53 protein-coding genes (2 of these 53 only partly in view) are annotated in these 57,671 nt (G+C 67.3%); 34 read left to right on the top strand and 19 right to left on the bottom strand.

Translation table 11 applies throughout. The annotated features are described in order from the left end of the window. The 5 genes in view from DFJ67_RS34980 to DFJ67_RS34960 are tightly spaced (at most 28 nt apart) and all read left to right on the top strand, a layout consistent with a single transcriptional unit that may run on beyond the window. Window positions 1-728 carry the 3' portion of an amidohydrolase family protein gene (locus tag DFJ67_RS34980; RefSeq protein ID WP_203783447.1) on the top strand. 4 nt of this gene lie to the left of the window's left edge, so only the last 728 of its 732 coding nucleotides appear in the window; the start codon falls outside the window, past its left edge; the stop codon is at window positions 726-728. Then, window positions 725-2,032 (top strand): phenylacetate--CoA ligase family protein, encoded by a 1,308-nt coding sequence (locus DFJ67_RS34975; RefSeq protein WP_116072914.1) that lies wholly within the window; start codon window positions 725-727, stop codon window positions 2,030-2,032. The genes DFJ67_RS34980 and DFJ67_RS34975 overlap by 4 nt, the downstream gene beginning before the upstream one ends. 10 nt (window positions 2,033-2,042) lie before the next feature. Beyond that, window positions 2,043-3,233 (top strand): FAD-dependent monooxygenase, encoded by a 1,191-nt coding sequence (locus tag DFJ67_RS34970; protein ID WP_116072912.1) that lies wholly within the window; start codon window positions 2,043-2,045, stop codon window positions 3,231-3,233. Then, on the top strand, window positions 3,233-4,018 hold the full coding sequence (locus DFJ67_RS34965) for a 2,3-dihydro-2,3-dihydroxybenzoate dehydrogenase (protein WP_116072910.1): 786 nt from the start codon (window positions 3,233-3,235) through the stop codon (window positions 4,016-4,018). The genes DFJ67_RS34970 and DFJ67_RS34965 overlap by 1 nt, the downstream gene beginning before the upstream one ends. A gap of 28 nt (window positions 4,019-4,046) precedes the next feature. Continuing rightward, window positions 4,047-4,685, top strand: coding sequence for an isochorismatase family protein (locus tag DFJ67_RS34960; RefSeq protein ID WP_116072908.1), 639 nt, complete (start codon window positions 4,047-4,049; stop codon window positions 4,683-4,685). 32 nt (window positions 4,686-4,717) lie between these two features. Here the strand turns inward: DFJ67_RS34960 and DFJ67_RS34955 are convergent, their stop codons facing one another. Continuing rightward, window positions 4,718-6,274 (bottom strand): vanadium-dependent haloperoxidase, encoded by a 1,557-nt coding sequence (locus DFJ67_RS34955; RefSeq protein WP_203783445.1) that lies wholly within the window; start codon window positions 6,272-6,274, stop codon window positions 4,718-4,720. A gap of 218 nt (window positions 6,275-6,492) precedes the next feature. Here DFJ67_RS34955 and DFJ67_RS34950 point away from each other — a divergent pair, with 218 nt between their 5' ends. After that, the gene (locus DFJ67_RS34950) at window positions 6,493-7,194 is read left to right on the top strand and encodes an SDR family NAD(P)-dependent oxidoreductase (protein WP_116072906.1); all 702 of its coding nucleotides are present in this window, start codon (window positions 6,493-6,495) and stop codon (window positions 7,192-7,194) included. Here the strand turns inward: DFJ67_RS34950 and DFJ67_RS34945 are convergent. Then, window positions 7,187-7,927 (bottom strand): DUF6081 family protein, encoded by a 741-nt coding sequence (locus tag DFJ67_RS34945; RefSeq protein ID WP_116072904.1) that lies wholly within the window; start codon window positions 7,925-7,927, stop codon window positions 7,187-7,189. The genes DFJ67_RS34950 and DFJ67_RS34945 overlap by 8 nt on opposite strands. A gap of 231 nt (window positions 7,928-8,158) precedes the next feature. On the opposite strand from DFJ67_RS34945, the gene DFJ67_RS34940 reads away from it, so the two are divergent. From DFJ67_RS34940 to DFJ67_RS34890, 11 genes are all read left to right on the top strand, one after another. Beyond that, window positions 8,159-8,494: a DUF485 domain-containing protein gene (locus DFJ67_RS34940; protein WP_116072902.1), complete on the top strand. Its 336-nt coding sequence runs from the start codon at window positions 8,159-8,161 to the stop codon at window positions 8,492-8,494. Next, window positions 8,491-10,206, top strand: a complete 1,716-nt coding sequence (locus DFJ67_RS34935; RefSeq protein WP_116072900.1) for a solute symporter family protein — start codon at window positions 8,491-8,493, stop codon at window positions 10,204-10,206. The genes DFJ67_RS34940 and DFJ67_RS34935 overlap by 4 nt, the downstream gene beginning before the upstream one ends. A gap of 60 nt (window positions 10,207-10,266) precedes the next feature. Then, window positions 10,267-11,865, top strand: a complete 1,599-nt coding sequence (locus DFJ67_RS34930; protein WP_203783444.1) for an FAD-dependent monooxygenase — start codon at window positions 10,267-10,269, stop codon at window positions 11,863-11,865. 32 nt (window positions 11,866-11,897) lie between these two features. Next, complete coding sequence (locus tag DFJ67_RS34925) at window positions 11,898-12,914, top strand: beta-ketoacyl-ACP synthase III (protein WP_116072898.1); 1,017 nt, start codon at window positions 11,898-11,900, stop codon at window positions 12,912-12,914. Window positions 12,915-12,963: 49 nt separating this feature from the next. After that, window positions 12,964-13,215 (top strand): acyl carrier protein, encoded by a 252-nt coding sequence (locus tag DFJ67_RS34920; protein ID WP_116072896.1) that lies wholly within the window; start codon window positions 12,964-12,966, stop codon window positions 13,213-13,215. Between the two features lie 45 nt (window positions 13,216-13,260). After that, the gene (locus tag DFJ67_RS34915; RefSeq protein ID WP_116072894.1) at window positions 13,261-14,475 is read left to right on the top strand and encodes a 3-deoxy-7-phosphoheptulonate synthase; all 1,215 of its coding nucleotides are present in this window, start codon (window positions 13,261-13,263) and stop codon (window positions 14,473-14,475) included. 293 nt (window positions 14,476-14,768) lie between these two features. Further along, the gene (locus DFJ67_RS34910) at window positions 14,769-15,629 is read left to right on the top strand and encodes a ParB/RepB/Spo0J family partition protein (RefSeq protein WP_203783442.1); all 861 of its coding nucleotides are present in this window, start codon (window positions 14,769-14,771) and stop codon (window positions 15,627-15,629) included. Between the two features lie 204 nt (window positions 15,630-15,833). Then, window positions 15,834-16,907 (top strand): polyprenyl synthetase family protein, encoded by a 1,074-nt coding sequence (locus DFJ67_RS34905; protein ID WP_203783440.1) that lies wholly within the window; start codon window positions 15,834-15,836, stop codon window positions 16,905-16,907. A 24-nt stretch (window positions 16,908-16,931) separates the two neighbouring features. Beyond that, window positions 16,932-17,888 carry a UbiA family prenyltransferase gene (locus DFJ67_RS34900; protein ID WP_170216117.1) on the top strand — a complete coding sequence of 319 codons (957 nt, stop codon included), beginning with the start codon at window positions 16,932-16,934 and terminating at the stop codon, window positions 17,886-17,888. A 12-nt stretch (window positions 17,889-17,900) separates the two neighbouring features. Further along, complete coding sequence (locus DFJ67_RS34895; RefSeq protein ID WP_116072890.1) at window positions 17,901-19,496, top strand: class I adenylate-forming enzyme family protein; 1,596 nt, start codon at window positions 17,901-17,903, stop codon at window positions 19,494-19,496. Between the two features lie 81 nt (window positions 19,497-19,577). Continuing rightward, window positions 19,578-20,309: a transmembrane-type terpene cyclase gene (locus tag DFJ67_RS34890; protein WP_147315730.1), complete on the top strand. Its 732-nt coding sequence runs from the start codon at window positions 19,578-19,580 to the stop codon at window positions 20,307-20,309. On the opposite strand, the gene sigJ is transcribed toward DFJ67_RS34890, so the two are convergent. Next, window positions 20,222-21,208, bottom strand: coding sequence for an RNA polymerase sigma factor SigJ (gene sigJ / locus DFJ67_RS34885; RefSeq protein ID WP_116072886.1), 987 nt, complete (start codon window positions 21,206-21,208; stop codon window positions 20,222-20,224). The two genes, DFJ67_RS34890 and sigJ, sit on opposite strands and share 88 nt — an antisense overlap. A 120-nt stretch (window positions 21,209-21,328) precedes the next feature. On the opposite strand from sigJ, the gene DFJ67_RS34880 reads away from it, so the two are divergent. Then, entirely contained in the window at window positions 21,329-23,548 is a 2,220-nt protein-coding gene (locus DFJ67_RS34880) for an MMPL family transporter (protein WP_116077008.1), read from the top strand. 53 nt (window positions 23,549-23,601) lie between these two features. Here the strand turns inward: DFJ67_RS34880 and DFJ67_RS34875 are convergent, their stop codons facing one another. Further along, window positions 23,602-24,501 (bottom strand): hypothetical protein, encoded by a 900-nt coding sequence (locus tag DFJ67_RS34875; RefSeq protein WP_116072884.1) that lies wholly within the window; start codon window positions 24,499-24,501, stop codon window positions 23,602-23,604. Window positions 24,502-24,723: 222 nt separating this feature from the next. Here DFJ67_RS34875 and DFJ67_RS34870 point away from each other — a divergent pair, with 222 nt between their 5' ends. The 4 genes from DFJ67_RS34870 (at window position 24,724) to DFJ67_RS34855 (ending at window position 28,802) form a co-directional block, all read left to right on the top strand. Further along, window positions 24,724-26,211, top strand: coding sequence for a vanadium-dependent haloperoxidase (locus tag DFJ67_RS34870; protein ID WP_203783438.1), 1,488 nt, complete (start codon window positions 24,724-24,726; stop codon window positions 26,209-26,211). Window positions 26,212-26,363: 152 nt separating this feature from the next. Further along, a complete protein-coding gene (locus tag DFJ67_RS34865; protein WP_239097103.1) occupies window positions 26,364-27,131 on the top strand; it encodes an arsenate reductase/protein-tyrosine-phosphatase family protein in 768 nt (255 codons plus the stop codon). 14 nt (window positions 27,132-27,145) lie between these two features. Continuing rightward, window positions 27,146-27,550 carry a VOC family protein gene (locus DFJ67_RS34860; RefSeq protein WP_116077006.1) on the top strand — a complete coding sequence of 135 codons (405 nt, stop codon included), beginning with the start codon at window positions 27,146-27,148 and terminating at the stop codon, window positions 27,548-27,550. A 25-nt stretch (window positions 27,551-27,575) separates the two neighbouring features. Continuing rightward, window positions 27,576-28,802 carry an APC family permease gene (locus DFJ67_RS34855; protein ID WP_275407643.1) on the top strand — a complete coding sequence of 409 codons (1,227 nt, stop codon included), beginning with the start codon at window positions 27,576-27,578 and terminating at the stop codon, window positions 28,800-28,802. A gap of 23 nt (window positions 28,803-28,825) precedes the next feature. Here the strand turns inward: DFJ67_RS34855 and DFJ67_RS34850 are convergent, their stop codons facing one another. The 4 genes from DFJ67_RS34850 to DFJ67_RS34835 all read right to left on the bottom strand — a co-directional run bounded on the left by DFJ67_RS34850 (window position 28,826) and on the right by DFJ67_RS34835 (window position 30,683). Beyond that, on the bottom strand, window positions 28,826-29,308 hold the full coding sequence (locus DFJ67_RS34850; protein WP_116072878.1) for an SRPBCC family protein: 483 nt from the start codon (window positions 29,306-29,308) through the stop codon (window positions 28,826-28,828). Beyond that, complete coding sequence (locus tag DFJ67_RS34845; protein WP_203783436.1) at window positions 29,305-29,628, bottom strand: ArsR/SmtB family transcription factor; 324 nt, start codon at window positions 29,626-29,628, stop codon at window positions 29,305-29,307. Before DFJ67_RS34845 ends, DFJ67_RS34850 begins: the two co-directional genes overlap by 4 nt. 54 nt (window positions 29,629-29,682) lie before the next feature. Next, complete coding sequence (locus DFJ67_RS34840) at window positions 29,683-30,204, bottom strand: class I SAM-dependent methyltransferase (protein WP_239097102.1); 522 nt, start codon at window positions 30,202-30,204, stop codon at window positions 29,683-29,685. 167 nt (window positions 30,205-30,371) lie between these two features. Beyond that, a complete protein-coding gene (locus DFJ67_RS34835; RefSeq protein ID WP_147315729.1) occupies window positions 30,372-30,683 on the bottom strand; it encodes a hypothetical protein in 312 nt (103 codons plus the stop codon). Between the two features lie 74 nt (window positions 30,684-30,757). Here DFJ67_RS34835 and DFJ67_RS34830 point away from each other — a divergent pair, with 74 nt between their 5' ends. The 4 genes from DFJ67_RS34830 to DFJ67_RS34815 all read left to right on the top strand — a co-directional run bounded on the left by DFJ67_RS34830 (window position 30,758) and on the right by DFJ67_RS34815 (window position 36,291). After that, complete coding sequence (locus DFJ67_RS34830) at window positions 30,758-31,411, top strand: DUF305 domain-containing protein (RefSeq protein ID WP_239097101.1); 654 nt, start codon at window positions 30,758-30,760, stop codon at window positions 31,409-31,411. Between the two features lie 57 nt (window positions 31,412-31,468). Next, on the top strand, window positions 31,469-32,269 hold the full coding sequence (locus tag DFJ67_RS34825) for a TSUP family transporter (protein WP_203783432.1): 801 nt from the start codon (window positions 31,469-31,471) through the stop codon (window positions 32,267-32,269). Window positions 32,270-32,514: 245 nt separating this feature from the next. After that, a complete protein-coding gene (locus DFJ67_RS34820; protein ID WP_170216116.1) occupies window positions 32,515-34,407 on the top strand; it encodes an Hsp70 family protein in 1,893 nt (630 codons plus the stop codon). A gap of 336 nt (window positions 34,408-34,743) precedes the next feature. Continuing rightward, window positions 34,744-36,291 (top strand): AfsR/SARP family transcriptional regulator, encoded by a 1,548-nt coding sequence (locus DFJ67_RS34815; protein ID WP_116072870.1) that lies wholly within the window; start codon window positions 34,744-34,746, stop codon window positions 36,289-36,291. Between the two features lie 160 nt (window positions 36,292-36,451). On the opposite strand, the gene DFJ67_RS34810 is transcribed toward DFJ67_RS34815, so the two are convergent. Both DFJ67_RS34810 and DFJ67_RS34805 read right to left on the bottom strand, forming a co-directional pair. Continuing rightward, window positions 36,452-37,462: an ATP-dependent DNA ligase gene (locus DFJ67_RS34810; protein ID WP_239097099.1), complete on the bottom strand. Its 1,011-nt coding sequence runs from the start codon at window positions 37,460-37,462 to the stop codon at window positions 36,452-36,454. 65 nt (window positions 37,463-37,527) lie between these two features. Continuing rightward, on the bottom strand, window positions 37,528-37,782 hold the full coding sequence (locus tag DFJ67_RS34805; protein ID WP_116072868.1) for a hypothetical protein: 255 nt from the start codon (window positions 37,780-37,782) through the stop codon (window positions 37,528-37,530). A gap of 346 nt (window positions 37,783-38,128) precedes the next feature. Here DFJ67_RS34805 and DFJ67_RS34800 point away from each other — a divergent pair, with 346 nt between their 5' ends. Further along, entirely contained in the window at window positions 38,129-38,365 is a 237-nt protein-coding gene (locus DFJ67_RS34800; RefSeq protein ID WP_116072865.1) for a hypothetical protein, read from the top strand. A 193-nt stretch (window positions 38,366-38,558) separates the two neighbouring features. Here the strand turns inward: DFJ67_RS34800 and DFJ67_RS34795 are convergent, their stop codons facing one another. The 7 genes from DFJ67_RS34795 to DFJ67_RS34765 form a co-directional block, all read right to left on the bottom strand. Next, window positions 38,559-39,380, bottom strand: coding sequence for an FkbM family methyltransferase (locus DFJ67_RS34795; protein ID WP_116072863.1), 822 nt, complete (start codon window positions 39,378-39,380; stop codon window positions 38,559-38,561). A gap of 197 nt (window positions 39,381-39,577) precedes the next feature. Continuing rightward, the gene (locus tag DFJ67_RS34790; RefSeq protein WP_116076998.1) at window positions 39,578-40,207 is read right to left on the bottom strand and encodes a 3'-5' exonuclease; all 630 of its coding nucleotides are present in this window, start codon (window positions 40,205-40,207) and stop codon (window positions 39,578-39,580) included. A gap of 26 nt (window positions 40,208-40,233) precedes the next feature. After that, the gene (locus DFJ67_RS34785) at window positions 40,234-41,478 is read right to left on the bottom strand and encodes a radical SAM family protein (protein ID WP_239097098.1); all 1,245 of its coding nucleotides are present in this window, start codon (window positions 41,476-41,478) and stop codon (window positions 40,234-40,236) included. Continuing rightward, entirely contained in the window at window positions 41,475-41,972 is a 498-nt protein-coding gene (locus DFJ67_RS34780) for a nucleoside-diphosphate kinase (RefSeq protein ID WP_239097107.1), read from the bottom strand. The genes DFJ67_RS34785 and DFJ67_RS34780 overlap by 4 nt, the downstream gene beginning before the upstream one ends. A 29-nt stretch (window positions 41,973-42,001) precedes the next feature. Continuing rightward, complete coding sequence (locus DFJ67_RS34775) at window positions 42,002-43,006, bottom strand: thymidylate synthase (RefSeq protein WP_116072862.1); 1,005 nt, start codon at window positions 43,004-43,006, stop codon at window positions 42,002-42,004. Continuing rightward, window positions 43,003-44,076: a hypothetical protein gene (locus DFJ67_RS34770; RefSeq protein ID WP_239097097.1), complete on the bottom strand. Its 1,074-nt coding sequence runs from the start codon at window positions 44,074-44,076 to the stop codon at window positions 43,003-43,005. The genes DFJ67_RS34775 and DFJ67_RS34770 overlap by 4 nt, the downstream gene beginning before the upstream one ends. Continuing rightward, window positions 44,073-44,333 carry a winged helix-turn-helix domain-containing protein gene (locus tag DFJ67_RS34765; RefSeq protein WP_116072861.1) on the bottom strand — a complete coding sequence of 87 codons (261 nt, stop codon included), beginning with the start codon at window positions 44,331-44,333 and terminating at the stop codon, window positions 44,073-44,075. The genes DFJ67_RS34770 and DFJ67_RS34765 overlap by 4 nt, the downstream gene beginning before the upstream one ends. 1,883 nt (window positions 44,334-46,216) lie before the next feature. On the opposite strand from DFJ67_RS34765, the gene DFJ67_RS34760 reads away from it, so the two are divergent. After that, window positions 46,217-47,482, top strand: a complete 1,266-nt coding sequence (locus DFJ67_RS34760) for a helix-turn-helix domain-containing protein (protein ID WP_116072860.1) — start codon at window positions 46,217-46,219, stop codon at window positions 47,480-47,482. On the opposite strand, the gene DFJ67_RS34755 is transcribed toward DFJ67_RS34760, so the two are convergent. Both DFJ67_RS34755 and DFJ67_RS42435 read right to left on the bottom strand, forming a co-directional pair. After that, complete coding sequence (locus DFJ67_RS34755) at window positions 47,457-48,854, bottom strand: S9 family peptidase (RefSeq protein ID WP_244940448.1); 1,398 nt, start codon at window positions 48,852-48,854, stop codon at window positions 47,457-47,459. The genes DFJ67_RS34760 and DFJ67_RS34755 overlap by 26 nt on opposite strands. Beyond that, window positions 48,835-49,260: a hypothetical protein gene (locus tag DFJ67_RS42435; RefSeq protein ID WP_147315728.1), complete on the bottom strand. Its 426-nt coding sequence runs from the start codon at window positions 49,258-49,260 to the stop codon at window positions 48,835-48,837. The genes DFJ67_RS34755 and DFJ67_RS42435 overlap by 20 nt, the downstream gene beginning before the upstream one ends. 1,303 nt (window positions 49,261-50,563) lie before the next feature. Here DFJ67_RS42435 and DFJ67_RS34750 point away from each other — a divergent pair. The 6 genes from DFJ67_RS34750 to DFJ67_RS44810 all read left to right on the top strand — a co-directional run. Continuing rightward, complete coding sequence (locus DFJ67_RS34750) at window positions 50,564-52,447, top strand: AfsR/SARP family transcriptional regulator (protein WP_239097094.1); 1,884 nt, start codon at window positions 50,564-50,566, stop codon at window positions 52,445-52,447. A gap of 67 nt (window positions 52,448-52,514) precedes the next feature. Beyond that, window positions 52,515-54,302, top strand: a complete 1,788-nt coding sequence (locus DFJ67_RS34745; protein WP_116072855.1) for a hypothetical protein — start codon at window positions 52,515-52,517, stop codon at window positions 54,300-54,302. 33 nt (window positions 54,303-54,335) lie between these two features. Then, window positions 54,336-54,704 (top strand): hypothetical protein, encoded by a 369-nt coding sequence (locus DFJ67_RS34740; RefSeq protein WP_116072853.1) that lies wholly within the window; start codon window positions 54,336-54,338, stop codon window positions 54,702-54,704. Further along, window positions 54,701-54,940: a hypothetical protein gene (locus tag DFJ67_RS34735; protein ID WP_116072851.1), complete on the top strand. Its 240-nt coding sequence runs from the start codon at window positions 54,701-54,703 to the stop codon at window positions 54,938-54,940. Before DFJ67_RS34740 ends, DFJ67_RS34735 begins: the two co-directional genes overlap by 4 nt. A gap of 31 nt (window positions 54,941-54,971) precedes the next feature. Beyond that, window positions 54,972-55,430 (top strand): hypothetical protein, encoded by a 459-nt coding sequence (locus tag DFJ67_RS43455; RefSeq protein WP_203783431.1) that lies wholly within the window; start codon window positions 54,972-54,974, stop codon window positions 55,428-55,430. Between the two features lie 1,846 nt (window positions 55,431-57,276). Further along, window positions 57,277-57,671, top strand: the 5' end (the start) of a protein-coding gene (locus DFJ67_RS44810) for an NACHT domain-containing protein (RefSeq protein ID WP_147315727.1). 1,393 nt of this gene lie beyond the right edge of the window; 395 of the gene's 1,788 nt are visible here — the first part of the coding sequence; it begins with the start codon at window positions 57,277-57,279; its stop codon lies off the right edge, out of view.

Raw genomic sequence — 57,671 nt, 5'->3', positions numbered from 1 at the left:
GCCTGGCGCGCAAGCCCGGCGCCGACGCCCGTCTCGTATCCATATTGGACGAATGTGGGTTCGACCGGGCGGTGGTGTGCGCGGGCGGCACCATCGACCTGGACCGCCTTTCCCGTCAGCTCATCCTCGGCGGCCACGTCGAGACTGACGCTGACAACGATTCGGTGTTGGCCACTTGCGCGGCGTCGGCCGGGCGCCTGGTGCCGTTCTACTTCGCGAATCCGCATCGCCCGGTCCAGGCCTACAAGGACCGGGCCGCCGAGTTCCGTGGGCTGGAGATCTCGCCCGCGGTCCACGGTGTCGGTCTGACCGATCCTCGCGTCGCCGAGCTGGTCGGCGTGGCGGCGGAGTTCGGCCATCCGGTCTACGCCGTCTGCTTGGACCGGCCCGGTGCGGGGGTTGCCGACCTGGTCAGCCTGGCGCGCCAGCATCCGGCGGTAAGCTTCGTGCTGGGCCACAGCGGGATAGGCAACATCGACTTCTACGCACTGACTCTGATCACGGACGAGGCCAACATCGTGCTGGAGACCTCGGGTGGCTACGCGTGCGTGGCCGACGCAGCGGTGAGCCGGCTCGGCGCCGAGCGGGTCGTGTTCGGGTCGGAATTCCCCCTTCAGCATCCGACTGTGGAGCTGGCCAAGTTCGCCGCGCTGCGGCTACCGGACGAGCAGTGGCGACAGATCGCCTGGGACAACGCACATCGACTGCTAGGAGAGGAGCCGCGGTGACCTCGATCCTGCCCCAGCTCGGCCAGTGGCACGGGCCGGAGGACCTGCATCGCCTTCAGGAGAAGCAACTGGCGCAAACGATCACTTGGGCGTCCCGCTCACCCTTCTACCGCCGGTCGCTCGCCGCGGCTGCGCTGCCCACCACCGCCGCCGACCTCGCCGCGCTGCCGCTGACCAGCAAGCAGGATCTGCGCGACAACTACCCCTTCGGCATGCTCGCCGTGCCGAAGGAGCAGCTCGCTACCTATCACGAGTCGAGCGGCACCGCTGGTCAACCGACGCCGTCCTTCTACACGGCCGAGGACTGGGTCGATCTCGCTGAACGCTTCGCCCGCAAATGGATCGGGATATCGGCCGCAGACACGTTTCTGGTCCGCACGCCGTACGCGCTGCTGCTGACTGGGCACCTCGCGCACGCGGCGGGCCGGCTGCACGGCGCCACCGTGGTGCCAGGCGACAACCGGTCCTTGGCGATGCCGTACGCCCGGGTGGTTCGGGTCATGCACGACATCGGCGTCACATTGACCTGGTCGGTGCCGACCGAGTGCCTCATCTGGGCCGCTACCGCGGCGGCCGCGGGACACCGGCCCGACACCGATTTCCCGGCGCTGCGCGCGCTGTTCGTCGGTGGAGAGCCGCTGACCGCTGCCCGTCGTGCGCGGATCAGCCGGATCTGGGGTGTGCCCGTCATCGAGGAGTACGGCTCGACGGAGACCGGAAGCCTCGCCGGGGAGTGCCCGAACGGCCGGATGCACCTGTGGGCCGACCGTGCGCTGTTCGAGGTCTACGACCCGCGAACCGGCACCGTCAGCGCGGAGGGCGACGGCCAGCTCGTGGTCACTCCGCTGTTCCGCGAAGCGATGCCGCTGCTGCGCTACAACCTCGAAGACAATGTGTCGGTCTCCTACGACGACTGCCTGTGCGGATGGAACCTGCCCACAGTCCAGGTCCTCGGCCGATCCGCCTTTGGATACAAGGTTGGCTCGGCCACCGTCACCCAGCACCGGCTGGAGGAGGTCGTCTTCTCGCTACCGGAGTCCCATGGCGTGGTGTTCTGGCGAGCGAGGGCGGAGCCGACGGTGCTGCGCATCGAGATCGAGGTGCCGCCGGAGCACCGGGCACCGGCATGCGCCGAGCTGACCGCCAAGGTGCGGGACACCTTTGGCGCGGACTGCGAGGTGGTCGGGTTGCCTCCGGGTTCACTGATCCCCTATGAGGCGCTCACCAGCATGCCGGACGTGGTCAAGCCACGGAGCCTCTTCGGTCCCGACGAGGACTGGGGCAAAGCGCTTCTCTACTACTGACGGAGACGACATGGCGCACCTGCGGGTGGCGGTCGTCGGGGCCGGAATCGCCGGGCTCGTTTTCGCCGCCGCCCTTCGACGGACCGGAATCCAATGCCAGATCTTTGAGCAGGCTCCCCGCCTCACCGAAGTGGGGGCGGGGGTGCAGGTGGCACCCAACGCCACCCGGCTCCTGCACCGGATGGGTCTGCGTGACCGGCTCTCCGAAGTCGCCGTGGCGCCGGAGTCGATCGAGATGCGTCGTTGGGACGACGGGGCGCTGTTACAGCGCACTCCGCTGGGTGACTTATGTCTTCGCCGGTTCGGTGCCCCCTATTACACCGTCCATCGGGCCGACCTTCAGGCAAGCCTGCTCTCCCTAGTTCCTCCGGACCACGTGCATCTCGGTGTCCGGCTCGCCGCGGTGACACAGGATGCCAACGAGGCTCGCCTGCATCTGGCGGACGGCACGACGGTGGCCGCGGACCTCGTCGTCGGCGCCGACGGCATCCACTCGGTGGTACGCGAGCAGATCGTGACCGACACCCCCCGATACTCCGGCCAGACGATCTACCGGGGGCTCGTGCCTGCGTGGCGGGTGCCGTTCCTCGTCGCTGAGCCTCGGGTGCGGCTCTGGTTCGGGCCGGGCAAGCACGTGGTGTCGTATCCCGTCTCGGCCGGCCGGCAGGTCAGCTTTGGCGCGACCGTGGCCGTCTCGGACTGGTCGGAGGAGTCCTGGACGGCCAACGGCGACGCTGCCGACCTGGCCGCGGCTTACGCCGGTTGGCACACCGACGTCACGCGGTTGATCGACGCGGCCGACCGGGTCAGCCGGTGGGCGCTGCACGATCGGGACAGCATCGACCGGCTCGGTGCCGGACGAGTGGTCGTCATCGGCGACGCCGCGCACCCGATGCTGCCGTTCCAGGCTCAAGGTGCGAACCAGGCGATCGAGGACGCGGTCGTGCTCGCGCGTTGCCTGGCCGCGGCGGGTCCAGCCAGGTGGGGTGCCGCGGTGCGCCGTTACGCCGAGGTCCGGCTGCCCAGGGTGGTCGACATCCAGCGGCGGTCCCGCGCCAACGCCCGGACGTTCCACCTCGGCGACGGGGACGGGCAGCGTCTCCGCGACACCGCCGCTCAGGTCACGTCCGGACTGGACCAGCACGAGTGGCTCTTCGCGTACGACGCCGAACATGTCACCACGACCAGCGGGAGCATCTGATGGAACTGACCGGAATCGAGTCGACGGTCGCACTGGTCACCGGTGCGGCACAGGGCATCGGGGCCGCTGTGGCCAGTGTGCTGGCCGGTGCCGGAGCGCACGTCGCCGCAGTGGACCACAACGCGGAGGCGCTGGCAACGATGGTGACCAAACTCGAGGCGGAAGGAGAGTCCGCCCGCGGATATGTGGTCGACGTGCGGGAAAGCGCAGCCGTGGACGCGCTCGTCGGACGCATCGAGGAAGAGCTCGGGCCGATCGCGATCCTCGTCAACGCCGCCGGCGTGCTCCACACCGGCCGGGTGATCGAGCTGTCCGACCGGCAGTGGATCGAAACCTTCGCGGTCAACGTCGGCGGCGTGTTCCACCTGTCGCGTGCGGTCGCGCGGCGGATGACCGGCCGCCGGCGGGGCTCGATCGTGACGGTGGCGTCCAACGCCGCCGGAGTGCCGCGTACGGAGATGGCCGCGTACGCCGCCTCGAAAGCCGCGTCGGCCCAGTTCACCCGGTGCCTCGGTTTGGAGCTGGCGGACCACGGCATCCGATGCAACGTCGTGTCGCCCGGCTCGACGGACACGCCGATGCTGCGGGCGATGGTCGGTGAGGGCGCGGACTTCACCCGGGTGATCGAGGGCACGCCGGCCGCGTATCGGATCGGGATTCCGCTGCGCAAGGTCGCCCAGCCGCGGGACGTGGCCGAGGCGGTCGCGTTCCTCGTATCCGACCAGGCAGGTCACGTCACGATGCACGACCTCTACGTCGACGGCGGCGCCGCACTGCACGTCTGACGTTGCCGGACCGACCAGGAGGACAACAATGCCGATGACTCCGATCGCGCCATACCGGATGCCGGGCCAGGGCGACGTGCCCAGTTCGGCCGTCGCTTGGCGTCCGCACCCGGACCGGGCCGCCGTGCTGGTCCACGACATGCAGCGATACTTCCTGCGCCCGTTTTCGGCGGGGGAGCCGCCGATGACCGAGCTGATCGCCAACGTCACGAAGCTGCTGGCGGCCGCGCGTGCGGCCAGGGTGCCGGTGCTGTACACCGCGCAGCCGGGGGGCATGAGCAGGGCGGACCGGGGGCTGTTGCAGGACTTCTGGGGTCCAGGCATGGGTGCCGTGGAGGACGACCGCGGCATCGTCGACGACGTGGCTCCCGCGCCGGGCGACACGGTGCTGGCCAAATGGCGATACAGCGCGTTCTTCCGCAGCGATCTCGAGGAACGGCTGCGGCGCGCGGGGCGCGACCAGCTCGTCGTTTGCGGTGTGTACGCGCACATGGGCTGCCTCATGACCGCGTGCGATGCCTTCAGCCGCGACATCCAGCCGTTCCTCGTCGCGGATGCCCTCGCCGACCTGTCGCTGACCGACCACCTCATGGCGCTGCGGTATGCCGCGGATCGGTGTGCCGTGCCGCTGCCGCTGTCAGAGGTACTGGCTCACCTGGAGAGGTGAACGAGCTCTCCAGGTGAGCCCATCCCGACGTCTCAGTTGTCGACGTCGCCGCGGATGTAGCGCTGGGCCCAGCGGTAGGCGAGGTCGCCGAACTGCTCGCCGAAGACGATCGACCGCTCGACGGTCTTCTTGAAGTGCACCCCACCCCACACCCGGCTGATGGCGCACTCCTTCACGAACGCGTCCCAGGTGGGGTAGAACAGCTCGACGTCGCTGGCGGGGGAACGCCCCGGCTCCCGCAGGGTCGAGCCGGCCCGGGAGACGTGCCGCAGGTTCAGCACGTCGTCACCGAGGAACCGCCGTGCCGCCTGTGCCTCCGCGGAGCAGAGCACGGTGGACCCGGACGGGTAGTCGGGGTGGTCCCCGGTGTTCAGGTAGCTGGACCACTCGTCGCCGCGGATGTCGTCGACCGTGCCCTTGCCGGGGCCACCCCAGGCGGTCAGCTTCTGACGTCCGTAGAGGTGCCGGATCGCGCTGAACGGGCGCACGGCGTCATACCTGTGCTTCTGGTGCCAGCAAGCGATCATGGCGTCGAAGATCGCCACGGAGGTGGTGAAGCCGAGATCGATCATGTCGTCCAGCGTCAGGCGATCGAGGTGCGCGATCGCCGCGAAGCCCACGGACTGGCCCAGCCCCATCGTCTTGTCGTCGAAGTACTCGGCCGCCACCTTCTGCCGGTCGGTGAGCGCGGCCGAGGCCTCGATGATCTCGTCCACCGAGCGCCTGTAGTCCCGTGGCCGCGTGTGGTCGATGTGGTCGGGCGCGGCGAGCGCGAACTGCCGCGGGTCGCCGAAGCTGTGCGCTTTGACCAGCCGCAGCTGCGGTGTGGCGAACTGCTGGGCGACGAAGATGCCCAGGTCGCCCCCGCCGCCACCGAGGCGACGGCCGTGCGGACCGAGGTTGGGCTGCCAGCGTGAAGGGTGTTCCAGTTCGAATGGCGTGTTGACGGGTCGATAACCGGTGTAGTCGGCGTAAGGCTTGCCGTTGTAGCGCCGGCCGACGTCGCCGAGCTGGTTCATCCCGTCGCGCAGCGCCGCCGCGACGACCGCCTTGCCGGCGAGGTTGCCAAGGCCCACCGGACTGGTCCGATCCTCGGACTCGTCGTCCGGGTTCAGTCCGATCGAGGTCATGACGGCCCGGAAGTCCGGCTCCCGCCGCGGTTCCACGCCTTTTATGACCTGGTAGTTGGCGTGCAGCGCCGCGATGGTCTTGTTCCGGTTGGTGGCCGCCTCGCTGGAGGGCCGCCGACCGAGACGGGAGTGCAGTCCGACCCTCGTCGGATGGTACGGCGCGGTCGCGTCGAACCACGAGACGACCGACAGGTGAACGAAGCGGTGGAGCACGGTCACGTCCATCGGGGCGATCACGTTGAAGGCGGGCTGGAACGGGCTGATCAGCTCGATGATGAAGTTGCCGGTGTCGAGGTCGAAGCCGGTGGCGGCGGCCGCTTTCGAGGGCGTGGCCGACGCTGCGCCACCGTGCGCCAGAGAGGCCAACACCGCGGTCGACGCCGTGCCGAGCCCGCCGATGAGCAGCGACCGGCGGCGAGTTGAGAATCCTGGGTCGGGAGAACCTTCAGATGCGGTCATGATGTGCCCTCTTCCCTGTCGACGCGAGACTCGCGGATTCCGTTCCGGGAGCCAGGATTCGCGAGCGATCTCGGGTCCGTCCACTACCTACCCGAGTAGTCAGCGGCGAGCGCCCGTCGCCGGAATACCGCGAACGCGGGGTGCGCGCCCCGCGCGTCGCCGGGCTACGGTCGGCGGACGGCCGAACGGTCGTGACCGCGATGCCGAAGGGAATTCCCATGCTCGAGCGCATGCACGTCGTCGTCATCGGCGGGACGTCGGGTATCGGCCGTCATTTCGCCCAGTCGTGTGCCGACCGGGGAAGCGATGTGATCATCACCGGTCGCACCGCGGAGCGCAGCAAGCGCGTCGCCGACGAGATCGGTGGGCGAACGCGCGGGCTCGCATTGGACCTGTCCGGCCCAGGCGAGGCCGCGACGGGTCTATCCAGCGTGGAGCGTGTCGACTGGTTGGTTTTGTCCGCTCTCGATCGCGACTACAATGCGGTTCGCGACTACCGCTCCGACGACGCGGTCAGGCTGCTGACCGTCAAGCTAGTCGGCTACACGACCGTCATGTCCGTCCTCGCCCCACGAATGATGGAGAAGAGCGCGGCCGTGCTGATCGGGGGCCTGGCGAGCCACCGACCGTATCCGGGATCCACGACCGTGACGACCGCGAACGGTGGCATCGGCGCACTGGTCCGGACGCTGGCGGTCGAGCTCTCGCCGATCCGGGTCAACGCCCTGCACCCGAGCATCGTGTCGGACACTCCATTCTGGAGCGACAAGCCGGCTGCCCGGGACGCCGCCTTGTCGCGGGCCCTGACGAAGCGGCCGGTCACGATGGGGGACTGCACCGGTGCGATCACCTTCCTGCTGGAGAACCCGGCCATCAACGGCGTCAACCTGAACATCGACGGCGGAGAGACGCTCATCTGAAGCGGGTCGTGATCCGCCAGGGTCCCCACCAGCCGGACGCACCCTGGCCCCGTTCGCGTTGCGAGCGCGGGTAGCGGGTGAGATCGCGGGCCGAGAACAACGCCATGCCGGCGTGGAACCCGCTGACCGGCACGGGCAGCCGGGTCCAGTACGCCAACAGACCGTCGACGCGGAACTCCACCTCCGGGGCGCCGGCCAGGTATGAGATGGCGTACCGGTGCGGCAGTCCCGGCTCGGTGGGCACGTTCAAAACCACACGGTGGATGTAGTGCTCGTCTGGGCTGGTGACGCCGGGGAGCGCCAGCCGCTCGACGACCGCGTACAAAGTGTCGTTGGTCGCGGCGGCATTGAGGACCACGCCGGTCGCGAGGTCGAACAGGTTCACCGTGCCGAAGGCGTCGAGCGGGTCGTACGGAACCTGGCCGTACGTCCGTATCCCCATCTCGACCTCGAACGTCAGGCGCCCGGCCACCGGGGTGGCGAACCGCCGCACCGAACGGTACATCTGCTTGGCGTTGTTCTGTCGTGGGTCGGTGTCGTGGAACCGGCTGAACGGGTTGACGCTCAGCTCCAGCCGACCGTCCCCGGTGCGTACCTGCGCGTTGCGGTCCTGGTACTGGTGCGTCGTGCCGTCGGCCCCCGCGATCGACATGATGGCCCAGCGCGCGGGATCGAGCTCGAGACCGGTGAAGTCGTCGTACGTCCACGCGTCGGTGCTCAGAGCAGCCGTCATGAATCAACGGTCTGTCCCTGCGGTCGGCCGTGGACATCACTCGTACACGCGATTCGTACGCCATTTTCCAGAGTGGCCCGTACATACCGTGAATGGGCGATGCCGGCCCTGGGGTGCACTGATTGAGACTGTCGCAGTACCGAGCGCCACGTCAGGGGTCGTTTTCAGGACGCTGCCGGCCATCGGCCCGCCGTCCTGGGCAGAGGAGGTGTCATGGGTAGCGGAGGGGTCATGGACACGGGGGACTCGGCGAGCGCCGATGACCAGTATTCCGCAGTGTACGACAGCGCCGAGTTCCAGGCGCTGCAACGCCGCTCGAACGGCTTCATCGTGTGGGTGAGCGTGCTGTTCTACGGGTGGTGGTTCGTCGGCATCTCGCTGGCGGCCTTCGTGCCCGGCGTGTTCCGGCAGGGGATCGGTGGGCCGCTGAACGTGGGCATGCTGTTCCTGGTCCTGTCGTTCGTGCTCGTGGCCGCGGTCTCACTGGCCTATATGAGGTTCGCCAGCAAGCGCCTGGATCCCGCCGGCGAGGCGATCCGGATGGACCTGGAAGGAGGTCTGCGATGAGTGACATCCTCGCGGCGCCGCCGCCACCACCTGTCGACAACACCTGGGCCGCGCCCGGTATCGCCACCGTGATTGTCGTCGTCCTCGGGATTGTGGCCTTTGCCCTGGCCTACTCGGCCCGCGGTGGCATACGCACCCAGGCCGACTTCCTGCTCGCCGGTCGACGCATCGGCGTCGGGCAGAACGCCCTCGCTCACGTCGCCGGCGGCATCATGTACTCGACGGTGATCATCATCGTCGGGCACGTCGCGTTGAACGGCTTCGACGCCATTCTCCTGCTGACCGCGTTCGTGATCTCCACGGTCCTCGCCGTGCTGATCTACGCCGGGCCGATGCGCAACCTGAACGCCTACACGATCGGCGACCTGTTCGCGATTCGGGCCCGGAAACGTCCGGCGCGGCTGGCCTCCGCGGTATTGACGCTCGGCATCTTCGGCATGTTCAACGTCATCGCGGTCGGCTCGATGGGCTTCGTGGCAAGCCGGATGTTCACGACGAGTCCCACGGTGGACGTGCCCATTGTCGCGTTGACGGTTGGCATCGTGGGCCTGCTCGCTATCGCGGCGGTCTACGTGGGTGGCATGCCCGGAATCACCCGCGTGCTGGTGCTAAAGGTGTCGCTGATGATGGCGTTCGTCGCGGTGTTGACCGTCGCGATTCTCGCGAAATACAAGCTCAATATCTTCGACCTGCTCAACGACGCTGAGGCAAACGCTGCACCGAACCCCCGCGGCGAACTGTTGACCACCGGTCGTCTGTTCGGCGAGGGCGCCACCTTCAACTCCGGCCAGGACCCGTGGGTCCACCTGTCGAAGGCGTTCGCCATCGCTGTCGGCGCCATCGGGATGCCGTTCCTGTTCATGCGGTTCTTCGTGGCGCGCAGCGGCCGAGCCGCGCGCCAGACCGCCGGTTGGGCGGCGATCATCACCATCGGGTTCTGGGCATGCATGATCGTGATCGGATTGGGCGCGGTCGCGATTCTCGGTGGAGAGGCCATCGGCAAGGTCGCCGCTCACCGTGACATCACCCTGCCCAAGATTGCCGACGAGCTGGGCGGGTCGTGGGCGACAGGTGCGCTCGGGGCGATCGCCCTGCTATCGGTCGGTGCCATCTTCGCGGTCCTGCTGCTCAATGCCGTCACTTCGGTCACGCGCGACCTTCGCGCGGCGCGTGGCCTGCCAGACGACCGGCCGGCAGAGTTGAAGGACGTACGGCGTAACGTGCTAATCCTCGGCATCGTCTCTCTGGTCGGTGGCATGGTGATGATGACGCAGCTCACCCACATCTTCATTCCTACGTCGATAGACATCGGTGCCGCCAGCGTCCTGCCGGCGGTGGTCCTCTCGCTGTTCTGGCGGAGGTATAACACCGCGGGTCTGATGTGGACCGTCTACGGCGGAATAGCCGTCACCCTGTTCATGGTGGTGTTCTCGAACGGTGTCTCAGGCGACCCCACCGCGTTGTTTCCCGACGCCGACTTCAAGTTCATCGACTTCGAACCAGGTCTGGTCGGCGCGCCGCTCGGCTTCCTGTTCGGATTCATCGGCACCTTGACCAGCCGTGAGCGCAACGACGCCGCCTTCGCGGAGATGCGGGTCCGGGCGCTGACCGGCGCCACCATCCCCGCGCGGCGGGAGCCGGAGCAGACCGCCACTGCCACGAGCCTCAACGGGCTCGATCGGTCCGGCCGGACCCTCAGCGAAACGCACTGAACAAACCACGAACGGTGTGGGGTGGTGATTGCCGCCCCACACCTTTTCGGGAGGTCGAGAGTGGATCCGGTACCGGTTCTGGTCGTGGGCGCCGGCCCTGTCGGCATGGCCGCCGCCTTGGCGCTAGCCCGTCAGGGTGTGCGCAGCGTGCTCGTCGACGAGGCGTTCGAGACCTCGGACCACCCGAAACTCGACTATGTCAACGCCCGCAGCATGGAGTTCCTCCGGCAGCTCGGCGTCGCGGACGACGTCCGCGACGCCGGTGTCGGGCCCGAGCATCCAGCCGACGTCATCTGGTCAACCGGCCTCGCGGGCGAGCCGATCTCCACCTGGAAGCTCCCTTCGGTGCAGGAGGAACGCAGGCGCATCGCCGACCGTAACGACGGCACTCAACCGGTCGAGCCCGGTCAGCGGATCTCCCAGGTCGACCTGGAGCCGGTCCTTCGTGCGCGTTGCCGGCGCGACCCGCTTGTCGAAATGCGAGCGGGTCTGCGGTTCGAGTCCCTGTCCCAGGACGACGACTCGGTGTCCAGCGAGCTGATCGACATGCTGACCGACGAACGGGTCCGGATGCGATCGCGCTACGTACTCGGCTGCGACGGCGCCCGAAGCCGGGTCCGCACGGTGCTCGGCGTCGGCGAGGAGAGCTTTGACGTTCCGGGACTGCCCGGCGCGTTCATGGTGCACTTCAAAAGCCGCGACCTGAGCACGCTGCACCGGCACGGGCGGTTCTGGCATTACTTCGCCTTCCGGTACGTCATCATCGCCCAGGACGAGGTCGACACGTGGACGGCACACGTCAACGGAATGGACGCGACGGAGTTCGACGCCCCACCGGCCGACCCGGCCGCCTTCCTGCGCGACACGATGCGGGTCGACCTCAAGATCGACAAGGTGCTGCAAACCTCGCGTTGGCGACCCGGCTTCATGCTCGCCGACCGGTACCAGGTCGGGCGGGTGCTCCTCGCAGGCGATTCGGCCCATCGCATGTTCCCGACCGGCGCCTACGGGATGAACACCGGCATCGGCGACGCCATCGACGCCGCCTGGAAGATCGCAGGACTAATCAACGGGTACGGCGGTTCGGGACTGCTGGACAGCTATGAGGCCGAGCGCCGCCCGGTGGGCCTGCGCAACCTGCATACCTCGCGTCGACATCTCGGCGTGCACCTCGAGGCGGGTCGGATGCTGCGCCACGGTGCCGCGCTCGATGCCTTGGGGTCGTTTCTCACCGCATCGCGCGGTGAGAACGAATACAGGGGGGTCGAGTTGGGCTATCGCCACAATGACTCGCCTGTCGTCTGCCACGAGGGCTCGCCCGAACCCCCGTGGACCCCGACCGCCTACACACCGACGACGTGGCCCGGCGCCCGCTCGCCCAGCGTGATCCTGGAGGACGGCGGCCCCATCTACGACCGCTTCGGCGCGTCCTTCACGCTCGTCGACTTCGTTGACGACGGGCGCGCCGGACCGCTGCTGGAAGCCGCGACCGCGCAGGGCACGCCGGTCGCGCACCGGGTGGTGTCCGATCCCTGGGCTCGCGAGGTCTGGGAGCGCGACCTCGTCCTGGTCCGGCCCGACCACCACGTCGCCTGGCGCGGGAACACGGTGGGCGGTGACCCGGCCGCCGTGGTGCGGCGCGTACGCGGCGCCGGTTGATATCCGAACCGAACAACACGAGGGGCACCCGCATGACGCACTACGCCGCGCTCGCCGGACTGGGCGGCTTCCTACCGCCGCGGCAAGTCACCAACGGCGAGCTCGCAGCCACCTTGGACACCTCCGAGGAGTGGATCACCAGCAGGACCGGGATTCGCACCCGACACTGGGCGGGACCCGGGGTCGCCACCAGTGACCTCGCGGTCGAGGCGGGACACCGCGCGCTCAAGTCGGCGAACCTTCCGTTGGCGCCGGGCGCGGTGGACGCCGTCATTCTGGCGACCACGACACCCGACCATCCCTGCCCGGCCACGGCCCCACAGGTCGCGGCGCGTCTGGGGTTGGGCACCGTCGCCGCGTACGACATCGCCGCAGTGTGTTCCGGGTTCGTCTACGCCCTGGCAACCGCATCGGCCCAGATCGTCGCCGGACAGGCCCGGCGGGTGCTGGTCATCGGCGCTGAGACCTACTCGACCATCCTCGACCCGGCCGACCGGACGACATCGGTCATCTTCGGCGACGGGGCCGGAGCCGTCGTGCTGCACGCCGTCCCCGAGGCCGACCGACCCGGCGTGCTGCTCGGTGTCGACCTCGGTTCGGACGGCTCGCGCGCGGATCTCATCCTGGTCCCGGCCGGCGGGTCTCGGCAGCGGTCCACGCTGGGTGAGCCCGACCCGCGGGACCGCTACTTCACCATGCAGGGCACCAAGGTGTTCGCCGAAGCAGTCACCCGGATGGGCGAGTCGGCTTCGCTGGTGCTGGCCCGGATCGGCTGGCCAAGGGACTCCATCGACCATCTGGTCGGCCACCAGGCGAACATCCGCATCCTTCGCGCGCTGGCGGGGTGGCTCGGGCTCCCCGAGGAGCGGGCCGTCGTCAACGTCGACCGGGTCGGCAACACCTCGGCGGCGTCGATCCCGCTCGCCCTGTGCGACGCGGCTGCCAACGGAACGCTGACACCGGGTTCCCGCGTCCTGCTCACCGCCTTCGGAGGAGGCCTGACCTGGGGGGCCGCGGCGCTCATCTGGCCCGACCTCAACGCCGCCTGATCAGTTCCGGCATTGCCTTTCGACACGAGTAGAAAGCGAGACCACCGCGATGACTATCCGGACCCGACAGACCATCACCGAAGAGCTTTTGAAGCTCATGACCGAGACGTACGGCGCGCCGGACGACATCACCGCCGAGACCTCCTACGACAGCCTCGATCTGGACTCGCTGGTCCTGGTCGAGGTCGCCGTCGCACTGAGTAGTCGGTATGACGTCTTCGTCAGCGAGGCGGAGATGACCGAAGCCGCCACCATCGCCGGCACCGTGGCCATGCTCGAGGCCAAAGGCGTCAAAGCCTGAATCACCCGTACGGATGCGTTCGCCGCGCCGTCGACTGGAGGACACATGCAGCAACATGGCTCGTTCGCGGACCTCGTTCACGTCGGTCCGTGGGAGAACATGCCCGCGGTCCAGCAACCAGAATGGCGTGATCACCCCGCGTACGACGAAGCATGCCGCTTCCTGTCCTCGGCGCCGCCGCTGGTGACGGCGACAGAGACTCGACAGCTGCGGGAGGCGTTGGCGAACCTGGTATCGACCGGCGCCCTCGTGCTGCAACTCGGCGACTGTGCCGAGAGCTTTTATGAATGCACGCCTCGGCACACCTCAGAGAAGCTGAAGGTCATCGACTCGCTCGGTGATCGGCTCGCCGAGCTCACCGGCAGGCACGTCGTCAGGGTTGGACGCATGGGCGGCCAGTTCGCCAAACCACGGTCCGCGGCGAACGAATGGTACGAAGCCGTCAGGATCCCGTCCTTCCGCGGACACATGATCAATTCCGACATCGGCACCTCGGAGACGCGCAAGGCCCATCCGCGCCGGATGGTCTGGGCGTACGAGGCCAGCGACCTGGTGCAGCGGGTGATGCGGACCTACCGCCAGGGCGATCTTGACGCGGGCCCGCCGGACGGGCCGTGGTCGAGCCACGAAGCACTCGTGGTCGACTACGAGTCCCGGCTGATCCGCCGGGATCCGGACTCCAGCGATCTCTACCTGAGCTCGACCCATTTGCCGTGGCTGGGTGAACGCACCCGCCAGCCGGACGGGGCGCACGTGGCCATGCTGTCCTCGGTGGCCAACGCCGTCGGATGCAAGATCGGACCCCGAGCCAACACCGACGACGTGCTTGCGGTCTGCGCGGCTCTGGATCCGCGCCGCGAACCCGGCCGGCTCGTCCTCATCGCCCGGATGGGTAGGGATCGGATCGCGGACGCATTGCCGCCGATCGTCCGGGCCGTGGCCAACGCCGGGCATCCGGCGATCTGGTTGAGCGACCCCATGCACGGCAACACCAGGCGGCTGCCGACGGGGCTGAAAACCCGTTACCTCGGCGACATGACCGCCGAGGCTGTCCGGTTCCGGGAGATCCTGGATGCGCAGGGCCAACCCGCCTCAGGGCTGCACATCGAGGTCGCGGCGCAGGACGTGACGGAGTGCGTGGGGGGACCGGTGGCGGACGAGGACGAACTCCAGCGCCACTACACCTCGCTGTGCGATCCCCGGCTCAACCCGTGGCAGGCGGCCGCCCTGATCGAAGCATGGTCATCGGGCACTACCTGACCGAGTAGTGCACAACTACTCGCGCCGGGCCGCGGCCACTGTTGCTCTTGTCGATGCCAGCTCGCGATGATTCCCAGGGCAGACTGCACTGCCGCAGGATCGACTGCCGTCCTTACACCAACCCTACCTACTGATAGGTGAGTGTCCGGATGCCGAGCAACGTCGAGGACCCGCAAGCAGAGAGCATAGTCCTGGCGCCCACGTCGCGAGACGACACAGGGCCGGTCTGGGTTTCGGTGTCGTCGTTGTCGCCAGGCGACTCGCCCCGGTTGGCGGGGGAGAATCCCGAGCACGTGGTGCTGCTGGTCGCGGCGCGAGAGCTTCCGCCGATCACGGTGCACCGCAGCACGATGCGGGTCATCGACGGAATGCATCGACTGCGGGCCGCCAAGCTCAGGGGTGACGAGACCATCCCCGTCACGTTCTTCGACGGCGACGAAGCGCAAGCGTTCCTGTTGTCTGTCCACGCCAACATCAAGCACGGTCTGCCGCTCTCGCTCGCCGATCGGGAGGCTGCCGCCATCCGCATCCTCAGCCATTATCCACAGTGGTCGGACCGGGCGGTCGCGGCCGCCGTCGGACTGTCGCCCACCACGGCGAGCTCGATCAGACGCCGGGTCGCCCTTCCCGCCGAGCTGGACGGCAGCAGGCTCGGCCGAGACGGGCGGGTCCGGCCGATCGACGGTTCATCGGGTCGGCGGCGCGCCGGCGCGGTCATCGCTTTGAACCCCGATGCCCCGTTGCGTGCCATCGCTCAGGAGGCAGGCATCTCGGTGGGGACGGCGCGGGACGTCCGCGCCCGGCTACTGGCTGGCCACGACCCAGTTCTGCCAGTCCAGCGCGGTCCAGCGGATGGTTCGGACCCGTCCAGCGAACCCGCGCCCGCGTTGCGAAACAGGACGGTCGGTGCACGCCAGAACGTGCAATGGCCGTCGGTCCGCGGCAACCTGATCAGGGATCCTGCGGTGAAGTATGCCGAGAGCGGCCGTGCGTTCGTCCGCTGGGTCGACGCTCACGTCGTCGACCCTTCCGAGTGGAGCGGGATCATCGGCGCCGTGCCGCCTCATTGGCGCAAGTCCGTCGCGGAACTGGCTCGTTCGTGCGCCGGAGCATGGCTCGCGATGGCCCAGGAGCTCGAGGAGAAGGCGACGTGACGACGTCAACGGAAGACGGGCCCGCGCAGCCATCACGCCGGCCGTGGAACCTCATCGCGGTGGACGGCGGGTCGCCTCGGGATCCGATCCTGATCGGAGTCTGTCCGTTGTGGCCGGCTCTCATCGCTGTGCCGATCTTGCCACGTGCGGAACCGACCGAGCGCTCCTAGCCAACGTTAATAGCCGTAGCACGGGGGAGACTACGTGACCACGATCGATACCACGCTGGGCGAACGCGCCCCAACCGCGCCGCCGCGGAAGGTCCGAGAGCACCTGATGGAGTTGCTGGAGGAGCGGCTTCGCGCGTTCTTCCGAGAGGAGCAGGAGCGTCGGTCGACGGCGTACAGCAGCGCGTCCGACCTCGTCAGCTCGGTCGCCGACCTCGTGGGGGCCGGCGGGAAGCGGGTCCGTCCGGCCTTCTGCATCAGCGGCTACCTGGCGGCGGGCGGTGATCCTGACGACCACCGTGTGCTGCGGGCGGCGGTGGCGTTGGAGCTGCTGCACGCCGCCGCGTTGATTCACGACGACATCATGGACGCGGCCACGCGGCGTCGGGGTGTGCCCACGGTGCACGAGAAGCACTCGGCGTCGCATCGGTCGGGCGGTTGGCGTGGAGAGGACCGCCGTTACGGCGAGGGCGTGGCCGTGCTCGCCGGTGACCTGGCTTTGGTTTACGCCGACCAGTTCATGGCGACCGCACCGGCGATGGTCGACGCGCTGTGGGCGGAGCTGCGTACGGAGCTGATCGTTGGGCAGTTCGTCGACGTGCATGTCGCGGCGGCCGCCGAGTTCCCCGTCGATCCTGACCTGGCGCGGTGGATAGCCCTGTCGAAGTCGGGTCGTTACACGATCCACCGTCCGCTCGAAGTCGGCGCGGCGATCGCCGGCCGGCCCGACCTGGGGAACGCGTTCGAAGCGTACGGCGCCGCGATCGGCGAGGCGTTCCAGCTCCGCGACGACATCATGGATGCCTTCGGCGATGGGCAGGTCACCGGCAAGCCCGACGGGCTCGACCTCACTTCGCACAAGATGACGCTTCTGCTGGGTGCGGCCATGGAGCGCGACCTGGAGATCCGTGATCTCGTGCATGCCGGCGAGATGAGTGCGGGCTCGCTGCGCACCCGCCTGCGCGAGACGGGCGTGCGGGTCGACATCGAACGACACATCGACCGGCTCGTCGATGACGGCTGCCAGGCCATTGCGAAGGTACCGCTGGCAGCGGGCTGGCGGGAAGAGCTCGTCGAGATGGCCCGACTCGTCGCCTACCGCGACTGCTGAGGGGGCGAAACAATGGTGTCCTCGATGACCCCGGAGATTGTCACCGACCGTGGTGACCCATCGCGGTGGCGAACGCTGGTGGGGCTGGTCCGCATCTCCAAGGTGTCGGTCTACCTGCACTTCTTTCCGTGGGCGCTGGCGGCGCTGCTGCTGAGTCCGGCGGCACTGCAACGGCCTGGTGCCGTAGCGGCGCTCGCGCTGTTCCTGCTCTCGTCCGCCGGCATCGTGGCCGCGACGGCGACGGTGGACGACATCATCGGCTTGCGCAACGGCAGCGACGCCGCCAACTACATCAGACCCGGGTTCCGCCGGGACCTCCGGCGCAAGCCGCTGCTCAGTGGCGCTCTCACGGAACGTCAGGCGATCGTGTTCGCGGTGTTCGCCGAGATCTTCGCGTTCGTCACCGGCTTCGCGGCGTTCGCGGTCCTCGACTGGGACGTCCCGATTTCCGCCGTGTTGATCTTTGTCGCGTGCGCCGTCCTCGGACCGCAGTATTCCGGCGGTCTGCGGTTCAGCTATCACCTCGGCGGCTCGGAGTTTCTGCTCGGCGTCGGCACCGCGGGTGGGTTCCTGTTCCCCTACCTCGCGGTGGAGGGGCGCTGGACGATGGTCGGCGTGCTCCAAGGCGTGTTGATGGGCCTCTGGTTGGTCATGCTCGTCTCATGTTCCAATGTGGGCGATCGTGACGGCGATGCCGCGGTGGGCCGGCGCACGCTGCCGGTCGCCGCGCCGATGTGGGTGGTCAAGGGCGCGTTGGTGACCTACCTGATCATCTCGGTCACGACGATCGCCGCGCTCGCCACGTCGCCTGTCATGCCCTGGTGGACTGCCCTGGCCTTGCTGCCCGCCACCGCACTGCACGCCGCCCAGCTCCGGCTGGCGATCACTCGTGACCGCTGGCGCACGGCTCGCGTCGCGGCCTTCGTGGCCTACGACCTCGGCTTCGTCGGCCTCGCGGTGGCCACCTTCTTCGCTGGATAAGGAAGCCTCTACATGGGACGCACACCCTTCCATATCGGCAACGTCTTCCATTGGCACGCTGAACGCGCCCGGCAGACGGTCGTTCACCTGGATCGGCCGCTGGACGTGGCACCCGAATCCGGAACGGTGTACGACGGCGCGTCGCTGGCCCGGATCGTCGAACAGCTTTCCGACTGCCTCTACGCGGCGGGGCTGCGCGCCGGTGACCGCGTGGTCATCGCGAAGGACAACCACTACGACATGCCGTTGCTGGCGGCAGGCGCGGCACGAATCGGCGCGCTGCCGGTGATGATCGCCCCGATCGCGTCGGTGGAGACGGTGCGGGCGCTGATAAAGCGTGCGCAACCGGCCATGCTGATAGCCGGTGCCCGCCTGCTCGCCAATGGACGCCTCGCGGATTCGTCCGTGCGTACGATCGTGGTCGGGGAACCCGTCGACGAGCCGCCCTCCGACGCCCTGACGCTGGACGACCTGCGCGACGGCCCTCGGGCGCCGGTGCGGATCGGCGATGCCGACGAGCCCATGGTCTCCACGCACACCTCCGGCACCACCGGAGTACCCAAGCTGGTGCTGCACACCGCCAACACCGCGATCGGGCGGTTCCCGTCGCGGATGGAGCGTTGCCCGATCCCGTTCCTGACCACCCGACACAGCGACGTGACCGCCGCAGCAGTGTCGTTCGCCCATATCCGGGTGATGGCCTGGACCGCCTCGCAGCTGAAGATGGCGCCGCACAAGGTGGTGGCGATCTCCGATCCCGGTCTGGAGAACATCGAGCGGGTCATTGACCAGCACCGGCCGACGATCCTGGAGGCCATGCCGAACATGTTCCAGCGCTGGGAGGAACTGGTGGAGCGGCGGCCGGAGCTGTTCACCCAGGCGCGCCTCTACGTCACCACCTTCGACGCCGTGCACGCCCGGACCGTTCGCACGTTCTTGGCCGCCTCTCGGCGCCGTTTTCCCGTGTGGGGCTGGGGACTGGGCCAGTCCGAGGTCACCGGCATCATCGTCAACCTCTTCACCCGCCGCACTGTGCGCTCCGGCGACAGCCGTGGTGACCGGACGAACATCGGCTGGCCGGCGGCTGGTGTGCGCGTCCGGGTCGTCGACCCGGAATCCGGGCGTCGGCAACCTCGCGGCAAGCCGGGCCTGCTGATGGTGAAGACCCGAGCCCGTTGCCTCACCTACCTAGGCGAGGACGAACGTTACCGGGCCAAGACCGAGGGTTCGTGGTGGAACAGCGGTGACCTCGGTGAGCGGATCGCGTTCGGGCGCATCCGGCTGCTCGACCGCGAAGTCGACATGATGCCCGGCAGCAGCTGCATCGAGATCGAGAACGTTCTGCTGGACCGGCTGCCGACGGCGGTGGACGTCACCCTGCTGGCCCAGCCCGACCAGCCGCCGGTGCCTGTGCTGTGCATGCGGGACGACACGCTCGATCCCGAGGACTGGGCCCGCGCCTTGGCCGGCCTGCCGGAGCTGGCCGCGCCGCGACTGATCCCCTGGGCCGACGTGCCGCGCACCGCCACGTGGAAGGTGCGCCGCCTCGCGTTGCGCCAGCAGGTGTTGGGCAGCGTCGAGGCGAGCGGCACCGGCAGGTGGACCTGACCGGCTCCATAACCACCGTCATCTGAAGAAAGCAGGACAGCGATGGACTGGCTCCCACCCGCGATCTTCGATCTGCCCGACGTGGCGTCCGCCGTGTCGGAACCACGGGATTTCCGTAACCTCTGGTTCTGGACCATCGTGGTCGGTCTGGGGACCTTCTGGGCACTGGCCTACGGCCTGGCGATCCAACGTGCGTTCGTGGACAAGTTCGTGGGCATCCCGGTCGTCGTCGTGGCGATCAACTTTGCCTGGGAGTTTGTCCACTCGATCGTCATCGACCAGGAACCCGCGCAGCGCCCCGCCAACTTCGCGTGGGTCTTCATCGACATGGTGATCGTCATCCAGATCATGCTCTGGGGACACAAGGACTTCCCGTCGTTGCCTCGCAAGCTGTTCAAACAGCTCTTCTGGGCGCTGGTCCTGCTCGCGGCGATCGAGCTGTTCTTGTCGGCGCGGGAGTTCCGGGACATCCTCGGCATGTATAGCGGCTGCCTGCTGAACGTCGGTATCAGTGCCGCATTCATCGTGACGCTGATCAAACGGCGGTCGTCCGCGGGACAGTCGCTCTACGTCGGCATCTGCAAGATGATGGGTTCGCTGCTCGCGGGACTCAATACGTTGATCATCTTCCCTGGCCGCCACCTCGTACTGTCGTGGTTCGTCATCATCTTCGTCCTCGACGTCATCTACATCCGCATGATCTACCGGCAGATCCGCGCCGAAGGTCAGTCACCGTGGAGGCTCAACCGTCCTCGGGTGTTCCCGCCGGCCGAACTGCCGGAGCCGGGCCGGGAGCGGGCGATGGCCGCTTGATCGACCTGCCCGCTCCGGTCGACTCCGGCCAGCTTGTCCGGGTTGAGGATCGTGTAGATCCCGCTCACCTGGTCACTGTCCTCGCGGAGCTCGACTACGACTACCGCGTACAGGGTGGCGCCGGCGAACAGCAGCGCCGCCGGTTCCCCGTTCACGTGGACGGGCCGGACCGTCAACGCGGGCAGAGCGGACAGGTTGCGGGTGACCAGCCGCAGCACCTTCGCCCGTCCCTCGATGACTCGCAGCGCGGCGGGTCGGCGGCCGCCGCCGTCGCTCCACAGGCGCACTCCGGGAGAGAGCACCTCCAGGAGCGTGTCGACGTCGGCGCCGAGGGCGGCGTCGAGGAAACGCTGGGTGGCGGCCCGGACCACCTGTGGACGGGCCGGCTGACGCGGCCGGCCGGACCGCACGTGCTGACGCGCCCGGTGCGCAAGCTGACGGACCGCCACCGGCGTCCGTCCGAGCAGCGCGGCGATCTCCGTGTGCTGGTATCCGAAGGCCTCGTGCAGGACGAATACGGCCCGCTCCAGTGGGGTCAGCGTTTCCAGAATCACCATCACGGCCAACGACAGCGACTCACCCCGGACCGCGGAATCGACGGCGTCCGGATCGGTCACAACCGGTTCCGGCAACCACGGGCCGACGTAACGCTCTCGGGATCGCTTGGCGTCCCGCAGCCGAGCCAGGGCCGCGTTCACGGCGATCCGGACGAGGTATCCGCGAGGATTCGCGATCTCCGCTCGCTGCGCGGATACCCAGGAGAGCCAGGTGTCCTGGAGGACGTCCTCGCTGTCGGCCACGTTGCCGAGCAGGTTGTAGGCGAGGGAGAAGAGCAGGTCGCGCTCGTCGAGGTAAAGCTCCGTCGCCTCGTCGACGGAGTCCGTCGCACCGTCGCGCATGGCCACTCCCCGGTCTCGTGGTGTGACGTGGCGGGCAATTCGTGGGCGGATGTCACACCTCGGTGATCCACCACATCGTAGGCACGTCGAGACAAAAGCGACCCTGAGGGAGTGAAGATCATGCTGGAAAAGCTGTCGCGGCTGTTGCTGCGGCGGAGCCGGACGGTTCTCGTCGTGGCCGTCCTGCTGGCCTTGGCCGGCGGCACGGCCAGCGTGACGCTGTTCGACAAGTTGACCGCCGGAGGTCTGGCGGACCCGGACGCTGAATCCGGAAGGGCCGCGGCGGTGCTGGATGCAGGGGGACAGGGGACACCCAATCTGACGTTGGTCGTCAGCGCGCCGCAGGGGGTGGACGACCCCGCCGCGTCGCGGGCGGCTGCCGCGCTCAGTCAACGGCTCACCGACGAGCCGGACGTCGTCAACGTGACCTCTTACTGGACCGCCGGCATGCCACCCCAACTGCGCAGCCACGACGGCACGAAGGCGCTCGTCGGTGCAACCGTCCGTGGCGACGAGACGACCATCAACAAGGTGCTGGCCGATCTCGTGCCGCGGTACGAAGGGGCCCGCGACGGTCTGGACGTGCGCGTCGGGGGTTCGGCGATGTTCTGGAAGGAGACGACGGAGCTGAGCCAGTCCGACGGCGCCAAGGGCGAGGCGATCGCGTTCCCGCTCACCATGATCGTGTTGGTGTTCGTCTTCGGCGCGATCATCGCCGCCCTCGTGCCGCTGTCGGTGGCCTTCGTGACGATGCTGGTCGGCCTGGGAGTGCTGTGGGTGGTCGCTTCGGCGACCGACCTGTCGGTCTTCGCGGTCAGCGTCGTGACGTTGCTCGGGCTGGGTCTGTCGATCGACTACGGCCTGCTGATGATCAACAGATATCGGGAGGAGCTGGCGAACGGTCGGGACATCCAGGCCGCGATCCATCGGACGATGGCCACAGCCGGTCGCACCGTGGTGTTCTCGGCCGTCACCATCGTGCTCGTCCTGTCCGGACTGGTGTTGATTCCGCTGCCTGCCGTGCGCAGCATGGGGTATGGCGCGATGATCACTGCCGTCTTCGCCGCGCTCGGCTCGGTCACCGTGCTACCCGCTCTGCTCGCGGTGCTGGGCACGCGGATCGACCGCGGACGGGTGCTGCGCCGGCGTCGACCAGTGGCGGCCTCCGAGACCGCCGACTCCGGGTTCTGGCATCGCCTCGCGACGTTCGTCATGCGCCGTCCGGTGCCGGTCGCGGTCCTGGTCGTCGCGTTCCTGCTGCTGCTCGGCGCGCCGTTCCTCGGCATCCGGCTCGGCATGCCGGACGAGCGCTCAATGCCGGAGTCCTCGCAAGCGCGGCAGGTGACCGCCCTCATCCGGCAGAACTTCGACGGCGCCGAACTGAACACCCTCCAGGTCGTGGCTATCCGGGCCGACGCCGGATCGGCAGAAGTCGGCGCGTACGCCATGCGACTGTCCCAGCTGCCCAACGTCGGGCGGGTGGACACGGTCACCGGTAGCTACGTCGCCGGTTCGATGGCCGCGCCGACCGGGCCGACACACCAGCGGTTCGCGATCGGCGACGGCGTCTACCTTTCCGTGGTGCCGTCCACGGCCGAGGCCGACGACGCACTGCACCTCGTCGAGGACGTGCGGGCCGCCCCCGCACCGTTTCCCGTGCTGGTGGGCGGGGCCGCGGCGGTCAGTGTGGACACCACCGACGTGCTTGTCGAACGGCTTCCCTACGTCCTGCTGCTCGTTGCCGTCACCATGGTGGTATTGCTGTTCCTGTTGACCGGCAGCGTCCTGCTGCCGTTCCTCGCCCTGCTGTTGAGCGCGCTGAGCCTGACCGCCACCTTCGGCGCCCTGGTGTGGATCTTTCAGGACGGTCACCTCTCCGGCCTGTTCGGCGGCTTCACCGTCACCGGCACCATCGCGTCCACGATCCCCGTGATGCTGTTCGCCCTCTCGTACGGGCTGGCGATGGACTACCAGGTGTTCATGCTCGCGCGCATCCGCGAGGAGTACGAGCGGACGGGTTCCGGCACGACCGCGGTGGCGGTGGGGCTCGAACGCATCGGACGGATGGTGACCGCCGCCGCCGTCGTCATCTCGATCGTGTTTCTCGGCTTCACGGTCTCCGGCATCACCTACGTGAAGGCGTATGGGATCGGGCTGCCGCTGGCGGTCCTGATCGACGCGACCCTCATCCGCGGTGCCCTGCTGCCCGCCCTGATGCGCCTCGGCGGCCGAGCGACCTGGTGGGCGCCGGCTCCGCTACGCCGCCTGCACCATAGGTTCGGCCTGCGCGAGACGGACCGGAGCGGTGTCCCGGCCGTCGAGACCGTGTCAGCGCGCTGAACGCGAAGCGGCGGGCTGTACAAGGGTGTCGTACAGCCCGCCGCTAAGTCAGGTCAGATGACGTCGAACACGACGACCGTGCCGCTTGCGGCGTACCGCACGCCCTCGTCATCCAGCAGGAACGAGAGCATGGCGTAGCGCCCGGGGGCCAGGTTCGGTTGGATGATCGCCGCGAGCGGCGAGTGGATGACGGGCATTCCCTGTGGGAGGAGCCCGACGAACGGAATGCTCGGCGGCGGCTGCCCGTTGTCCACCGCCTGGAAGAACAGCTCGATGTCCGTGGCGGTCACGTTCGGCCCGACCGGGCGGATCACCGCCTCCTGGATCCGACCTGAGAGGTTGACGACGAGAATCGGTGCTCCCTGGCGCAGGCTGGTGGGTGCCAGGTAGCGCGGCCCGTCGGCCGTGTCGATCATCTGGACGGTCGCGCGGGGGATCGGCGGCGAGCAGGCGACCCACTGATTGGTCGCTGTCAGCGGGTGCACGCCGACAGCCCCGTTCGGGTTGGCCAGGATGTCCCGATAGTTGATCAAATAGTACGTGCCAGGGACCAGGGTCTGGGTGAAGGTAGCCGGCCGGCCCGTCACCGCGGAGACGCCGCCGAGCAATGTGGACTGGGCCTGGACCTGTCTGCCGGCCTCGACGCGCTGGTCGCCCTGCCCGGCGAAGGCGACTCGGAGCAACGTGAGGAAATCGTTGATGGCGACACCGTCGTCGAGCCGGAAGAGCCCCAGTACTATGCCACTCGGGTCGGCGGTAGTGACCTGGAACGTGCGTACCCCCGAGGCGACCGAAGCGGGCGAGGTGAAGTCGTCGGTGCCGTCGACGACGTCGACCAGGCCACACTGCGCCTGGCCGCTGCGTGCTGTCGCGGCCTGGGCGGATGGTGCGACGAGGGCGCCCGCGGTGAGCGCCACCAGGATGGCGGCAGCGGCCCGGATTGCCGTCCGCATATTTACCTCCATATATTAGATTTGTTTGATCCATCCTCGCGGCGCGCGTGTGCTGCGGCAATACCGCCGTGAGTAGTATCGACTACTCGATCAAGTAGTGGACCTCGGGAATCCGCGACGGCTAATCTCCTTGCAATCCGCCAATCCTGCTTCTCATCCGCGAAATCGCTCGCGATGCATCGTGTGCGCATTGCGGCTGGCTGATCGAAAGGAGAACGTCCGATGACGATTCTGGGGCGGATGGGTCGCCGCCGCCTGCGCGCCGCGGCGGCCGTTGCGGTGACCGCGGCCCTGCTGGCGTCGCTGTCGGGTGCCGTCAAGGCGGCACCAGCGGCGCCGACGTTCGACCTTGACAACGGGAACGCCCTGATCGGACTCATCTACCCGCGGTTTGACACCGTGGCCCGCGACGAACATTTCGGTCGTCCCATGATGTATGGCGGGGACAGCGCGCTGCTCGTCGAAATGCCATGGTTCGATGCGCTGTCGCCTTACCACCCGACCGCCGTCGGCATCTTCTCCAACCTCGGCCGCCGCCCCGTGGAGGAACGTACGACGCGAAATAAGAACATCGCGGTCATCTATTCCGCGTTCACGTCGTTGAACATCGTCTTTCCCCAATACAAGGCGACGTGGCTGGAAATGATGACCACAGCCGGTCTCGATCCCAACAACACGGCGGCTGATCCAGCCACTCCCAGTGGCATCGGAATTCTCGCGGCCAGGAACGCCATCGCGGCGCGGAAACACGACGGCAGCAACCGGTACGGCGACGAGGGCGGCCGCAAGTACAACCAGCAGCCGTACGCCGACTACACCGGATACCGGCCGGTGAACACGCCACAACTGTTGCGCGATCCGTCCCGCTGGCAACCGAACATTGTGGAGAAACGCGAGGTCTTCACCGCCCAGGAGTTCGCGACGCCGCAGTTCGGCCGGATGAAGCCGTTCTCATACAAGAGCCCCGAGCAGCTGCGCGTGGCCCGGCCGACCGCCAGCGACTACGCACACAACCGCAGGGCCTACCGGACCCAGGCCGACGAGGTGCTCGAGGCGTCTGCGGGCCTGGACGACCGCAAGAAGATGAGCGCGGAGCTGTTCGACGACCTGGTTCGGCCATACGGGGCCGTCGCCGGTCGAATCGTCGTGGGCGGCAATCTCAACACCGAGGACAGCATCCACTATGTCGTGACCGGGGCGGTCACCGGCATCGACGTGACCATCGCTTCCTGGTACTACAAGCGCAAGTACGACTCGGTGCGGCCGTTCAGTGCCATCCGCCATCTCTACGGAGAGAAGAAGGTAACGGCGTGGGGCGGCCCGGGAAAGGGCACCGTCAACGACATCACAGGCGCCGAATGGCAGGGTTACCTGAGCTCACTGTCTATCGGATCTCCTGAGTATCCGTCGGCACATGCCGCGCTCTGCTTCTCGTACGCACAGCAGGCGCGCCGCTTTATCGACACGGACTCGCTGGAGATCTTCTCTCCCGCGCTCAAGGGCTCCTCGCTGGTCGAACCCGGGATCACGCCAGCCAACGACCTGACCCTGCACTGGAGCAGCTTGAGCGCCTGGGCCGACGACTGCGGCCAGAGCCGGATCTGGGGTGGCGAGAACTTCCCGGCCTCCGTCGATGCGGCCAGAGACTACGCCACCGAGGTTGGCGACCTCGCGTACGAGTTCGTCCAGCGCAAGCTGAACGGAGGCTGACCGCCTCCGCAGCACACCCAGGCTGCCGATGGAGCGCCCCCCGACGCTTCATCGGCAGCCTGTTGTCGTCAACTGCCGTCTGCGGAGCCGTCGTGACATCGGCTCGGCCGGGTTGGCGGATCTATCAAGCGGGTTTGATGTATTCTCGCGCTGTGCGACCATCGACCCCCGCGGCGCCTGCGTTTCTTCGCTTGGCCGTGCACCCAGTGCGGTGGCGGTTGCTGTCGGCGCTCGCAACGAGCGACCTGAGGGTTCGTGAGCTCGTCGATCTGGTCGAGCAGCCGCAGAGCCTGGTTTCCTACCATCTACGTCTGCTGCGAGAGGGAGGACTGGTCGCTGCGTCCCGCAGCAGCCTCGACGGCAGGGACAGCTACTACCACCTCGACCTCGATCGGTGTGCCGAGGAACTGGCGACCAGCGGTAGCTCCCTACACCCGGCGCTGCGTCCGCGTCCGGCCGCTGATGTCGACGTCACCTACCTGTCGTCGGTCGCGGTGCTGTTTGTCTGCACTGGCAACAGCGCCCGATCACCGATCGCCGAGGCATTGCTGCGCCAGGCAACGCGCGGACAGGTAGAGGTGATCAGCGCCGGTAGTCGCCCGAAGCCACGGATGCACGAGCACGCGGTCAGCGTGCTCCGCGAGCAGTTCGACATCGACATCGGCGGTTGGCGGCCGCGTCACCTGGACAGCCTCGCCGGACGGCAGTTCGACGTCGTGGTCACCTTGTGCGACAAGGCGCGTGAGGCCTGCGTCGACTTTGCCAACTATCGCCGCTGGATCCATTGGAGCATTCCGGACCCGGCCTCGGCCGGTGACGACAAGGCAACGCGACGCACGTTTGCCCATACTGCGAGCGAGATCCACACCAGGGTCAGACATCTATTGCCGGTCCTGACAACCGAGCTCATCAACCGTTGACGGAGGTCCTCACCGTGGAGGAAGCAGATCAGTACGCCAGCGTCCGCTACCTGGTCGACGACGTCCAGGCCGCCGTGGACTACTACGTAACGCACTTCGGCTTCACACTCAACACCAACGCCGCGCCGGCGTTCGCCGACGTGGTCCGCGGACCGCTGCGGTTGCTGTTGTCCGGGCCCGCGAGCTCAGGTGCCCGGGCCACCCCCGGCGACATCGCGGGGCCTGGATACAACCGCATTCACCTAACCGTCGGCGACCTTGATGCGGAGGTTGACCGGCTCCGCGATGGCGGCGTTTCGTTCCTGAGCGGCGTGGTCTCCGGCCCGGGCGGCCGCCAGATTTTGGTGGCTGACCCTGCCGGAAACCTGATCGAACTGTTCGAACCTGCCGCGCGCGACCGGGGCCCTGCAGTTGGCTGAGCGGTCACGCCCTGCGACCACCGAGCTGCGCCGGCGACTGGGCGTATTCGACGCGGTCGTGATCGGGCTCGGGGCGATGATCGGCGCTGGCATTTTCAGCGCGTTGGCGCCGGCCGCCGCAGCTGCCGGCACTGGACTCCTGATCGGATTGGCGGTTGCGGCGGTAGTCGCCTACTGCAACGCGACATCGTCGGCACGCTTGGCCGCCCGCTATCCGGCGTCGGGTGGCACCTATGTCTACGGTCGGGAGCGGCTCGGTGAGTTCTGGGGGTATCTGGCCGGCTGGGGCTTCGTCGTCGGCAAGATCGCTTCCTGCGCCGCGATCGCGCTAACCGTCGGCGCCTACGTCTGGCCGAGCCAGGCGCACGCGGTCGCCGTTCTCGCCGTACTCGCCCTCACAGCGATCAACTACGTGGGGATCCAGAAATCCGCCTGGGTTACCCGGGCCATCGTCGCGGTCGTGCTGATCATTCTGGTGCTGGTCGTTGTCGCGGTGCTCGGATGGGGTGACCCACAGGCAGCGCGATTGGACGTCCGTGCAGACGCCACGGCCGGCGGTGTGCTCCAAGCCGCCGGTCTGCTGTTCTTCGCGTTCGCGGGCTACGCCCGCATCGCGACGCTGGGGGAGGAGGTACGCGATCCCGCGCGGACCATCCCTCGCGCTATTCCCCTTGCGCTTGGCATCACGCTGGTCGTCTACGCCGTGGTCGCGGTGGCGACCCTGGCCGTGCTCGGCGCACAGGGTCTGGCCTCCGCTACCGCGCCATTGTCCGATGCCGTCCGGCAGGCTGGCCTGGGTTGGCTCGAGCCCATCGTTCGCGCCGGCGCGGCAGTCGCTGCGCTCGGCTCGTTGCTGGCGCTGATCCTCGGAGTCTCCCGGACCACCTTCGCCATGGCGCGCGACGGCCACCTGCCGCGCACCATCGCCGCGGTCCACGAGCGTTTCGGTGTCCCGCACCACGCCGAGTTGCTCGTCGGCGCTGTCGTCGCGGTCCTGGCCGGTACCGCCGATCTCCGCTCGGCGATCGGGTTCTCGTCGTTCGCCGTGCTCGTGTACTACTCCATCGCGAACGCGTCGGCGTGGACACTGACCACGGCGGAGAACCGGCCGCCTCGAATCATCCCGATCGTCGGCCTCGCCGGTTGCCTCACGTTGGCCTTCGCTCTTCCCGTCACCTCAATCATCACGGGCGCTGCGGTGCTCGCCCTCGGCGCTGCCGCGTTCGCCATCCGCCGTTTCCTACGCCGTTAACCACTGGAGGTGCCGAGCGCGGTTCAGCTGCCTTCGTTGAAGAGGGCCACGTAGCGGGCGAGGTACAGCGGCCATCCCTGGTCGTGGCCGACGCCGTCGCTGACGGATTCCCAGCCAGGGCCGTGTCGATCGATGTGCCGGTGTTCGAGCTCTACCCGGGTGCGGGTCGGGGTTTCGGCGATGAACTGGACCTCGACCTCGCTGGTGTTGTCCGGGTCGGTCTCGACCTGCCAGGTCGGGCCGATGTCCCAGCTGAAGACGACCCGTGCGGGTGGTTCGAAGGCGAGGACGCGCGCCCAGCGGCACTCGCTGCCGTCGACGCCGCGGTCGTAGATGTGGCCGCCGACCTTCGGTTCGAACACGGTTTCGGCGATCTCCACGCCCAGCAGGTTGTGCTCCTTGGGTTTGAAGTCGCCGAACCGCTCGGTGAACACGTCGAAGGCACGCTCGATCGGGGCCTCGACGATGACCTGTCGGCGGACGATCGCGGGTGTTGCTTGCGTCATGACCTCTCCTCGGTTGGTTGTTCGGTGAAGTCCTGGTAGCCCTTGAGGGCCCGGTTCCAGAACGTGTCGAGCTGGTCGCGTAGGGCGGCCACGCCGGCGGGGTTGAGGCGGTAGACCCGCCGGGTGCCGGCCGCACGGTCGGTGACCAGGCCCGCGTCTTTGAGCACTTTTAGGTGCTGGGACACGGCCGGGCGGCTGATTGGCAGCTCGGCCGCGATCTCTCCGACGGCCCGGGGCTGGTCCGCCAGGCACGCGAGGATGGCGCGTCGGGTCGGGTCTCCCAGCGCGTCCCAGCCGTCACCGACTTGGTAAGTCTCCACGAACGGTAAGTTACAACTTACGCTTCTAGGAAGTCAACCACGCTGACGTCACTCTTAGGGCCGCTCGGTGAGCAGCACCCAGTTGAACGACTGCACCCCGCCGGCGGGCGTGTGGTGCTCGTTCCTGACGGCCTTCACCAGGTGAAAGCCTGGGAACTGGGCTGCTAGTTGGTCGATGGTGTGGCGGGCGGTGGGTAGGCCGGAGCACTGGGGCGGGCCGTCCTCGGCGAAGGCGCCGATCACGACGTGACCATCGGGGGCGAGCGCGCGTTGCAGGACCTGCCGGTAGCGGTCGCGGTCGGCCGGATTGGTGAGGAAGTGGAAGACCGCGCGGTCGTGCCACAGCTGGAATCGGCGGGTTGGTTGCCAGGTGAGCACGTCGCCCACGATCCAGTCGACGCGGTCTGCATCTGTGCCGAGCCGCTCGCGGCTGACCGCGAGGGCGTCGCCGGCGACATCGAGCGTGGTCACGTCGCTGTATCCGGCTTGGAGTAGTTGGTCGACGAGCACGCTCGCTCCCGCGCCGACGTCGATGATGGCGTCGTCTGCGGCTAGGCCGGCTTCGGTGATGGACACGAGTGACTGGTGAGCTGTGGGCTCGTACAGCTCACCTCGCAGGCGGACCGGGTTGCGTACACGTCCTCCCAGTGTGTGCAAACGTCTCGCACACCGCCAGCGTTGCACTGCTGGATGCCCGTGACCAGCAGGTGGAGGGACGCCGCGCGCATCTGCTTTTTGGCTAATCAGCTGGGCTCGTTCGACTGGTTGGCGGTGAACGGTCCGGTTGACTGCCACTGTGAGCCGTTCAGCAGTCGGGCTCGCACGGCGAGCCGCTGCAGGGCGGTGACGGCGGCGTCGTTGAGTTCTGCGCCGCTGTAGCCGACGTAGGCCACCAGGCCGGGTACCGGTTCCCAGGCGACGGTGCCGTTGCTGCCGAACACGGGCGACACGAAGGACGGCCGACCCAGAGACGTGCTGTCGGCCGGCGCATCGCCGCAGTAGATCGACGATGCTTTGGCAGCCTGCGCCGTGTTCAACACCACCGACCTGCTCACGGACGCCTTCGGTTCGTGGAGGTGGCCGGGCTTTTATCCGCCGCGCGAGCGAGCGCCGACTGTAGCCTGCTCGGGTGGATTCTGATGTGCGCGCCCACACCGCATCGCAGCCGCCTGAGGCTGTGGTGCGGGTACGCACCGCCGGCCTGGCAGTCACGCTCGCCGTAGTGCTTGCAGCGACGGCTGGTGTGTTCACCGGGCTCCTGATCTCACGCGACGGCTACAACGACGCCTCGGTGGAGGCAGGGTTCGCTCGCGACATGTCTTCACATCACGCCCAGGCAGTGGAGATGGGCATGCTCGCCCATGCCCGATCCGCTGACCCGGAGGTGCGCACGCTCGGTGGTGACATCGCGCTGACGCAGCACGGGCAGGTCGGCATCATGCAGACCTGGTTGCGCGACTGGAATCTGTCGCCGACGGGTGAGCAGCCGCGGATGGCATGGATGGGTCATGAGGACCATGCGTCGGGCGGGTTGATGCCGGGGATGGCTTCCAGCGAGGACCTCGCCCGGCTCCGTGAAGCGACCGGCGGCGACTTTGACGTGCTGTGGGCCCAGTTGATGTTGCGCCACCACCTCGGTGGGATCGTCATGGCCGAGGCGGCCTTGCGGCTCAGCGATGACAAGCAGCTCCAGTGGCTGGCCGGTGCGATGAAGTCCGGTCAGCAGTCCGAGATCGGTGCGCTCGAGGACGTGTTGCGTCGCAACGACGCCAAGCCTCAGTAGGGGCAGGTTGTCCAAGGTCCGCTCGGTCCGCGAAAGGCCGAACTCAAGGGATACTCGTTGACGCCAGGCTTGGAGTTGGCGGGCGCGTTTGTTGCCGGTGCCGTCGTGGCCGCTGTTGGCACACCGGCTGGAGTGTCGGGAGCAGTGTTCCTGCTTCCCGTGCAGATCACTGTCTTGGGCGTCAGCGGGCCAGCGGTCAGCGCGACCAATCTGCTGTTCAACATCATCTCCACGCCGCTGTCGCTGCGGCGACTCGCACGCCGTTCCGCCGACCTGGCTCGCATCCAGGCGCTGATCGCAGTCGGTGCTGTCGCCGCGGTTGGGGGCGCCCTCACCCGCGTCACCGTGCTGGCCGACCCGAGCACCTTTCGGCTCCTGATTGCCGTCGTCCTGTTGCCGGTGGGCATCCGGCTGCTCTGGCGCGCCGCCTCCACTCCGCCAACAACCGATCGCACCGCTGGTTCGAAGAGCGTCCCAGGGCTGGTCGCCCTCATCGTGGTCGGCGCAGCCGCGGCCGCGATCGGTGGCATCCTCGGCATCGGCGGCGGGTCACTGCTCGCCCCTGCTCTCGTCGCCTTCTGGCGCTATCCGGTCCGCCATGCGGCCACGCTCGGCCTGACGACCACCCTGACCACCTCAGTCGCGGGCCTGCTCGCGTACACCTTCTTCGACGCCGCCGACATCGGAGCAGCGCCAGCGGCACCGTTCTGGGACATCGGCATCGCCCTCGGACTCGGCGGGATCATCGGCGGGATGGTTGGCGCCACCGTGCAGACCCGGATCGACGAACGTGTTTTGGAAGCCGTACTTGGCCTACTCGCCGCCGCCACCGCGCTCTGCTACGTAGCTCGATCCTGACAACAGCGAGCATCAATGGGGTACGGGTGACCTCTGTTCGGCCGCTGGGGTGGACCGGCTCCAGGGAGGAGGCGTATCGCCCCTGGCGGGCAGTGGGGCGAGGCGGCTATTCCTGGCTGTTTAAAGGGCGCTGCCCGAAATGCCGTGCCTGCTTAGCTAGACCGCTGATCACGGTGTGGCGATGTGGGGTTACGAAGCGTGGGATCGTCGTGTATCACTGAGTGGTGGTTTACCGGGAGGCTCAGTTGGCCGTTGACTACGGCACGCTGACGACGGCGGCGCTGGTGGCCGGCCCGGATGGCTCGTGGACGCCATTGCTGGTGGATGGCGCGGAGACGATCTCGAGCGCTGTGACGGTCGGCAGTGACGGCGGCGTGGTTGCTGGCCCCGCCGCCTGGCGGTCCGTGCCAAATGGGTCTGGCGGGTTCGTAGCGGCTCCGCTTCGGTTGGGCCGGGATCGAGCCCTCGTCGGTGGCGTTGATGTCGCGGTAGCGGACCTGGTGGCAGCGACGTTGCGGTTGGTGGCGGACGCGGCCAGAGAGCGTGGTCCGGTCGGCGAGGTCCGGTTGGTGGTTCCGGCCGGGTGGGGCCCTCGCCAGCGCACATGGATGCGACAGGCGGCAGCGCGAGCCGGGCTAACGCAGGCGAGCCTCGTCGACGCTCCCGTCGTCGCGGCAGGGCACCTGATCAGCGTCGGGCGGCTGCGTGCGCTCGTTGGTGACTACGTTCTCGTTGTTGATCTGGGCGCCGGTTGTGAGGCGACCATCGTGCGGCGGACTCCGGCAGGATTCGAAGTTCTGTCAACGTTGGATGATCCGGACGCCGGGGGAGTCGCCGTTGACGACCTACTCGTCTCTCGGCTCGCTGCGACCCAATTGGACGTGTCGGCCTTGGCGCGTGTGCCAGATGTCGAATCGTCATTGGCACCGCACGTGGCGACGGTTAGCACTGATGCGGCCGCGCTGGCCGGGGTCAGGGCAGCGAAGGAAGCGTTGTCGACCGTTCCCGCCGTGACGGTGGGGAACCCGCCGTATCCGCCGACGGTGATGACGGCGGCGGCGATGGGTGTCTTGGCCAGTCCAGTGTGGGCGAAGGCAGCCACCCTGGCAGTCGAGGCCGTCGCCGCAGCTGACCTTGAACCGTCGAACCTGTCGGCGGTGCTGTGCGTTGGCGGGAACGCAAACCTGGTGGGCGCGGTCGGCGTCGTCGGCGGCGCGGTCGGCGCAACGCCAGTGGTGCCAGATGAGCCCGCTCGAGCCGCGTTATGGGGTGCTGCCGGCGCGACACCGACCAGCAGCGAGGTCGCCGAGTTTGCTGCGTGGGAGGTGGCAAGGACGCTGCTGCGACATGTGCCGGTGTTGCTTGTTGCGGGGCTGGCGTCGTTGTTGCTGTTCGCGCATTTCATCCAGACAGTCGAGCCGCGCAACGGCACTCCGCGTTATCCGGGTACGCACTACTACATCATCGCTACCTGGGGCGAGCTTGCGCTGTCGGCGGTGTGCGCGCTGATCGCTTGTCTGACCTTCGGGGTCAGCCTCGCCGCGTACTTGGCCGACGAGCGGCAGGTCCCGCTGACCGGGGTACGGGTCGTCGCTGGAATGGCGGGCGCGAGCCTGGGCGCGGTCACCGCGGCGGGCGCCTACTCCATTCTGGGCAGCTTTCTCTTGGCCGTCGGGTACGGCCCATTTCTCCGCTGGACACTATTGCCAATGCTGCCGGTCTTCGCCGTCCTGGGCGTCGCCGCGTTGATCGTGCGCCGCTACCAGGCACCGGTAAGCGGGTGGCTGCGTTGGCTGAGTTTTCCGGCCTGGTCGTTGGGTCTGGTCGCGGCCGGCATGGCCCTGCTCAGCTTCTGCCTCAACGCGGTCCACTGGCCAAACATCATCGTCTTCCTCGATCTCGGAACACGACTCGCTGGCGTGACGATCGGGATCGGGCTGACGCTGGCGGTCGTGTCCCGACCGCTTTTCCGGCTCCTTCTCGGTGTGCCGGTCACCGTGTTCTGCCTGCTGATCGCGGGCTGGCGCAGCGCAGGTCTGTTCGCAGTGATGTTCGCCCTCGCCGTAGCCGCCTGGCTCGCAGTGCGCATCTGGACTCTCATCCGCGAGCAGGGCGTTCCCGCCGGTCATGTCGGCTAACCGAACTGCGCCGGAACGCTCCTCCACCGATCCGTCGCTGGAGGATCAGCCGTGAGCGGAAGGATCCGACACCTCGCGGTTCTGCTGGTCGTCGTTCTCTTTCCCGGAGCGTCGCTGGCGTGGACAGCATCCAGGTGGTGGCCCCAGGTCCGTGTCACGCTCGCCGACCTGGTCGACCCGAGGATCACCGCCACAACCGTGTTCGTCGTGGCATGTGCCGCCGCGGCGGTGCTCTGGGCGATCCTGGCGGCGGCCCTAACCGTCGAGGTTGTAACGTCCATGACCCGGCCGGGGCCTGCGCGGCGATGTCGTCTACCCACCCCCTTCCAGGTCACGGTGAGTGCGCTTCTCGGCGCCTATGCGCTCACCCGGGCGGCCAACCCGGCCAGCTCACCGCCGGAATCGCACCGCGCGACCGTCGACTCCGCAGATGCGACTACGGCCGACGACCCGTCGCCGCTGGGCGAGCTCGGCGAACCGTCCTCGCGCGAGACTCCGCTCGGGCTGACGTTGCCCGACGGCAGCTGGCTCCCTGATCCGCTCGCCAACGCGATCACCGCCGCTGCGTCCGTCGTCTGGCAGCAACGCCGCCGCGACTACCAGCCCGACCCCGACGGCCGCACCCGCCACCTCGGCCTTGAACCTCTACCCCCGACCGTATCCGCCGTCTCCGCCGCGGCGGACGCGACCACAGACCCTTCCTCCGATGTCCGCTCCGGCACGCTGTTCACCCCTCGCGAACTCCCAGCCGGTGCCACCGGAATGACCGGGCCCGGCGCAGCCGACGCCGTCCGCGGCGTGATCGTCTCGCTGTTCCTGGACCCCGACGGCAGCGACACGGTCGTGTCCACCCGCGAGACCCTCGAGGCGCTGCTGATACCCGCCGTCGACGCGTCGACGATCCGCACGCTCGATCAGTTTCCGACCCTTGCGGGCGTAGACGAGCTAGCTGCTATGAACGGCTACGCCGGCGGGCTAACGCTGGTCGCGCTGGCACCGAGCGACCCCGAGTCGCGGCGGCGCCTGCGCGACCTGCTGACCGCCACCGGCGCTGTCGCGGTCCTGCTCGGCCAATGGGACAGAGACCGGACGTGGCACGTCGACACCGACGGACACGTGTACCCGGACCAGGTGGACAACGGGCTCATCGGAAGGCTGTGCACGCTGAAGCCGCAGGCCACCGCAGATCTGCTCCGGCTAGCTGCCGTAGCTCGTGGCACCGCACCGGAACACGCGCGTACCGCGCCGACGATCCGCTACACGCCACCACCTCGACCCGGGAGCAGCGACGCACAGCTCCGGCTGCGAATCCTGGGCAAGCCCGAGCTGCTCCACGAAAGTGACAGGATCACCGTTCGCCGCGCGGCCGCCTGGCCGCTGCTGGTCTACCTCGCCCAGCACCCGCATGGCGCCACCACCGCTCAGCTCGCCGCCGTCATCTGGCCCGGGGAGCGCACCCATGCCACCAGAGACCGGCTCTACACGACCGTCAGCGAGCTGCGTCGCAACACCGCCATCGGCGGGACCCAGCCTGTCGTCGAACGCGATGGCGACCACTATCGCCTCCATCCCGCGACCGACGTCGACGTCTGGCACCTCATGGACGCCATCGACCGCGCCGCACGGGCGACAACCGAGCAAGGCCGGATCACCGCGTGGACAGCCGTCACCAGCCTCTACCAGGGCGAGCTCGCCGAAGGCCACCGCTGGCCATGGATACAACCACACCGCGAACGCCTCCGTCGCGCTGCGATCGACTCCTATGTCGGCCTCGCCGACCACGCCGGCCCAACCACCGCTTTGCAGCTGCTCCAGCGGGCCGCCGCTGTCGACCCGCTCAACGTCTATCTGCCGGACCGCATCGCGGCCGTTCAGGCGAGTTGACCCGTCAGGTCGCTACCCCGTGCGCGCCGTTCGCCTGTGGACCTCCCAACCCACGGTCAAGCGCGAAGACGAGGACCTTCTATCCGTCGATGCCGACGACGGGAACGTCGGAGCTGCTCTCGTTGTCGGATTCGCCAGACGAAAATCGTGAGGTCGGCGGCTACACGTGAGGGCCGAGGATCGGCACGTCATACACCGACATGTCCCGCCGCGGTCTGACGAACTTGACCCGGTGCCGCCAGCGTGAGTGTTCGAACGCGGTATCGACGAGGATCTCAGCCACGACGTCGGGCTGGGTGGGCACGTATCGGAGCGGCTCCGGGCGCTCCCACGACCCTGACCATGACGCCGGCAGAGGCTGCGGCCACGGATGCTGCACTGGCGCAGCGCGGTGTTGGGCGATGGGTCGGGATAGTAGCGGCGCGAGTTCGGTCCGCTGTCCGTCGGTGAGGGGTGTGGATCGGCCGACATATCGTAGGCGTCCGCGGGTGTCGAGCCTGCCGACCAGGATGGTCTGCGGTGCTGACAGCCAGCCAGTGATTCCGGCGATGATCGCCTCAGTCGTGGAGCGGGTGCGATGTTTTCGCCAGCCGCGCTGGCCCGGCCGATAGGGGTGGTCCAACCGTTTCGCGACGACGCCCTCAATGCCGGTCTCGGTCCAGGTGTCGATCCACTCCGTCACCACGTCCAGGTCGGTCGTCTGCGGTGTCAGGACGACCTCGTTCGGCGCTCGAGCCAGGAGCTGCTCGAGACGGCGACGTCGTTCTCGCAGCGGCAGGCCGAGCAGGGACCGTTGCCCGTCGGCGAGAAGGTCGAAGGCCACGTAGTGGGCGGGCCAGCGACGCGCGTAGCGGTTTACGTGGCGTCCGGCGGAGATTCGCCGCTGGAGCAGCGCGAACGAGCTGCGTTCGCGGTCGTTGTCCCACACGAGAAGTTCACCGTCCAGGACTACACCGGGTGGGACAGCAGCTCGGATCGCGCGGGTGATCTCGGGGAAGTACGAACCGAGCGGCTTGACCGATCGGGACTGCAGGTCGACGCGGTTCTCGCGGCGGAACGCGACCGCCCGGAACCCGTCCCATTTCGGCTCGTACGCCCATTGGTTCCCAGTTGGTAGTTCAGCCGTCACCGCGATCATCGGGACGATTGGCGCGCTGAGCGGCACGGCCATACGCCCAGACTTCGCTGTGTCGGACGGTCACCGCAGGAGATCCAGCAGAACCGATCGTGGAAATCTCAGTGGTAGTCGATCGTCCGGCGCGGTGAGTCGCGTAGGCGCCAGTCCGATCGCGGGCCGGGCGTCCACCTGATCAGGTCGTCGATGAGTCTCCTCGCCGTCTCCTCGTCAAGATTGAGCCGTTTAACGCCAGTGGCTGTGTCGTTGCGGCGCCACCACCACACGCCCCAACGGCCGTCGTCGAGCTGGCCAAGGACGACATCTCGGCGGGCGACCTGCCACGAACCGTTCCACCACCGCTCGACGATCCGCACCGGTCGAGGATGGCTCGTACGGGTGTACTAATCAAATCCTCCGCCGTCGCCCGCGCTGGCGACAATCTCCCAGCTTGTTCCACACAAGGAGTGGGTGTCTGCCCGTGTGTGGCCGAAACTGCGGGGTGTTCCGCTCGGGATCGTGCGCGCGAACGCCCGGGCCCGGGAAGCCTGGCGAAGGTATACGAGACCGCGGCGCATCGACACGCAGCGCCGGCCGCGGCGCATCGGAAGACGCTCGGGCGGCACGAGGCGTGCCCCGCGCCTGACAGCCACGGCACCGCACCATCTCGCTGAAGTGCGTAAACCGTGTCCGCTGGAGGGCATCCCGGCTGATGATCGGGTGATGACGGACGTCGTGGAGATCCCGTGCGTCGATGGCCCGCTCAGCGGCCGCAGCGCCTGGGTGAGTCTCGACGACGACGGCAACCCGCCGACTGAGCTCGACCAGACCTGGCTGTGGACCGAGTACGGCAGCGAGCTCCTGGACGCCGACGTCGACGGCATCTACGCCCTCGAGCCCATCGCCGGCACCGGCCCGCCCTGGCGTTATCTCTGGCTCGCCAGACCCTTACCGCGCTGAAGGAGAAGGGGAGCAGCCGTCCGCCGTCGCCGGCGACAGCGCCAAGCCGAGGTTCCCGCGGCGGTTGTCTTCGCGTGCCGGCGGCGGCGCTGGAGCGGCTTAGGGCCCAGAGGCCGACGCGTCGCGGAACGAGCCCCGGGTCACCGGCGGCGCAGCTGCCCCCTGCGCGAGGTTGGCGACGGACCAATCTCGACTAACGGGTGGCGTGCGGCCCCGACGGGGACGCTGAATGGTGCGAGCGGGAAAAGATGAGGTCGCTCATCTCCGTGATCGGGTGGGGCCAAGGGTGTGGCGGGGTGACCTGGCGTTCGGCGTAGCTGCGGGGGGCGTAACTGTTGTCGATCCGATAACGGCGGAAACCGGCGGCGTGCATGGGTGCGGTCACGTCGCGCGGTGTGCGGCCTTGTCGGGCGAGTCGTTTGGGTGAGATTTCGATGGCGAGTTCGGCGTCGGGTCGAAGCCGGTGGAGGTGAGGTGAGAGTCCGTCCATAACGTCGGCCTCGGAGCCTTCGACGTCGATTTTGATGATGCGTGCGTTTTCGAGCTCTGTGGCGCTGAGGAGGTCGGGGAGAGATGCGGTCGGCGCGCTGAACGCGGCTGGCGGTTGCTTGCGGGGTCGGATGCTGGTCGTCCCGCCGAGGTTGTTCCTGTCCTTGATGTAGAAGGTCAGCTCGCCTGCGGCGGCGGAGACTGCACTGCTGACAACCCGTACGTTCTTGTAGCCGTTGGCCGTCGCTGTCTGCACCAGGGTGGCCGCGAGCCGGGGCGATGCTTCGATTGCGACGACCCGGCCAGACGGGCCAATCAATGATGCGGCCAGCAGGGAGAAGTGGCCGACGTTGGCACCGACGTCGATGAAATCGTCGCCTGGCCGCAACTGGCCGCAGATCCAGGCGGTCAGATTCGGTTCCCAGGTGCCGAACATGTAGAGGTAGCGCTGGATGAGGTCGCTGGTCGTGACCGGAATGCGCGCACCGTATCGGGTGCGGGCGATGGAGGTGATCGGGTGATGCATCAACCGCTTGTCGAGGACCTCGGCTGCCCGAGCGGTCGGCCACCACGCGGGGCCATGACGGACGCAGGCGCGCAGGAGTCGAGCAGGAACCACGTGGCTGCCTCCGGCTTGTCGGATCAGATGGGAAGGTCTCGGGATGTCATGAGCCCGCGCATCGCCTGGCCGATCAGGCCGCGCACTTGGCGGAGCGTCCCGGGTTAGAAGAGGCCGGGCTGTTCATCCACGCGGGCGGCCCGTGCCGGCACGGGGCTTCGAACGGTATCGAGGGTGGGGATCTGATCGGGCCAGAGCTCGGCGGTGAGGGAGCGCAGGAGGTAGCCGACGGCGACGGCATCCCAGAGCGCACGGTGCGGTTTGCTTCCGGGCGCTGCGGCGTTGACGAGCTCGGAAAGTCCAAAGTGGCTGATCAGGTCGGTGAGGGACCGTCTGCCGTCGCGGATGGCCTGTCGCGCCAGGGGAAGGGTGTCGATCAGCCCGGCCGGCTCCAGGTGCGGCAGGTGGTGGCGTAGGAGACGCCAGTCGACGTTGACGTTGTGCCCGAGAAGCCACCGGCCGTTGATCCTTTCGACCAGTGTCGGACCAAGGTCGCTCATCGTCGGGGCGTCCGCGAGCCTGTCGTCGGTCAGGCCGGGAGAGATCCAGGGTCGTCGAGGTATGGGCCGGCCGGGGTTGACCAAGGTGCTGAACGCTTGGTCTGGTGCCGGCTGGCCGTCGACGAGTGGCACGGCGGCGAGTTCGAGGATTGCTTCGCGGTCGCGGTCCTGCGCGCCGCTGCCTTCGAGGTCGAATGCGACGATCGGTGCGTTGTGCCAGGGCGCCGGTGCCATCTGCGTCATTCTCTCGTGCTCGTCTGTCAGTCGTCTTCGTACCGCGCCGCGTCCTCGAACTGAGCCCGGACGGCGGTCACGGCGGCGAGTTGGTCGGGGTCGGAGCTGTGTCCGGTCAAAGATCGGCCGTGGGCGTGCAGGTAGTGGGGTTGGTCGAGTTCCCAGATCTGGTGCCGGAGGGTGTGTTGGATGGCGTAGCGCCGCTGCTCGCCGAGGCCGTGGGTCCAGATATGGCCGGGCTCGATGACGAAGTCGCTGTCGTAGCCGAACAGGTTGAGCACGTCCTGCATGTCCGCGGGTTCGGGCTCGCGGTAGTCGGCCGCACAGCGGTCCCGTTGGGCGGCGGGGCAGATGTCGCAGATTTCCCTGACACCCCAGTGACCGTTGTAGTCCGGTGCTTGGTGGGCGTAGGCGACGCCGCATGAGGTTTTGCGAAACAGCGGAGTGTTGATGCCGCTGGCTTCCCAGGCGGCGACGACGTGGGCGTCGAGGTCGGCGGGCATGACCTTGCGGCGGGCGTAGTCGTCGCCGTAGGGGACCTCGACGCCGAGGTCGCGCAGGAAGTCGGCGTTTTGCGGCTTGTGGTAGTAGCCGGTGAAGACGATCGCGTCGACGGCCTGGCCGAGGTCAAGGACGCGGGCCATGGTCTCGGGCTGGTCGTTCCAGCCGGGCACGATCGGCCTCCAGTACAGGACCACGCCGGTCCGGGTCCGATGGGCGGCGGCGGTGCGGATCGACCGGACCGTGACTTCCGATTTCGCGATCGGCTCGACGCGCGGGTCTTGGATGCCGCTGTAGGTGAACAGCAGGGTGACCCGCACGTGCTCGAGCTGCTCGAGGGCGGCCATGTCGGCTTCGGTGACGTGGAAGCGGGTGATGACCAGGACGTGGTTGGTGTAGCCGCGGCTGTCCAGGGCCTGCAGTACCTGGAACAGGTGGGGTTTTACGCCGGGCAGGAACGGGTCGGTGGCCTTGTTGAACAGCTGAATCGGGGTGGTGTGCGGCCGGAACGCGTGGTGGCTGACGAGCATTTCGATGGCTTCGTCGGTGGGGCAGAGGAGGTGCGGGACCTTGACGTCGAAGTTGCCCCAGAAGTGGCGGACGCAGTAGCCGCAGTCCAGTGGGCAGCCGATGATGTGGTTGAGCGACAGCCCGGACTTGCGGTAGCCGACGATCAGCGCCATGTAAGGGTCGAGGGCGGCCTTGGCGGCGTCACCGAGCACGGGCAGCGTTCGGGGCCCGGGGTCCATGGGCAGCAGGTCGAGGGTCACGTGGGAGCTCCTTCCGCTGGGGTGGTGGCGGCACGGTTGAGCAGGTGAGCGCGGGCGTTGCCGTACCAGATGCCGAACTCGCGACGGGCGCCGACGGGATCGTCGGAGGTGTGGATGACGTTCGCGATCAGTCGCCGTTCGGCCCGCGCGCGGGCCAAGGAATCCGTCCCAAACCGTCCGCGGATCGTGTCGGTGCTGGCCTGCGCGGGGTCGAAGTGGCCGATCAGTCCGCGAAGCCGGACGGCAGCATCGGGGGCATGCGCGAGCGCGATTCCGGTGGGCTGGCCGACGTAGGTTCGGTGGACGTCCGCGTGTACGTCGACCCAGGTGAAGTCGGCGATGCGCGGCATGGTCAGCAGGTCGGCGTAGTGGGCGAAGATCTGGTCCGCGGTCGGATGCACGATCCGCCGGTCAACAATCGTGGCGTCGTTGCCGATGACGTCGAGGACTTGGTCGACGAGACGGCGGGCGACGCAGTCGGGTTTGAGCAACACCACCGACCACCGGGTCCAGTCGACGCTGGTCATGCTGTCACCGGTTCCGGCATCCGTGACGGCCACCGGTGGGTGACCAGCCACCGGTGGTCCGGGCGGAGCATCTCCAGCGCAGCGACGGTGACCCGCTGGCCGGGACAGTGAACGATCTGCCGGTAGACCTCGAACAGCGCGATCACTTGCGCCCAGTACGGATCGATGCCCACGCAGTCGTCGCGGTCGAAGCGGGCGTGGTCCCGGCGCAGGCGCTCCTCCCAACTGCCGATGTCGGCGAGGTCGATCCAGCTCGTCTTGGGCATCTGCACCCGCGGAAAGGTCGGACCGTCGGGTTCGGCGAGGATCGCGGCGACCTGGTCCAGGTGATTGACGTTGATGTGCATCGAACCGACGTGGTGCGCGTAGGTGCCTACCTCGACGTCGAGCTGCCGCGCGGCGAACTCCTGGATGAACGTGAACGCGAACGTGTCACCGAGCAGGCCTATGACCGCGTCGTTTCCGCGCATGAACGCCGACATGTGCAGCTCGCCTTCGCGGAGCATCAGTTGCAGGCCCAGCGTGCATGCCACATCGGGGTTGTCCGGGTCGACCAACTCGTCCGGCCGCATGATCAGCAGCGCGGCCCGCTTCGTGTCCGGGTCACGCCGCAGCAGAGCCATGACCCGGGTGAACTGGCTACGCCGGTCCTCGCCATCGGGCTGGAACAGTCGCGGACCGTATGCGGTGCCGGTCAGCCGCTCACCGTCCGCCGACAACGGTCGAAGGCTCGGCGCGTAATAGCCGATCATGTCCAGATCGTCGCGACCCATCAGGTACCACAACGCCTCCGCGTGGTTGAACACCACGTTCGCCTTCCGAGCCGCGATCAACGGCATCCGCACGACCGGATCCAGGAGCGTGAAACTGACGTTCGGTGTCTCGACAGCGGTCTTGGCCCGCGTGCTCGTGCGGTATCGAGGCGCCTCGAGGATGCCGGCGAGCACCGCCCGGTAGGCGTCAGTGAACCCGCGGAACGTCGGACCCGTGATCGTCGTCATCGCGGCTTCTCCATAGCGCTCAACACCGTCCGCGTCACCGCAGAACAGCGAAATGGTTCCAGGAAGGACAGACAGGTAGCGATGGTCGCGGCGTGCTCCCTCGTGCCGGCGATGCCTTGCAACCAGCCGATCCGCTCGAGCACCTCACGGCCGTCATTGACGATGAGTTCCTTCGGCACAAACGAGTGGGCGCCATACACATCCGCAGGGACAAGCGGTAGGCACCCCTCAAACAGCGACTCCCACCACCGCGACGTCATATGACCCACCTCGCGATACCGCGAAGGCAGCAGTAATACCGTCGCCAGGGCGCCGGCGTGGATCCGGGCAACATCGGCGAAGCCAGCGCGGCCAGAGAAGGTTAGGTGTGGCCAACGGCTGATGTGCGGCCATTTCCCCGCAACCTGATGACGCACCACTCGCGCAGCTGGTGCGAAGAACGTGTCGAAGTGGTCGTCGCGGTCGTACTGATTCCCGACATACACCAGCGGCGTAGCTCGGCGCCGGCGCGCCAGCAAAACAGGGTCAGCGCGATCCAGCGCCTCGTCCGGAACTGGGCAGGGGACATGATGAGCGCCGACCGTGTGCGCCAACGCGAACTCGCCAACCACCACGCCCGGCAACCGGCGCACCTCAGCGTCGGATGGAAGCTGACGGTCCAGATCCCAGATCAACAGAGTCGTCCGCGGCGCCGCCGCGTAGTGCCAAAGAAGCTCGGCTTGACGATGCAGGTCGCAGGTGTGGCCCGGCGTGCCGCACGAAGTGGTATTCCGGCCGGGAAGAGGCCACCGCCACTCCAACACGACCGTTTCGAGCGCAGGAAGACCCGATGGATTCCACACGAACCGATCAGTGAGATCCAGTCCCGCTTCCTCGAGGTCACGGTTCTTCTGAAGGAACACCATCTCGTGTTCGTCGCCTGCCAAGGCATCCACAAAGGACCGACGGAAGGCGCGGGCGCCGTCAGGAGTGTCAACGACTCCGGAGCCAAGGAATCCCCACATGCTGTAGCCGATTCGCACTTTTTCAGCCCTTCTGTGGTAGGGGCCGGCAAGGACAGTCCTGATCATGTGGTCTCAGCGTCCCGGGCTGTCTGGACGATCCGATGGTCAGCGCTGACGTAGACGGCTTTGCCCTGCTGGCCGGCAATGAGCCCTTCTGTGCGCAGAACCAGCATCGCGCTCGCGATCGTCTGGCGGCTGACGCTGTATCTCTCACACAAGACGCGACCGGTCGGCAGCGCGGCGCCCGGGGGAAGCTCGCCTGAGGTGATCTGCCGACGAATCTCGTCGGCAATATCGCTGTAGCTGTAGTAAACGCGAGGCATCGTTCATCCATAGGTCGTGTCAGTGCTGTGATCGGGCGGGCTGAGTAGGTCGCCGCCGATGAAGCCGCTGCACTCGAACGCAGCTGCCAGGTGCACCTGACAGCAGGGCGGACACCCATGCCCACGGGCAGTCGGGAGCGAGTCGTTAGGTGAGAAGAAGTTTGGATCCAGGCCAAGACGTGGGATAGCCAACGCAGTTCTGGACGTCGGACCTCACGGTTTACGCAGGTGGTCTGCAGCGAACGCGAACTCGTCGGCCGACGCGGCTCCCAGACAGAGTCCCCATGGGCCACAGCACCGAACGCCCACCGGCGGACCCGCGTGCCCTCTGCTGTCCGCCTCGTGACGTCTTTCGAAGCGTTGGGCTGCGAAGTCGGCGCAAGTAGCCAGCGGGATAGATCGCCGAAATCCGAGCCCATCGAGGTCCGGCCACGGCTCGAGATTTTCCGAAACCGCCGGATACGCACGGCCGCCTTGCCGGGCCTCCGGCGACTTGACCGTGCCGCACAGACCCACCGTTTGGCTGTCTGTCCACCTAACCAGGAGACGGCGCTCAGCTGCGTCGTCGATGAGCTCGGCTCAAGATGATGGGGCCCCGGAGGCCGAGACCTATGGACCGTACCTACCACGCGATGACCCGATGACAGTTGCGCCAAGGACGGCGGGCCAACCAGTCGCAATCGCCTGGTGACGCGACGCCGCAAGTTGCTTAGTTGAACACGAGCACGGAACACGGAACAGTCACCTCTTTGTATCGAGAGAAGCGTGCGCGTCGGCGCGTCGGCGCGTCGGCGCGTCGGCCACCGGCCCGCAAACCATGTCCGGGACCCGGAACAACCAGGCACGTGACGGATCAAGAGATCAAGCCATCTGCCGACTTGAGGGATGAGGTGCAGAAGCCCGCACAGAGCTCAGCGCATTGGTCTTCGCCTCCGGGTAGGCCTCGACGCAGCGGGTAGCAGCTCGCTCTGCCTGCGGCGGAGACTGACGGCGAACGCCTCCATCTGGTCGCCGTTGAAGCGCAATACAGGAGGGGCGTTTCCCGGCATCCGAACCTCCGCCCCGCCGTCGGGGGACATGACCATCCATGGAGGCCACCTACCGGCCTCGACCGCGGCCGCTAGGTCTGCCCATTCGTACGACGAGAACTCCAGAACGGGTCCCCTGGCGGCATCGGCGAAGTTCCGAACGAACCAGAATCCGTCGTTCGACAGGATCTCCCATCCGCCTGCCACGTCGAGGCCGGCGAGGCACGGCCTCATCCAGCGCACGAGGTGCCCCTAGTCTGAGTCGTGCAAGATCGCGACTGTGCAGTGGTGGCGACCGCAGACGCCAATGACGCTGTACAAGGGAGAAGCGGTGCGGCGGCCGGCGAAGTGCCGTGGGGGACGGCAGGGGCGGCCACTGGCACACCGGTTCCATAGATCGAGCTATCGGTGAAAGCGTCCTTGGGACCACAGCCGGAACGTTCCTTCTGGCCGTTAGCTAGTACCCGAGGCCCCGGTCCGGCATCGCAGCTGTGGTACATCTCGGTAGCCATGCTCTGCCTCCCGTCTGAGGGTCTGTTCCGCCGGGCTACTTGCCAGGCATCGAGGTTCCGCCTACAGCGCGGCGATCTCGCGATTAGCCACGTGCGTACCTTCAGCTCCCATTGACCAACATCCAGTCGCAAAGATCGAGTGGTTCCATGCGGACACCGACGTTGTCGGCATGGCCGAATGCTCCGGCAGCAATCCGAGAGCCGCTCAAGGTGCATCGACGGGCCGTACGACGGTGGACTAGGCACTCTTTTGAGATCGGCCGGTGTTGCGCCTGATCGACCCGATGAGCGAAAATCAAAATTTGCCATGACACTCCGCGCAATATCCCGAGGATGGCGCTAGGTGGGACAGGCTCCGAAGCCCCTGACGCCGACGCGGTCGGTCTTGGACTATGTCGGCGCACGGATCCGCCACCTCCGAACCGCGTGCGGTCTCTCACAGGCCGAACTCGGGGAGCAGCTGTTCGTTCACAGGGATCTTGTCCGGCGAATTGAGATCGCTGAGCGGATCCCCTCAAACGACTTCATCGCACGTTGCGACGTGGCGCTGCATGCGGACGGCTCCCTCACACAGCTGCTTCCCCTAATCCACCGGGAGCGACTACTACGCTCATATGCAGGCACGAAGGGGGAGTGCAGCGCATACCGCAGCAGCGCCGCAGATCGACCCGTGCTCGACTGGTTGATGGCTACACCCTCGACCGATCGGCGCCCAGCGGTCGACGACGACACCGTCACGACGGCTGTTGCGGCGTTAGCCAACCTCCGAAGTCAAGACCACGTGCATGGAGCAGGCGTCACCTACTCGAGGTTGGCTGAAACCTTGGATGGCCGTCTGTCGAGTCTTGCCGCGAACGCGCCACAGGTTGCGACCGGGATGCTCGAGTTGGCCGGTTACGACGCGGTTGACCTAGGCGTGGATGGCCTTGCCCAGCAGCACTACCTCCGAGCGCTGGCCCTCTTGACCAGGTCAGGCGACCGGGTCTACGGCGGCTACCTTGTTGCGGTCAGCTTGGCCCACCTGGCACTGCATTGCGGTGACCCGCAACAGGCACTCCGGCTCGCTACTGCCGGAATCCACGGGACCAACGACCACGCCTCCCCGGCGGTCAGAGCAGCTTTCCGCATCGTCCTCGCGCGGGCATACGCCCGCCTCGGTGACGAGGGCGCCTGCGCAGCAGCACTTCTCCAGGTCGACGCCGATCTCGCTCGAAGCCGACCAAGCGAAGAGCCAGCATGGATCCGCTACTTCGGCGAAGCAGACCTCGCTGATGAAAAGGCGCATTGCTTCTTTGACCTTGGCCGCTATCAGCTCGCGCACCGCGAAGCCGAGATCGCGCTGACGCTCTTGCCGCCGCATCGAGCCCGACGCATCAGCATCGACACCGCACTCCGGGCGGCCGCTCACGCAAGGGTCGGCGAACTCGAACAGGCCTGCGCCTTCGCTCGCTCCGCAGTCGACCACGCCGCCGGCCTGGTTTCGTTCCGCACGACACATCGCATCGCGCTCATGCTCGCCGAGCTGCAACCTAGTGCTGACGTTCCGGAAGTGCGCGAGATCGTCGACTACGCCCACACCACCCTCAAGCCACTCCCGGCGCCGGCGTAGCGGATCGCATTCGCGATAGGACGGCCTGGTAGGCGGCCAGTTCAGCCTCAACGGCGCTTCGTCGGGCGGCGGCAGAAAGATAGTGGCCGACCCCATCGAACTCAAGCAGGTCTACCAACAGGCCGTGATCTTGGACGGCGGCAGCCAGTCTCCTCACATCTGAGACCGGGGCGACATCGTCGGCGACACCGTGGATAAGCAGAACACCGCGTCGAACCTCGTCTGCTCTGACTGGGGAGGTCGCGGAAGCCAAGATCGTCGCGTGTGGACGTTGAAAACGTGGAGCTGTCGTTCGCCAACGTTGCGGATCGATGATCGCTGAGCGAGCGACTGCAAGGGCGAACGGACCGTCGTCGCATACGGCCTTGAGTGCGGTATAGCCGCCAGCACTGGATCCGGAAATGAACACGGCGCTGGTATGGACTCGACCGGCCTCGATGAGGTGAAGCGCGACGTTGCAGCAGTCTTCCACATCGACGTGTCCCCAGCCTCCGTCGAGCGCCTTACGGAACGATCGGCCGTAGCCGGTGCTGCCTCGATAGTCCACTTCGGCGACCGCAAACCCGCGGCTCGTGAAGAACTGAACCTCAGGGTTTAGTCGCAACTCGCTGTTGTACGTCGGGCCGGCGTGGGGTCGCACGATCAACGGCGGTTGCTTGCTGTCTTCCAAGGGCGGGTAAAAGAGCACGGTTGCCGTGGCATCGCCTGCGGCCACTCGCAGCACCTCCGGTACGGAGACCCTGGCTGGTTCCGGGCGAGCTGAGGAGCGTCGGATGACGTCCAGCGTGTTGCTGCCGTCGGTTGCGACCAAAGCGATCTCCGGCTCCCGTGTCGGCGAGGCGCCGATCAGGCCGACCCGGTCGCCGAGCGGTGCGAGGTATGGCTTGATCGTCGTATACGGGAGGTCGACGACGCGGCTTGTCAGGTCCGATTCGACGAGGACGAGCCTCTGTTCCGGTCCCGACTGAACTGTCAGGGCAATGCGGTCCCTCGGCAGCAGAACGTAGTTGGAATAGGTCGACTCCCATGGAGCCGTGGCACACTCGGCAGCCACTGGCGCGACTGCATCAACGTGGCCGTCGCGCCAGCGATAAAGGTTCCACCATCCCGACCCGTCCGAGATGAAATAAAGGGTTCCGTCAGGTCCCCAGGTCGGCTGGAGGGCCGACTCCTCAGGACTGCCGGCCACCCGCTGGGCCTGCTGGATGCGACCTCGGTTGGGTCGGTGGCCGATCCACACTTCGCTTGAATCCCATGGCATTACATCGCCAGCCCACTGGCTCCAGGCGATCCGAGTCCCAAGCGCACGTGGTGACGCCAGGAAGCCATCGGTGGTGTGGAGCGTTCCGTGTTCACCCACGAACGCGGTCAAGAGCCACAAGCTGGTCGCCGCTTTCGCGCTCGCGAACCGCTAGCACCTCGCCGTTGTCGTATTCAAGATCGCCGTACGTGAACGAGTCAGCGGTTTCTCCAGTCCCGACGACGCAACCTGTGGAGGCGTCTACAGCGACCAAGCCCTCGGATCCGAGGAACACGAATGGTCTACCGCCGTACGAGTGAAGTGAGCTCCCTATGCTCCCACCGCGGACGCCGTAGCCGACGAGCTGGCCTCGCTCCAGGCTAACGACAACGGACCTTCCTGTTGATGGTCGTTGTTCTAGCCAGCTCAGACGACCTCCACTACCAGTGAGCCAATCGAAGTCGGAGCCGGCTTCCACTAACAGTGGATCATCAGGCATGGTCACGTGCTCGATCGCCGGCCTGGCCTCATCCTCCATCGGTCGATCACAGCACACGGTGGCTGGGAAGACGAACGGTGCACGCCCCACGGAGGGGGCGAACAGCCGCCAATACTTGTCTAACCCGGGTGACGACGAGACCTCGGCGGTGGCACCGCGAGCCGGAGTACGGCGGACGTTGGAGCGCCCAGCCGAGCTACCCGGCTTTAGATCGTCAAGAGAGTTCCGCAGGTAGAGATGAAACCGCGGCGCCCGCACCGTCAGGAACATGCTCGCAGCCTCGCGCGCTCGTGTTAGGTGCTGTTAGATCCAGGCCCGTGCTCCCCTGTTCTCGGCTGGCTTGTGTCGTGGTGTCGTGGACGTGGAACCGAGGCCGTGATCGCTTCGGGCGCCCGAGTCCCCGGGAGTCTTCATGGTTCTTACGAGCCCGCGAACCCCCACCGTCGTCCCTGTCGCGACGTCGCAGTCACTGCCCGACGCGGTTGTTGAGCTCATTCAGAATCCTTTGACCCCTGGCACCCTGGCAGTCGCGGTCGTGGCCGTCATCTGCCTCTTAGCGCTGATGGTGGCTGTGATGGTGATTGGAAGCCTTGCTCACCGTCGGCGCCGAGTCCGTCGGGTTCGCTGGCGTCTTCCAGGGATCGCCCGCTCGCTGTCCGTGGCGCTGGTCGGCACCGCATCCGTCACCACGGTGGTGGGCGCGAGCGCCGCAGTCGTAGGAATTGCGGACGGGGACGCCGATCTGCAGCATGTTGATCGGTCGCCTGACGAAGCCGGCTGGTTTGCGACACCGGTCCTGGCTGGGGGCGTGGCCGTAGGTAGCGCGGAACCTGAGAGGTCAGCCGCGACCCTTGCTGCGGATCCGCCCCGCCCGGGCACCCGCAATGCGAACCTTCCCCGCTGGGCTCGGCACGCGCCAGGGGGCACTCATCGCGTTGTCGCAGGTGAGAACCTGTCGAGAATCGCCGCTCGACACCTGGGCAACCCAGACCGTTGGCCTGAGATCTACAGACTCAATCGGGGACATGTCCAGAGCAACGGCTACCGGCTCACCGATCCCGACGTGATCCACGTCGGATGGGTCCTTGCCCTGCCCTCGCGTGAGAAGGGTGCGATCACCGGTGCACCGACCGATCCTGATCGAGGTGACGGTGGCCCTCAACGTCCTACTCCTGGTGCGGCACCTGCCAGCACGCCCAGCCTTACACCGTCGTCGAGCCTGCCCGCTGTAGATGACGGTGTAGTCGCACCGTCGGTGTCCCCGGCCGTGACGTCACCCTCGGCCGGTCGGGCTGGACCATCCCCTTCATCGAGCTCTCCTACTGATTGCGCCGGCTCGCCCATGACGCCGGCGCCCGGCGCCGGCAACGGCTCCGTGGCCACGCCAGTCGGATGGATCACCGTCGCTGGTGGCGTGGTGGGTGTCGGTCTGGCCGCTGCCCTGATTTACAGCGTGCGTATGGTCTGGAAGCGACGTCGTCACCGCTTCCGGCCTGCCTCCATCACTAGCCCGATCCTGCAGGGCGCGGACCTGACCACACCCCTGGCGGCGTTGGCTCGGCTCCGGCATGGTCTGCGGCGGGCGGCACCGGACGTGCTCGACCAAAGCCCCGACCATGGCCCGACCGTCCATGAGTACGTCGCAGCGGATGTGAAGCCCTCGATTACGTCCTGGGGACCTAGCGGCGCCGAGCTTGCCGGCGTGGGCACACTCCCGGTCACCGTAGGTCTTGGGCTGAACGGCCCGGCAGCTCTAGATGCCGCCCGTGGCATCCTGGTCGCCGCTCTCACCGCCGGTGACCTTGGCGACTCGCGCGGTCAAGGCTGCGTCATCATCCCGTCCTCAACGTTGGCGACACTGCTCGGCGTCACGGCGGTCGACCTGCGTCCGATGCGGCGCCTGACCGTTGCCGAGACCTTCGCTGCCGCACTTGGCCTGCTCGAAGAGGAAATCATCCGGCGAAGCCGGATCGTCGCCGATCGCGAAGTCGTGACCGGTCACGCGCTGCGTGAAGAGTGGATCTTCGACGAACCGTTGCCGCAGTTGCTGCTCATCGCCGACGTCCCGGACCCCACGTGGCACACCAGGCTGGACGGCGCGATACGCCTCGGCCAGAGCGTCGACATCGGCGCTGTCCTGATCGGCGCGTGGCGCGACGGGACCACGCTGACCGTGGCACCGGACGGCACCACGCAGGGCGGCAACGGCGAGCACGTCGCCGTGCTCGACACCCCAACGACCGCCCAGGTCCTCGCCATGCTCGCCGAGGCACACGACGACCTCACCTCACCGGCGCCAGCCCCGAAGCTCCAACAATTTGCAACCGAGGCGCGCCCGCCCCGCGACCGCAACGACCACGCCCCGCGGGTGTTCGACACAGTCGTGCCGAGCCGACAGGTCGCCGACCCGCCCAGCCCGGCTGAACGCCAGCCAACGCCGCCGGCCGAAACCACTCCCACGCAGGTGAATGCCCGGGTGCTTGGCGAACCGGCCATCCTCGACAGAAGTGGCAGGCCGGTGCGCGGCCTGCGAGCCAAGAGCCTGGAGCTGTTCGTGTACCTGGTCGTTCACCGCGCCGGCGCCAACCTGGACGACATCATGGAAGCGCTCTGGCCTGACGTGACCGTATCCCGCGCCGCGGACCGCCTGTCCACCTGCGTCGCGAACCTGCGCACCACGATCCGGTCGATCGCCCAGACAGGCACCGAACGAGCCACGAACGCGACCAAGATCGAACCGGTGATCAACACCGGTGGCCGCTATCACCTCGACCCGAGGCTGCTGCAGGTCGACTGGTGGACCGTCCAGGATGCCTATGCCCAGGCCGCCACCGCCGACAACGAAGCCCGCCTGACCCACCTGCAGGCCGCGATCGGCGTGGTCACCGGCGGTCTGGCCGACGGAAGCGACTACGAATGGATCGACACCGACCGCGAGCACACCCGGCGGCGCCTGCTGACCATCTATGCCCAAGCCGGGGACCTCCAGATCGACAACCACCCAGACACCGCGCTCGCGCTCTACGACACCGCACGCGCGCTCGACCCACTCTGCGAGGACCTGGCGCGCCGAGCGATGCGGACCGCAGCGCGCCTCGGCGACGCTGCCGGTGTCCGTGACCGCCTAACCTCGCTCCGACGCGAACTCGACGACAACGGACTCGAGATCGACCCGGACACCGAGAAGCTCGCATCTACCCTGCTACGCGAAATGGCCCGGCCATGACCGAACCGCAACGGATGCCACCGCTGGACCGCCCCTTGCTCCGCGCTGACCAGGAGGGTGGCCCGGCATGATCGTCTCACTGGACCCCGAACTGCTGGCACGGCTGACGCGGCTCGATGACTCCCGGTCCAGCGCGCTGGCCGGCGAACTCGACCACGACCTGGCCGCGGCGGTGCGACGCACCGCGTTCATGCGACGTCTCTTCTACGCCGCGGTTCTCATCGTCGCCCTCTACGGGACAGTCACCGGCGCGGTGACCGCGTTCGACCTGCCGTGGTGGATCGCGATCGGTGGCATCTTCGCGTTAGAGCTCGGCGGTGTGACGTTCCTGTCCAACGCCGACGTCCGACGGCGGCTCGGCGAACACGCCGCCGCATCGCGGCTGCTCGGCGCGATCATCGCCGCTGCCGCAGCCGCGTTCAACCTCGCAACGCACGACGATCACCTACTCGGCGGCTTCTACGCCCTGATGAGCGTGCTCGGCTTCGTCAGTTGGTGGATCGATGTAGAAAACAAACGCCGCGACCTGCTGCGGGTTCGAGGACTGCTGCCCGCACCCAGCCCGCGATACCAGGCCTGGGCACACTGGATCCGCCACCCGATGATCACCGCCCAAGCCCGCAGCCTAAGCAGGGCATACCCGCAACTCGGACTGTATGGCTCGCTCGAAGCTGCGCTCATCACGCGTCGGCAACAGCGGCGCGACGCCGCACTCTCAGAAGTTCTGCGCGCCCGTATCCACGCCGCAGCAGGCAAACAAATAGCAGACATCGCCGTGCTCACCTACGACATGGACGAGGTCACACGCAGGCTCCGCGCGACCGCGGACTATGACAGCCTCACGGCGCTCGTCGCCAACGAACTTGCCGCCGAGCGCATCCTCCGCCGCGGCGACAACCAAGACACCGACCGTGCCCTCTTCGCGCGACGCGCCAATGAGTACGACCCGCCCACCATCGCGGGCGCCTACCCTGACGAACCCGTCGCTGGGGAACGCCGTGACAAAACCCGCGGTCCCGGCGAACCTTCGTCTCCGCACGACGATCTCGACCTCAGCGACTCCGCGACGGACGAGACACCGTACGGTCCGCTGATCGCCCTACGCGGCCCGCTTATGGCGGACGGCTCGACCACCAACGGCCAACCCGTGTCCCTTGCCCGCACCTTCGCGCGCAGCACACCACCAAACTCGCCGACCGCGGCTGTCGCCGTCACCCTCACGCAACCCGTCGCCAGCCGTCGCCCGAGTTCAGCGGACGCGCTGCCTGGCCCACACGCCACCACCATCTCCCGACCCTCCGCAGATCCCGGTCCCACCGCAGACGGGCGGGCACTCATCACCGTCATCGGCCAGCCAGGCATCTTCGATCCGGCCGGCGGCCGAATGCGGGGCGTGCGCGCCAAGAGCATCGAACTACTGGTCTTCCTGGTCATCCACCGCGCCGGGGCCCCACTCACCAAGATCCTCGACGCGGTGTGGCCGGACACCACCACGGAGAAGGCAAACCAGCGACTCTCGACCTGCGTCAGCAACCTGCGCACAACTCTGCGTTGCGCGTCACAAGGCATCCATCAGGAAGACCGCGACGGCATCGCCGACGGTCTACGACTCGAGCCCATCATCAACACCGGCGGTCACTACCACCTCAACCCAGCTGCCGTCGCCGTCGACTGGTGGCAGCTGCTCGACCAACGCAAAACCGGCACACCGACCGCTGCCGACACGGACGTCGACACGGCGCGTGCCCGCATCGCCGACGGCCACGACTACCCCTGGCTCGACACGAGACTCGGACACGACGACGCACTGATCGCGGCGCTGCCGCAGCTGACGGTGCACCCTGTGGCATCCTGAGTATTCGAACGGATGTCCGAAGGGGGGATCGCCATGACGGGACCAGCTTGGCTGCCGGCCGCGGTCGAGGTCTGCTGCGGCGAAGGCGGGTCATGGGCGCGTCCCGGCGAGGCATTCGTCACCGGCTGTCAGCTCTGCAAGAGGTCGCCTTCCTACTGGCAACGCGGCCGCACCGCGCCCTACGCCGTGAGCGCACTCGGCAGCAACGTCGATCAGGCGGCGCTCGACGCACGGCTCGCCAAGATTGTCGCAGACGAGACATGGCCAGAGGACCTGCGCGCCGAGGCCGAACTCGCCGCCGAGGACGGGCTCGAAATCCAGGAGCTGACCGACGACGCGATCGTGACCGCCCTCAACAGGCGGATCGTGGAACGCGACGCCGACCGTCCGGTCCGCCGGTGAAACAGCCAACAGCGGTCGAGGTCGCCCAGCTCCTCGGGGCGGATCTGACCGCCCTGCCGCTGGCCCACACTGCCGACGTTGCTGCTGCCGAAGCCGGTGTCGCCGCCCGGGATTCGCTGCCGTGTATCGGCTGCGGCGCGCCCGGCAAGGTGATGCTCGTCGCGAGAACGCCCCTCGGGAACCGATGGGTCGATGTCTGCTACAGCTGCTTCGCCCTGACCGCAGCCCGACGTTAGCCGCTCAAAACACCCGCTTGAACGGCTTGTGGTGGCAGTGCGGATCCAGGCGAACCGAAGCCACAGCCTGTTCGTCGGTGACGCGGCCGAAGCCAGCCAACATCGTCGAGCGGGATTTCTGCGCCAGGCAGAGCGGCTAAGGGTGGTGGATGGACTTGCCGGTAGGCCGCCCATCGGGCCGAACAGCACCGTGCCGGTGACGGCACCTCAACTCGAGGTCGAAGTCGGCCGCACCGTCGAAGATCCGGTCCACGCCGGTCGTACTGGAGATCATTGGGAAGACCGCCAGCACCTCGATGGTGTCGATCAGGTCGGCGTTGAGCAGCGCCCGGTCGAGCATCAAGCACCCGTGGGAGCGCTGCGCAAGCCGGACTCAATGGTGGATTCGCCGTTGTGGTTGGCGAAGCCGTCGAGCGGCGAGAAGATCTTGAAGGTCCGCCTGATGGTCAAGGTGACTCTTCGCGGGAAGTTGGTCGCGCTGCGGGCCTAGCTCAACCGGTAGAGCAGTGGACTTTTAATCCACAGCCTCATTCAATGCCCAATGCGCTGATCTTTAGAAACGTGCCACTGGATCATCCAGTGTGGACCTGCGACGCTCCTAGGCGTCTCGCGTGTTCGTGCCTTGTCGACGTACGCCCTGGTCAGCGTGGGTCCGGCTGCGTCCGGACGGGTCCTCGAGCAAGTCGAGTCCGAAATCGAACTTGAGGTTGGCCGATGTTCCACGCGCCGCTGCCACGGCGAGGGTGTGCCCGAAGTCGAGTGCGGATTGTCCTGCGGGCGGCTTCATCCATCTCAGGCACACGCGCGTGCACGGACAAGTGCCTTGAACCTCGCTGGTTGGCGGTGCGGCCCGCAATGATGCGGGCCGCATTCGCCGTTCACCCACCCCCTTCCAAGTCCCCATGAGTAGGAGACGGGCCGAGAGTGGATTGCTCAGTGGAGTTGTCGGCCTCCGGGACCGGGGTTTGCTTTAGGCGTAGGGTTATCCCGCGTCTTGTCTTTCGAAGTTCCAACTCGAGGTGGTGTTTGCTGTTTAGGGCCTTCCTTGCGATTACCCACGTCATCAGCATTGAACCGAGCCCGAGAATGGTCGAAGTAGCCGGGAGAACCCATAGAGTCGGGTCTCCCAGCACGCGGCCCTACCGGCGCCGTCTCATCAAGGTTTTCCTCCGCATGCGTAGCTTGTACAATTGCGAGGCTGGCGGTGAACCCTTTTTGAGGTGATCGCTACCATTCTCTCGGTTGACAAGGGGATTGTTTCGCCCCAGGCGAGCCGATGTTTACAGATTGTATTAGCACCTTTGGGCAAGCAAGGAAGCCCTTTGGCGCCTAAGAAGGTCACGACGGAAAAGCCGTGAGTTGTCCGAAATAGTACCCCCCGCTTGCCGGGAAGTCGTTGACAGTAGGTGGGTTGCTACCGTTTTGTGATGATCCATCGGAGGCACACCAGACTGTGATGACCGGTCGCGCGCGGGCGGTCGTGGCGTTATGAAGATGCAGGGTGGCCTGCGGTGCCTTCGTGAGTTGCCCCGATTCGGACGCTTCTGGTGAGCTGATCATGCCGCGGTTACGTTGCTGGCGTCGCGGCCCTCCGCCAGCGGGGACAGGCCGCCAAGGACCGGGGCGCGGCGACCTCGTACAGCGGTGCCCCGACCTGGACTCCGGCCGCAGCTCGGCCATGTACGCGCGGCGGCCGTATCTGCCCAGGGGCCATCTGGTGGATGCCGCTGGTCCGCCTGGGCGCGGCTACACCTCCCACCTTGGTCGTCGCGCTCCAGCGTGCAGGACTGCCGGTGGATGGCGTGTTCACGGACGTAGCCGAACGGAGGCGGTCGCTGCCAATTTCCTTCGTCCGCTGTCGCGCTTGAATCCGGAGCAAATCCGCCAATCGTTTTGCTTGTCGAAGTTCTGCGGCGCAGTGGCGCCTGCACGCCCTCGACGCACTCGATCAGGCGGTCGACGGCCGCGACGCCCGACCACTGCACGAGGTCGTCACCAACAGCGGTTTCTTTGATCACACCATAATGGACATTACGTGCGGACTTCCTGCCGAGCTGCCCGGGTCGGGGAAGACGACGCTGGCGAAGCGGCTGGCCGACGAGCGGGCCGGCGCGAGCAGCCACCGTCGGCCTCGACAAGGCTCGCGGCGATGGCCGCCTAAGCCCGGGCCAAGGTCGGCACCGTGCGGACGCGAACCCTCGATCGGGTGGCACCGCCGGCCTCGACGTTGCGACACAGGAGCTGCTGCAGCAGGATCGACGCTGATCTACCGACGGCGGTAATCCGTTCGATTCTCCGTAGAAGCTGGCCGCCGGGTGGGGACAACGGAGGTCGCGATGCAGCGCATCAGCAGGGCCGTTGCGATCGTGCTGGTTGGCTTGGCTATTGGCCTCCTAGGGAACGTGGTTGCCGACTGGATTCAGGTTCCAAACCGTTGGAGACCGTGGATCGTCCTGATGCTGGTTGGCCTCGTCCTCGCAGCCGTCGGTGCCGAGTTGATCACTGACCGACGCCAGAGCGACCAGCCGTCGATCGATGACGCGCTGTCGAACCTCGCCGATGTGGTTAGGCGACAGTGCTGGCAGACAGAACGACAGTTGCGAGTCGATGGCGCCCCCGCCATGCCTATCCGGGTCAGATGGATCTCAGAGCAGGAAACTGCTGGCTCATTAAGAGACCTTCCAAGCACTTTGGACGCGAAAACGGCGGGGCTAGATCAGATAGTTAAAGA

This window comes from Asanoa ferruginea, from assembly GCF_003387075.1.
GTDB lineage: Bacteria > Actinomycetota > Actinomycetes > Mycobacteriales > Micromonosporaceae > Asanoa > Asanoa ferruginea.
Note: the sequence above shows the minus strand (reverse complement) of the source record. Positions and strands in the feature narration are given on the sequence as shown.

Coding starts and splice junctions, on each gene's coding strand:
- DFJ67_RS34925 (WP_116072898.1), top strand. CDS start 11,898: ATGACGCACTACGCCGCGCTCGCCGGACTGGGCGGCTTCCTACCGCCG.
- DFJ67_RS34750 (WP_239097094.1), top strand. CDS start 50,564: ATGACGCCGGCGCCCGGCGCCGGCAACGGCTCCGTGGCCACGCCAGTC.
- sigJ (WP_116072886.1), bottom strand. CDS start 21,208: ATGCGCGACGGTGCGACGGACTCCGTCGACGAGGCGACGGAGCTTTAC.
- DFJ67_RS34920 (WP_116072896.1), top strand. CDS start 12,964: ATGACTATCCGGACCCGACAGACCATCACCGAAGAGCTTTTGAAGCTC.
- DFJ67_RS34850 (WP_116072878.1), bottom strand. CDS start 29,308: ATGACGCAAGCAACACCCGCGATCGTCCGCCGACAGGTCATCGTCGAG.
- DFJ67_RS34970 (WP_116072912.1), top strand. CDS start 2,043: ATGGCGCACCTGCGGGTGGCGGTCGTCGGGGCCGGAATCGCCGGGCTC.
- DFJ67_RS34935 (WP_116072900.1), top strand. CDS start 8,491: ATGAGTGACATCCTCGCGGCGCCGCCGCCACCACCTGTCGACAACACC.
- DFJ67_RS34950 (WP_116072906.1), top strand. CDS start 6,493: ATGCTCGAGCGCATGCACGTCGTCGTCATCGGCGGGACGTCGGGTATC.
- DFJ67_RS34875 (WP_116072884.1), bottom strand. CDS start 24,501: ATGCGGACGGCAATCCGGGCCGCTGCCGCCATCCTGGTGGCGCTCACC.
- DFJ67_RS34870 (WP_203783438.1), top strand. CDS start 24,724: ATGACGATTCTGGGGCGGATGGGTCGCCGCCGCCTGCGCGCCGCGGCG.
- DFJ67_RS34775 (WP_116072862.1), bottom strand. CDS start 43,006: ATGACGACGATCACGGGTCCGACGTTCCGCGGGTTCACTGACGCCTAC.
- DFJ67_RS34795 (WP_116072863.1), bottom strand. CDS start 39,380: ATGCATCACCCGATCACCTCCATCGCCCGCACCCGATACGGTGCGCGC.
- DFJ67_RS34810 (WP_239097099.1), bottom strand. CDS start 37,462: ATGGCCGTGCCGCTCAGCGCGCCAATCGTCCCGATGATCGCGGTGACG.
- DFJ67_RS34800 (WP_116072865.1), top strand. CDS start 38,129: ATGACGGACGTCGTGGAGATCCCGTGCGTCGATGGCCCGCTCAGCGGC.
- DFJ67_RS34740 (WP_116072853.1), top strand. CDS start 54,336: ATGACGGGACCAGCTTGGCTGCCGGCCGCGGTCGAGGTCTGCTGCGGC.
- DFJ67_RS34880 (WP_116077008.1), top strand. CDS start 21,329: ATGCTGGAAAAGCTGTCGCGGCTGTTGCTGCGGCGGAGCCGGACGGTT.
- DFJ67_RS34940 (WP_116072902.1), top strand. CDS start 8,159: ATGGACACGGGGGACTCGGCGAGCGCCGATGACCAGTATTCCGCAGTG.
- DFJ67_RS34770 (WP_239097097.1), bottom strand. CDS start 44,076: ATGATCAGGACTGTCCTTGCCGGCCCCTACCACAGAAGGGCTGAAAAA.
- DFJ67_RS42435 (WP_147315728.1), bottom strand. CDS start 49,260: ATGGAGGATGAGGCCAGGCCGGCGATCGAGCACGTGACCATGCCTGAT.
- DFJ67_RS34945 (WP_116072904.1), bottom strand. CDS start 7,927: ATGACGGCTGCTCTGAGCACCGACGCGTGGACGTACGACGACTTCACC.
- DFJ67_RS34895 (WP_116072890.1), top strand. CDS start 17,901: ATGGGACGCACACCCTTCCATATCGGCAACGTCTTCCATTGGCACGCT.
- DFJ67_RS34900 (WP_170216117.1), top strand. CDS start 16,932: ATGACCCCGGAGATTGTCACCGACCGTGGTGACCCATCGCGGTGGCGA.
- DFJ67_RS34960 (WP_116072908.1), top strand. CDS start 4,047: ATGCCGATGACTCCGATCGCGCCATACCGGATGCCGGGCCAGGGCGAC.
- DFJ67_RS34745 (WP_116072855.1), top strand. CDS start 52,515: ATGATCGTCTCACTGGACCCCGAACTGCTGGCACGGCTGACGCGGCTC.
- DFJ67_RS34790 (WP_116076998.1), bottom strand. CDS start 40,207: ATGGCACCGGCGCCCTGGCACAACGCACCGATCGTCGCATTCGACCTC.
- DFJ67_RS34965 (WP_116072910.1), top strand. CDS start 3,233: ATGGAACTGACCGGAATCGAGTCGACGGTCGCACTGGTCACCGGTGCG.
- DFJ67_RS34765 (WP_116072861.1), bottom strand. CDS start 44,333: ATGCCTCGCGTTTACTACAGCTACAGCGATATTGCCGACGAGATTCGT.
- DFJ67_RS34915 (WP_116072894.1), top strand. CDS start 13,261: ATGCAGCAACATGGCTCGTTCGCGGACCTCGTTCACGTCGGTCCGTGG.
- DFJ67_RS34955 (WP_203783445.1), bottom strand. CDS start 6,274: ATGACCGCATCTGAAGGTTCTCCCGACCCAGGATTCTCAACTCGCCGC.